The sequence below is a fragment of the Corynebacterium sp. KPL4072 genome, from assembly GCF_037908395.1.
GTDB lineage: Bacteria > Actinomycetota > Actinomycetes > Mycobacteriales > Mycobacteriaceae > Corynebacterium > Corynebacterium kefirresidentii.
This window is the reverse complement of sequence record NZ_JBBMGE010000004.1, coordinates 1-57,671: the sequence shown is the minus strand read 5'-3', so window position 1 is coordinate 57,671 and position 57,671 is coordinate 1. Positions and strand designations below refer to the sequence as shown.

The window sequence follows — 57,671 nt, the reverse complement described above, 5'->3', positions numbered from 1 at the left end:
CTTTTTCGCTGGCTGCTTCTTCGGCGGCTTCGGCGGCAGCAAGATCTACCTCGCCCGCATCTTCAAGGTCCGCCACCTTCTCGGACAAAGCGGAATGCTGGGCGCGGAGGTCGCCTAAATCATCCGGCCCCAGTTCCACGGCAAGAGCCCGGGTGGCGGCATCCAGAGTGTCGTTGAGCGCGCGGTGCTCCTCATGGGTCTTTTCGGCCGCTCCTACAGAATCCACGCCAAGGGTATCGAGCAGGTCCTGCAGCCGCGTGCGGGACTGTTCCACATCGCGCAGGGTGTCTTCGGCCGAATAGGACCCAGCGGAGAAGCGAGCGGTAATTTTTCCGATGGTGATAACTCGGGCGTCGACAAGCTCGATGGCGGTGTCCTCGCCTATCTCGACGTCCTCCCCATCAACACGGATCCTAGAACCATCCGGACCCGAAAAGTGCACCTTGGCGGCCGCAGCCTCGTGCAGGCGCGTGGCCACAGACAGCGCCGAGTCCGCCTTATGCAGGCTGCTGATATCGGCCGCGGTGATCTCGCGTCCGCGCTGGGCAATGGCCGCGCGGGCTTGGTCTACCTCGGCGGCGAGGGCGTCGAGTGATTCCAACCGGGCGCTTAACTGTTCAAATCTCTGCCTATCTTGCAGGCGGCGAGCCTGTTTGAGAGTGCTGCGGGCCGCGGCATAGTCCTCTTTTGCCTCCGTCAGCCGCTTGTCCAGTGACTCTTTTTCCGCAGCTTCTTCTTGAGCTTTTTCTTGCGCGCCGGTGAGCTTCTGCTCGGTGTCCTTGGCAGCCGTGGCAGATTCATCGGCTGCGGCGACGAGCCCGGCGCGCTCGGTAACCGCTGCCTGGGCGCGGGCAAGATCCTCGATGGCGCGCTCGAGCGTGGCTTTGTGGGAATCCAGCGTGGCCTGCGCGGTTGCGGCTTCCTCCGCCTGGGTCTGCTTTTCGCTGAGATCGGCCCGGGCGGCGGGAAGCTCGGCTTCGGCGGCGGATTGGTCGCGCTGGAGTTGCTCGTAGCGTTCAACCACGGAGTCCAGCTCCCGCAGTACGCGGGTGGCCTCGGCGTGTTCTTCCTCGGCCTGCGCGAGGGCTTCGGCGGATTCCTTGTACTCGCCGGCTGGGTTGCCCTTCGCGGCGGTGAAGTAGCGCTGGTATTCCTTGTCCACGCGGGCAAGGAGCGCGGAATCATCGCCGGAGACCTCTTCTTCGGCCAGGCCAGATTCGCGCTCCAAGGCGCGGGTGAGGCTAGGAATGCCGACGGCCGAGATGGCCTCGCCGGTGTCGTCTTGGCGCATAAAGAGGGCGTCGACAAGCGAGCGGTCCAAGTGTTCCGAGAGAATACGCTCCAACTCATCATCGGCCTGACTGCCGGTAAATTGCGCCGGCCGCGGGGAAGAAATGTGTAGCTCGCAGGATTTCTTGGAAAGCCAGCGCTTGGCAATACTAAAGCGGTAGTCGCCTACGCTAAGTTCAGCCGTGATTTCCGGCGCCACGTCCTTGCCCACCGGTTGCAGGGCGCGAATGCGTTTGGATCGGCCACTGTGCTTTTCGGTGAGCACCACGTCGAGCGCCTCCACGATGGTGGACTTGCCGGCCTCGTTTTCGCCGTGGATGACCACGACGCCGGTTTCTGGCAACTCATCCAGGACCAGGTGCTCAATGCCGCGGACGTTATTAAGTTCTAGGCGGTGGATGCGCATTAGGACTGTCCCTCCAGGCGGAATAGTAAGTTGGCAGCGTCGCGGGCGACGGGATCCTCGCGGTTATCCAGAAGCTCCTGCAGGGCCTCGGCCGCGTAGCCGGAAATATCGAGGCTAGCTAGTTCTTCCTCGCTGGGCTCGAGGTAGAGATCCATGGTGCGCTCTCGGGGGCGAAGGGAGGCAAATACGGCCTCGTACTCATCTAATCCGCGCTGCAGGCGGGCGTGGGCCTCGACGCCGAGCGTGCCGCGCAGGCTATATTTCACGGCCGTGCGCACCTTATCCGGGTACTCGTCCAAGCGTGCCAAGAACAGGTCCACGTCTTCGGCGGAATCCACGGCGGCATCGACTGCCTCAAAAGTCCAGCGTCCGATGCGGCGCTTCTCGACGTCCACCTCATCCCCCACGCGATCCCCCACATGCACCACCAGCGCATTGCCAGAATCTGACTCGCCGCCGCCGGTGCTCGTTTCCTTAAAATCCGTGGTTTCTGGACTGCCGGAGAACCACACTCGGCCGGTGGTGCCGAGGCTTTCGGTGGAGTGGGTATCGCCGAGCGCCAGGTAATCAATCACCCCGCGATCCAGGCAGTCTTCAACGAAGGCTAGATCGATGGTATCGGCGTCATCCTCGCCAGAGCGGGAATCCACCTGCCCGTGACCAACGGCGATGCGAATGCCCTCGGCCGGCTCCAGCGGCTCGAGAGCGTGGCGGACTAAGTCGTGGTTCGCGCGCTTGGACAGATAAGGCGCGCCAACCAGCTCCACACCGGGGGCCACCTCAATCGGCTGGGAGTCCGCAATAACGTGAACATTATCGGCGCTGGTCTTATAAAAGACCGAGTCCGCCACCAGCGGGTCATGATTGCCGGGCAGGACGTAGACCGGTACAGGTAGGCGCTTAAACATTTCCGTGGCGCGGGCGAGGATTTCGCGGGAGAGGGAATTGTGCTCAAAGACATCGCCGGCTACGACGATGAAATCCGCCCCGGTGTCCTCGGCCAGCTCGCCCAGCCGCATGATCGCGGCCTCGCGGTCATCATTAAATCGGCCCTGGGCCTCGCCCTTCAAGAACCAGCGGGTCATGCCCAGCTGAAAATCGGAGGTATGGATAAACGTGGTAGCAGTCATTAGTGCGTGAGGTGGTAGTAGAGGTCTTCAATATCGGATACCGCGCGCAGAAGATCCAGGTTGGTATGAGAAACCGAACGCATGGCCTTGCGCAAGAGGTCCGGATCGGAGTCATCGATGGCCGGGGCTACCTTGGGCTGCGGCAGCTTGGGCAGCTCACGGCCGTTCCAGAAGATGTCATTCTTTTCTTCCTCGGACAGCCCACTTGGGGTAAAGCTTTCGCGGCTGACTGTCTTAGCCTGTTCGAGGACCATGCGCTCCAGGCGGGCAAAGTCCAAGCCACGCATATTAAAAATGACAGCCGGGTCCGCATCCGCCCGGGTGGCGAGCTTATCGCCCACCGCCACGATGTGCTTGCACACGTACTCGCCGTCCGGGCAGTCACAGGTCAGGCGCAGGTCTTCGGCCTCGGGGGCGAAAAGGGTGTCTAGGGCGGCGTCGGCAAGCAGGCCTTTGCGTGCATTGGCAACGGAATTGGGGGTGCGGGCGAATTCGGTGGCCAGCTGGGCAATATCGTCATTATTGCGGTAGGGCAACTGGATGAGCACCGCGAAGGGCTCATTCTGGGAGCCGGCCACGCGGCCGTGGATGGCGCCGTTGCGCACCTCCAACCCCACGACGTGGCCGCCCTCGGCATACTGGCGGCCGCGGGTAATCCGGCCGCGATCCGCACCGTGGGAGGTAAAGGCCGCGATACGCGAGGCCGTCGTGGACAGGATGCGCCCGCTGCGGTCGACGTGATTGACCTCAGCCGGGGTGCTTACCCGCTTGCGGGTACCAAAATTGGCATAGATAACGTTGTCATCGCCTTTAACAGCCATGGATTACTCCCTCCCCCGGTAGCTCATGAGTGCGGCCAGCTGATCTGGGTCCAGCTCGGTGAGCCAACCCTCGCCCTCGCCCACGACGGCGCCGGCCAGCTGCGTCTTACCATCCAAAATGTCCTGGATAGATTCCTCCAGCGTACCCGCGGTGATCATCTTATATACCTGCACATTGCGGCGCTGGCCAATGCGGAAGGCGCGGTCCGTCGCCTGGTTTTCCACCGCCGGGTTCCACCAGCGGTCCATGTGGACGACGATGGAAGCAGCCGTCAGGTTCAGGCCGGTACCGCCGGCCTTGAGCGAAAGGATCATCGCCGGCGGACCATCCTCGGACTGAAAGTCTTCCACCATCTGGTCGCGCTTATTTTTGCTCACCCCGCCGTGGAGGAAGGGGATCTCCCGGCCGAGCTGATCGCTAAGGTATGGCTGCAGGATATCGCCAAAGGCCTTGTATTGGGTAAAGACCAAGAGGCGCTCGCCGGATTCAGTGGCCTCGTCCACGATGCGCATGAGTTCTTTAACCTTGCCGGAGCGATGCTTGCCCTTGAGCGTCACCGGCGAGCTATCGCCCAGGTAATGCGCGGGGTGATTACAAATCTGCTTGATACGGGTGAGCGAGGACAACACCAGCCCACGCTTATTCATTCCCGTAGCTTCCTGCAGGTCTTTTTTCACCTGGTTGACCAGTGCTTTATACAGGGCGGCCTGCTCGGTGGTCATGGACACGGTAAGGATTTGCTCGGACTTTTCAGGCAGATCGTCGATAATATTCGGATCCGTCTTCACACGGCGAAGGATAAACGGCGCGGTGAGCTGGCGCAGGCGTTCAGACATCTCTTCGTCATCATTGCGCTCGATGGCCTTAGCAAAGTGATTGCGGAAGAACGAGGCGGAGCCCAATACTCCGGGATTACAAAAGTCCAGGATGGAGCGCATCTCCGAGAGGCGATTTTCCACCGGGGTACCGGTCAGCGCCACGCGGTGCTCCGAGGGCAGCGAGCGCACGGCCTTGGATGAGCGCGTCGCGGAGTTCTTGATGGCCTGGGCCTCATCTAGAACAACGCGCTGCCAGCCTACCTCGCCCATGTCCTTAAAATCGCGGCCCACGGTGCCATATGTGGTGATAACCAGGTCGCACTCAGTAGCGGCTTGAGCGAAGTCTTCGCCCCGCGGGCGGCTTGGACCATGTTGCACCATAACCTTGAAATCTGGGACGAAGCGCTGCGCCTCGCGCGCCCAGTTTCCTACCACGGAGGTTGGCGCCACGACGAGCGTGGGGCCAGTCTGCTCACCGCGCTCCTTTTCCACCGCGAGAAGGGACAGTAGTTGGAGGGTTTTGCCGAGCCCCATGTCGTCGGCAAGCACGGCGCCTATGCCATTGCGAGACATCCAATACAGCCAGTCGACGCCGCGACGCTGGTACTCGCGCAGCTCCGCATGGACAGTTTTGGGAATGTCCACGCGCTCTGGGGCGACCTTGTCCACCCCGCCAAGCAGGGCCGTATGCCAGGTACTGCCAGTGAACTCGATGGGTTCTTGGGTCATGGACTCGAGCGCCAGCTCGCGCAGCTCAGCCACTGTAACCTGCTCGTGTTCTTCGCCACCCTCGTTGAACTCTTGGCGGCGCCGCTCCACGTCCGCCATTAAGGCTTCCCAACCGGGTTCGCCGAGCTGCTTGGCTATCTCCGCGGTAGCGGCCAGCTGCTCAAGTTCCTTCTTCTTGCGCGCCAGGGACTTCTCCCGCAGCGCATCCATGTATCCGGAGACCTGGGAGACAACCTGCTTATCGGCCATGACCCACTTGCCGCGTAACTGGATAAGTCCGGACTTGGAATTGACCAAGTCCTCCATTTCTTCCTCGGTCAACTCCACATCGCCCACGGACATGCGCCAGTTATAGTCCACCAGCTTATTCATGCCAATGTGCTTTTTAGTGGCGGCCTCGGCCGGATCGCGGGCCTCGTGGGTTTCCAGCTTGGCCTTCGTTTCCATCTGCGCCCAGGCCTTGGGCAGCATGACAGTCACGCCACTGGCCTTGAGCTTGTCCACCTCGTGCGTAACAAAATGGGTAAGTTGGTGGGTTTCTAGGTAGACATCCCAGTCGCCGTCGCCGGGCTGCGGCAGCTGTGCGGTCTCCCCCAGCGTGGGCGCGATGCGCACAGCCTTGCGGTGGGCTTCCCGCAGCTTTTCGACGCTCGCCCTATCCAGACTCTGCGCTGACACCGGCCGCGGAGCATCCGTGCCCGAGCGCACCCGCACGCGCACCGGCCACTTGGCCGCATCCGGGTCATCTTCTGCCGGTTCTTCCACGATGTAGACCAATTGGAGTTCCACCTCGTAGATGGAATTCTTCCACTCATTGAGCCCGCGCAAAAGCTGCGCGCGCCCACGCCGGATCGGCCGCGTATCGAGCAGGGCGCGGGCGAACTCGTGCCACGGCATCGGCCGCGGTGCTTCCGCCACGGGCCGCAGCTCTCGAAACGCGATCCAGTGCGTGAGCTCATCGGCCATGTCATCCGACAGTGCCCGATTATTAACATGCAAGATGCCGGGCGCGGCTGCCATCATCTCTGCAAGCCACCCGCGCTCCCCCAAGCCGGAGGCCAGCTGCCACATGGGGAACCACTCATTGGCCTGGTAGGCCAGCCGGAACGTCACGCGCCCGGCGCGCACGAATTTGCATAGGCCACTGTAGGCATGGAGCAGCCACTGGAGGTCAGGGGCGATGGTGGCAGGCGGCTTGTGATTCAGGTGTTCCATCTGAGTAAGCGCCGCGACGGCCTCTTCTGGGCCGAACATTGCCATCGGCACCATCAAGGACACGTCCTTGCCCTTGGGCGTGCGCAGCGAGACCCGCGCCCGGTTGCGGAAAGATTTCTTCCCCAGGATGGACTCTACCGCCGGCGGGAAGGTGCCTTCAGGAACGGCATTGGGCATGACAATCTTGTGCCCTTCTACCTGTTCAATCCACAGACCAAGCCCCGTAACGGGGAGCCACAGTCCATGCACGAGGTAAGAAGCCATAACCGCCAGCATAGCAGCCCTTCCAAGTTTGTTACACGCTCGTTATATTTCCCTCTTTCCCCAGTTGAACGATAGAAAATCCAAACGGAGACATGCGTCACACCTGTATTTTCGCTTGGGTTAACCTTGTGACCCCGTTAACGTGAATATGTCCTACATATCACTACAAGGAGTAAAACGTGCAAGATTCAACTTGGTACGTCATTGCGATGATCGTGTATCTCCTCGCAATGGCAGCCATTGGCTACTGGAGCTACAAACAAACCGACCAATATGGCGATTATGTTTTGGGCGGCCGTGGCCTGCACCCATTCGTAGCGGCTCTTTCCGCTGGCGCATCCGATATGTCCGGCTGGCTACTCATGGGCCTGCCCGGAGCTCTATTCCTTTCCGGCATGTCCGAGCTGTGGATGGCCATCGGCCTGCTCGTCGGCTGCTGGGCTAACTGGAAGTGGGTCGCACCGCGCCTGCGTTCTTACTCGGAAATCGCGGCCAACTCCATTACCGTGCCGTCCTTCTTTGAAAACCGCCTGCACGATAAGTCCCGCCTGCTGCGCATCATCTCCGCAGCCATCATTATTTTCTTCTTTACCTTCTACGTCTCCTCCGGCATGGTTTCCGGTGGCCGCTACTTCGAGTCCACCTTCGGTGGCGACTACCTCACCGGCATGCTCGTCATCGCTGCGGTGACCATCTTCTACACTTTCGTCGGCGGCTTTTTGGCGGTGTCTTACACGGACGTCGTCCAGGGCGTTCTTATGTTCGTCGCCCTGATGATCGTGCCGATCATGGCCATTGTCTCTCTCAGCGATCCATCCTCGATCTTCTCGTTTGCCGCCAATAATCCCTATGGCACCGATGGCGTAGTAGAAAATGACAGCTACTTCTCCATGTTCGCAGGCGTATCCGCCGGCGTTATCATCGGCAACCTGGCCTGGGGCTTGGGCTACTTTGGCCAGCCGCACATCGTTGTCCGTTTCATGGCGCTGCGTAAGCCTTCCGACGCCAGCCAAGGCCGCTTCTACGGCGTGACTTGGATGGGCCTGTCCGTCATCGGCGCAATCTTCGTCGCGCTCTCTGGCACCGTTTACTTCACCCAAACCGGCCACAGCATCACCGACCAGGACAATTTCGAAACCATCTTCCTGGACATGGCACAGGCCATGATGCACCCGTTGCCCGCAGGCTTCGTCCTGACCGCGGTTCTAGCCGCCATCATGTCCACCATGTCTTCCCAGATGCTCGTCGTCTCTACTTCCCTCATCGAGGACCTCTTCCTCATCTTTGCCAAGAAGAAGCCAGGCGAACAGGTCCTCATCAACCTCTCCCGCACCGCAATCGTTGCCATCGCGGTCATTGCCGCCCTCTTGGCGATCAACCCGTCTGACTCCATCCTTGGCCTTGTGGGCTTTGCGTGGGCAGGCTTCGGTTCCGCTTTCGGCCCAATCATCTTGCTGTCCCTGTACTGGAAGCGTTTCAACGCCACCGGCGCGATTGCCGGCATGCTCACCGGCGCCATCGTAGCCATCGGCTGGGGCATGTCTCCGCTTTCCGATACCCTCTACGAGATGGTTCCTGGCTTCTTCCTGGCCCTCATTGTGGCGGTCATCGTCACCAAGCTCACCAAGGAGCCAGCACCGGAAGTTGTTAGCGAGTTTGAAGAGGCCACCAAGCTGGCCAAGCTCGTGGAAAATGACTCCAGCCTCGACTTCGAGGAGGCCGCGGAAAAGGTCACCGATAAATAATCGGAACCATCACGGACTCCACGCAGTCCAATAGGACATGAAGTCCTATTATCTGGCCGCGCTATCATGCGTCACCGTCCTTATCGGCGCATGGTATGCGTGGCCTTTTCCACGTTTTGAGGTCGATACCGTAGCTGCACGCCCTAACGCCGCTGGTTACAATCGCGATGATTTCGGCATCTGGCAGCCCCACGGTGCTTGTAGCACCCGCGAGGCCATTCTGGAAAGCCAGGCCAGCGATCCCCTCCACGATTGCCATGCCCGCAGTGGGACCGTCTATGACCCTTATAGTGGCACCACCATTCCTGCCACTTCACCCATAGAGATCGACCACATCTTTCCGCTCTCCGCGGCCTATGACATGGGCGCTTCCGAGTGGGACCGCGAGACCAAAGTGCGCTTTGGCAACGATCCGCTCAATCTCGTAGCCACCAGCCGCAAGCTCAACCAAGAAAAGTCAGATGCTCTTCCTGCCGAATGGCTTCCGCCGACCAACCGCTGCGAATATTCTCGCCGCCTCGCAGACATCGCCCGCAAGTACTCGCTTCCGCTCCCTTCCGCGGACGTGCGCGCCATGCAAAGGCAATGTCGGATAGCCCTACTCACCGGAAATTGATTAGGGTAATTGTGGCAACTTTCCGCGATTGAAGGGTTCTTTCAATGACTACTTTCCTTGTATTCCTCCACGTGGCCGCAGCTATTCTCTTAATCGGTCCAGTCTGCGTATCTACCTCCAGCTTCCAGACGCAGATGGCAAAGGCAGCACAAGGTGAGCACGCAGCACTAGGCTCCGCCCGCGTTCTGCATAACATAACCAATACCTATGGCTACATTTCCGCTATTGTGCCTATCCTCGGGCTCGGCGTATTTCTCTCCGATATCAGCGCCTACAAGTCCGAGGTAAACTTCCACATCGCCATCTTGGTTGCCATCGTCGCGTGGTGCTTGCTCTTCTTCGTCATCATCCCTAAGCAGAAGAAGGCAATGGCCTCCCTCGAGTCAAACGAAACCTTTGACTACGCGGCGGCAAAGAAGCCACTGTCCGCGTTCGGTGGCGTATTTAACCTCCTATGGATCATCTGCCTAATCCTGATGTACGTCCACTTCTAATTGGTCTTCTAGAAGGCCATCTACTCTTCCGGGACAGTTTCTTTGCTGTCCCGTTTCTCGTTTTCCAGCTCTTCTTTCAATTTCTGTGCATCCTCGTGCGCATTGTGCCGACGCCGCTGTGTCGCCTGCGCCACCGTCTGCGCCCACCTCCGATTTTTCGCTGCGAGTGGCCCGCTAGCTTCGTCATAGACCCACGTGGAATCCTCAAAAAGCCAGACTATGTCCCCACTAATCGGATCCTTTATATAAAAGGCCCGCCCATCAGTCTTGATGTTGTGGTGATGTTGGCATAGGCACGCAAGATTGGCCGCCGCCGTAGGCCCTCCTTCGGCAAAGTCGTGTCGATGGTCCATCTGGGAAGCCATTGCTGGCCGCGTGCAGCCGGGCCATCGGCAGGTTCCGTCGAGTCCTTCCACAAAGGCACGGATATGGGGCGGAGTTACGTAGTTTCCACTTTCGTCCTGTGCTGCCTTTTCCATATCGCGGACGGTTGTCGCCCGCGTTTGCATGTCGTCGGCAACCTCTGGCGAGACCCAACCCAAACTTTGAACGAAGGCTGGCGCATCAGGAAGATCGCAGCGGTACATATTGAGCACCACCTTCGCCTTGGCTTCAGCCCTGCCGGTGAGCAGAGCAACTGCCGCTTGGGCCAAGGAAATGTCCTTCTCCGTAGCCACGCTGCGGATATTTCGGTCAATGATTTCGGCGGTTTCTAGGCCCACGTCGAGACAAACTGCAGCCCACTCCCCTCCCGTGGGCTCGAGGTTATAAGACTCCTTACGGCGTGGATCGCGTGCGGCGATAGTGGGATCGAGGCGGACAATAAGCTCCCGCAACTTACGCCGCAGGTTGCGATGGGAGGGCAATTTTTGGTTGGGGCGCTTGGGGGTGAGGTAGGTGGTTAATTCGGCGTCGATAAGCAGCCGTTTATCGGCGTCAATCTCCCCTAGCTTGGAAAGTGTCTGGTCGATAGTAATTAAGCGGTCTAAATCTAGGTGGTAGAGCTCTTCCTGCCGCGCTTGAAGGTGTGGTAGCTCCTTTAAGCGCTCAAAGGCGAAGATAATATTTCTAATTCGAGACTGCCGCGTACCAGTAAGGTCCGACAACGATTGGCTGATGATTTCGATATCCTCATCCGGATCTGGATGCAGGCGCCTCCATAACAAGTATTCGGCCTTGCGTATGGTTGTAGCTGCTCGTGAGGTTGAATTTTGTGAATTGGTATTGGCAAAGTAGGGCGCATTCATAGACTTCCCCCGCAGAAGTTTCCCTAGAACATGTTTGCGCTTTTAGTATATAAAATCGCTCCGACACGCTACCCCCGTTTATAGTAAAACTGCTGGTCACAGCGTATGAAAAAATGGGCCTCCGAAGAGGCCCATTGAGTCGAAAAATTTAGTCGCGCCAGCGTCCACCGCGCTTGCGTCCACCGCCGTGATCACGGCGTGGTGGTCGGCCGGTGTCCTTTTGAATATTGATGAGCTGGCCGGAAATGCGCGTATCTTTTAGGCGCTTGAGCACAGCTGGATCCAAATTCTTCGGCAGGTCCACCAAGGTGTGGCCTACCGCGATGGTGATGCGGCCAAAGTCCTTGGCGGACAAGCCACCCTCATTGGCGATGGCACCCACGATGGCTCCCGGGCGCACATTTTGCCGCTTGCCGACGTCCAATCGGTACGTCTCAAAGTCACCATCCGGCCGCTTTGGCCCACGGCCCTTGCCGCCACCCTTGAAGTCGCGGTCGCGCTTGCGATCGTCACGACGGTCGCGCTTTGGCTTCGGAAGCGGTTTGTCTTCCATCAGGAAGTTCTTTCCGCCTTGCAGCATAACGGCGAGGGCTGCAGCAATATCGTCCATGGCCGCGTTGTTCTCCTCGGAGTACTTGCGTACCAAAGAGCGGAAAAAGTCCGCCTGCTTATTGTCCATGGAGTTGGTAATGGACTGCGCGAACTTTTCCTTGCGCTTTTCATTGACCTCATCGACGGAAGGCAAATCCATTTCTTCCAAGCGGGCATTGGTTACGCGCTCAATGGAACGCAGCATGCGTCGCTCGCGCGGAGTGACGAACAGGATGGCTTCGCCAGAGCGCCCCGCGCGGCCGGTGCGGCCGATGCGGTGCACGTAGGACTCGGTGTCGTTAGGAATATCGAAGTTAACCACGTGGGTGATGCGGTCGACGTCGAGGCCACGAGCGGCAACATCGGTAGCCACGAGGATGTCCAGACGGCCATCCTTGAGCTGATCGACGGTACGCTCGCGCTGCGCCTGCGCAATATCACCGTTGATGGCTGCGGCGCTAAAACCGCGGTCCCGCAGGGTCTGGGCTACCTCTTCGGTCTCGTGCTTCGTGCGGCAAAAGACGATGATGGCATCATAATTAATGACCTCAAGGATGCGGGTGAAGGCATCCATCTTCGCGCGATGCGGGATAAGAAGGAAGCGCTGCGTGATGTTGTCATTGGTGCGGCGCTCGGACTTCACCGTGACCTCGGCAGGGTTGTCGAGGTAGCGCTTAGACAGGCGACGGATAGCGTTCGGCATGGTGGCCGAGAAAAGCGCCACCTGCTTGCGGTCCGGGGTATCCTCCAAGATGCGCTCAACGTCTTCCTGGAAGCCCATGTTCAGCATCTCATCGGCCTCATCAAGGACAAGGAACTGCAGCTGAGACAGGTCCAGCGAGCCCTTTTCCAAGTGGTCGATGACACGACCTGGAGTACCCACGATGACCTGCGCACCGCGACGCAGACCGGATAGCTGAATGCCGTAGGCCTGACCGCCGTAGATAGGCAGTACCTCGACGCCCTTGAGGGACTCGGCGAAGGACTGGAAGGAGTCTGCCACCTGCAGGGCCAGCTCGCGGGTGGGCGCGAGCACAAGTGCCTGCGGGTGACGGGCTTTAGCGTCAATTTGCGACAGAACTGGCAGCGCGAAGGCCGCAGTTTTGCCGGTACCGGTCTGAGCGAGGCCGACTACATCGCGGCCTTCCATCAAGATCGGGATGGTTTCTTCTTGAATGGGGGACGGCTTGGTAAAGCCTACTTTCGCAACGGCTTCCAGAATCTTCTCTGGCAGGCCAAGATGTGCGAACCCCTGGGAGTTGTCGTTGGCCGAGTCTTGAGACTCAGCGCCGGTGTCCTCAGAAGTATTCGCAGCCCTGGTGTCCTTGGTGACACCTTGCGAGTTGTCCTGAGATTCCGACTTTTTAAAATCTTCCGGCTCGTTGACGCCGCCGGTGGCGTTATCGGTAATGCTCATTGCTTCACCAACCCTACGCGATTGCAGCTATAAACTCCATTGCACAGCTCCTAGGCTTTCCCAGCCCAGATTTCCTGCACTGTTCGAAGCAGTTCGAAAACACCGAAGTGAAAACACCGAAGTATGGTGTCGGGGCGGTCTTCTACTGTGCAGCCCATGAGTCATCCACGCCCACGATTCCTTGACGACCAAGCACGTATCCGCGCCAAGCTAAGTTCTTACCCTGGGTTCAGCACGGAACTGGACCCGCCGGTAGACCTATATTTGTCCTCGCTGTCTACGGGCCTGATATATCCCACTAGACGCAGCCGTCGGCCACAGCAGGGCGAGTTTGTACACATTACAGACCGCCGCTTTCATCTAAACCCCGTCTTTCGCATAACCGGGGTGGAGGATAATTTTGAGTTTTATGTGGTGGAGCTAGAGCCAGTGCGCTTTCACTGCACGGAATACGCCGCACGCCCAAAGCTTCTTAGCCTCGGCAGCGTGGTGGACAACGAGAAAACAACCTACTTTCCGGTGGAGTTTGATTTCGCATCCCGGGGCAAGTTTGTGACCTTTAGTGCCGTCGATAAGCCGAAGATAGGCCACCTATACTCCTGCTTTACTTCACGGCCCCGGCACCCTTTATGCCTGCGCATAGAATCCACGGAGGACGACAATGGGCTGGTGCGTGCCCAGGTGAGCGAGGTCTATAGCGATTTTGAGCGCGGAGAAAGAAAAGGCCCGCGAAAGGACTATGGTCCCGACAACCTCCCCTACCGGCCACCGGCTTTCACCCGCAGGGACGTAGAGATAGAGCTAGGGCGCTTTCGTCGCCTCTACGACCCAGAGTCGTGGACTGTCCACGGTGCACAAGACGAAGAAACCCTCTTTATGGTAGAAGATCCGGATGGATCGCGCGCAGTCTTTATCGGCAAGAAGGATGCGTGGCTACATATGACAAAAGAAAAAGGCCGCCGGCTATATCAGATAGCGGCGACCTTTCTAGAAGAGCGCTAGGCTCCGGCGATAAAGGTGCGATAGCTCAGCGGCATGCCTGGGCGGTAGGCCAAATGCACGGCGCTGGGGGCGTCGAGCACGTGCAGGTCGGCGGCGGCACCTTCCACGATGGTGCCCTTAGCGGGTCGGCCCTGCGGGTCGAGACCATTGCCCACGTTGTGGCGACGCAGGGCGGTAGCCCCACCGGTGGTCGCCGCGTGGATGGCCTCATCAACGGACAGGTACTGCTGGAGGACCGCGGTGGTCACGCAGTAGTTCATCGAGGAGGTATAGGACGTGCCGGGGTTGAGGTTGGAGGCGATGGCGAGGGTTGCGCCGGCGTCGAGAAGCTTGCGGCCTGGGGCGAGCGGCTCGCGAGTCGAAAGATCGCAAGCCGGCAGCATGGTGGCCACTGTATCGGAATTAGCCAGCAGTTCTACGTCCTCGTCGCTCAAGTGATTGACGTGGTCTACCGAGGCCGCACCCAACTCCACGGCTAGGGCCACGCCTGGGCCTTCGCCCAGCTGGTTGCCATGCACGCGCAGGCCAAGGCCTAGCTTCTTACCGGCTTCCAGTACGCGCCGGGATTGTTCCTCGTTGAAGGCTCCGCGCTCGCAGAAGACGTCGATCCACTGCACATAGGGAGCTACTCCCTCAAGCATCGGGCCAACGACTTCGTCGAGGTAGTCTTCCGCGTCTGCCCCTGGCGGCACCAAGTGGGCGCCAAGGAACGTCACGTCATCTACGTGGCGGGACGCGACCTTAGCGGCCTCTACCTCGGACTCGGTGTTGAGGCCGTAGCCCGTCTTGGTCTCGAAGGTGGTGGTGCCGCCGCGACGACCAGCGGCCACGCGATCTGCCACCAGCTTGTCTAGGCGGTCGGTGCCGGCCTGGCGGGTGGCGTCCATGGTTACGGCGATGCCGCCAGCCTCATAGGAGCCGCCGGAGATGCGGGCCTCAAACTCAGCGGAGCGGTCACCGTCGAAGACCATGTGGGTGTGCGAATCGACCCATCCTGGCAGGACGGCGCGGCCACCCAGGTCCACCTTCTCATCGGCGGCCGGCGCTTCGGATGCCGGGCCAATCCAGGAGATGGTGCCGGATTCGGCTACCAGGGCGGCGTCGTTAAGCGTGCCGCGCTCGCTGACCGTACGGAGTTCTGAAATGCCGGTAAAAAGTGTGCTCATCTAGTCCCTTGCCTTGAATTCCATTGGAATGCGGACGCCGCGCTCATCGGCGACCTCCTTTGCGCGAGTGTAGCCGGAATCAACGTGGCGGATAACGCCCATGCCCGGGTCATTGGTCAGCACGGCGCGCAGCTTAGCCGCAGCAAGCTCGGTGCCGTCCGCAACGGTAACCTGGCCGGCGTGGATGGAACGGCCCATGCCTACGCCGCCGCCGTGGTGAAGGGAAACCCAGGTAGCACCGGAAGAAACTGCAGTCATGGCGTTGAGCAGAGGCCAGTCAGCTACAGCGTCGGTGCCATCGAGCATGGCTTCGGTCTCACGGTACGGGGAGGCCACGGAGCCGGAGTCTAGGTGGTCGCGGCCGATGACAATAGGAGCCTTGATCTTGCCCTCGCGCACGAGGTCATTGAAGAGCAGGCCAGCCTTGTGGCGCTCGTTATAGCCGAGCCAGCAAATGCGTGCCGGCAGGCCCTCGAATTCGACGTACTCCTCGGCGGCGTCGAGCCAGTTGTGCAGGTGCTCGTTATCCGGGAAGAGCTCCTTGAGCGCTTGGTCGGTGACCTTGATGTCATCTGGGTCACCGGACAGGGCGGCCCAGCGGAACGGGCCTAGGCCCTCGCAGAAGAGTGGGCGGATATAAGCCGGGACGAAGCCGGGGAATTCGAAAGCGCGCTGGTAGCCGGCCTTGCGAGCCTCATCGCGAATGGAGTTGCCATAGTCAAAGACCTCGGCACCCTCATCTTGGAATTCGACCATGGCCTGGACCTGGGCCGCCATGGACTCACGAGCCTTCTTGGTAAAGGTGGTCGGGTCTGCCTTGGCCTCGTTATGCCAGTCCTCCATGGTGATTTCAGAGGGCAGGTAAGACAATGGATCGTGGGCCGAGGTCTGGTCGGTGACGATGTCCACGGTAAATTCCCCGGCGCGCTGGCGGCGCAGGACCTCTGGGAATACCTCGGCGGCGTTGCCTACCAGGCCTACGGAGAGCGGCTTCTTGTTTTCCTTAGCGTCAAGAACCAGCTTGAGTGCTTCATCTAGGTCGGTGACAACCTCATCGAGGTAGCGCTTATGCTGGCGGCGCTTCAGGCGGGTTTCATCAACGTCGACGATGAGGCAGGCGCCACCGTTAAGGGTGACGGACAGCGGCTGTGCGCCGCCCATGCCGCCGCAGCCGCCGGTCAGGGTGAAGGTGCCGGCCAGGGTGCCGTTGAAGCGCTTCTTGGCCACGGCTGCGAAGGTCTCGAAGGTGCCCTGCAGGATGCCCTGGGTAGCGATGTAGATCCAGGAGCCGGCCGTCATCTGGCCGTACATCATCAGGCCTTCATCCTCGAGCTTGCGGAAGTGCTCCCAGTTAGCCCAGTCTCCCACCAGGTTGGAGTTAGCAATAAGCACGCGCGGTGCCCACTCATTGGTCTTCCAGATGCCCACCGGCTTGCCGGACTGCACCAGCAGGGTTTCATCGGATTCGAGGTCCTTGAGGGATTCTACGATGGCGTCAAAGGCTTCCCAGCTGCGCGCTGCACGACCGGTGCCGCCGTAGACCACGAGGTCCTCGGGGCGCTCGGCAACCTCGGGGTCGAGGTTATTCATGAGCATGCGCAAGGGCGCTTCGGTCTGCCAGGACTTGGCGGACAGTTCGGTTCCGCGCGGGGCGCGTACTTCGCGTGGTTGAGACATGGCTTCCTTTCTTCGTGCTTTTTCGACGCCCTCCCAAGTCCCCTAGGCCGGTGTCCCGGGGCTGTCCCCGAGGACTTGTTCAGCGTCACATGTCATAAAGTACTGTGACCCAGCTCTGTGTACCATGCCACATGCACCCCAACTGTCTCGTATATGAGACACCTGCGGGATGATCTACGATGGCCTGCATGCGCCGGTACATCCCCTTCCTTTCCGTGGCCCTCCTCGCCGCTTGTTCCACCCCCGCCGAGGAGCAGCAGCAGCCACCCCACTATGTCGCGCTGGGGGATTCCTATGCAGCCATGGGCTCAACCACGCTGCCGCTCGATCCGCCCAATACCTGCGTGCGCGCTCAGGATTCCTACCCCGAGCTTGCAGCCAAGGAAATGGACGCGGAGCTCACCAATGTAGCCTGCCAGGGCGCTAGCACCCTCGATGTGCTTTCCTCGGCCGGCGAACACCCCGCCCAGGTCGACGCCCTGCGGGAAGACACAGACCTAGTGAGCCTGTCCATCGGCGGCAATGACGCCAGCTTCGTACGCCTTACCCAATGCGCCACGGATGATATCTGTCAGGCGGAATCCGGCCCGCAGATAGACCTGGAAATCCGCGATCTGCCCCGCCGCCTAGACAAGGTCTACGAGGAGATCCACCGCCGCTCCCCCGCTGCGAAGGTCCTAGCCACCGGCTACCTGCCATTGATTAAGCGTGGCGAGACCTGCCCCTACATTGAAAAAATCCCGGCCAGTGACCGGGAATGGTTGGCACGCTCCATCGAGCGCATCAATCAGGCGGTGCGCGAGGCCGCCGAGCGCAATGGGGCTATATACGTGCTTGCCGACGCCGCCTTAGACCACACCGCCTGCTCCCCCTCACCGTGGGTGGATTTCACGGGCCAGGAGACTAATTCCTTTCCCATGCACCCCACCCACGCGGGTCAGCGGGCTATGGCCGATGCACTACGCGCTGCCCTCTAACCCGGCGCGCGCGGCGTCGTCGGAACCAGGCACGCGCATCTCGAACTTTTCTGTGACCACGGTGTAGTCAAAGTAGCCCATGCGTGCGATGGGCTTGATCTTGAGGATGTCGAGCTTGCCTTCCTCATCGATGACGGATTCATCGATATGGATGGTTTTCACGTCCGCCACCACGAGGTCGATGCTGCCCACCTTAGAATTGCCGGGCACGCGCAGCGTGGTCTTGTACTGGCACTCGAACTTCACCGGGGATTCTTTCACCATGGGAATGCGGTGATTGTCCGCATACTCCTTAGTAACGGAAAGGCGGTCCCACTCGCTGTCACCATAGTCAAGCACCTGGGCGGATTTATTGACTTCCTCGCGTAGATCATAGGTGGCCATATTCCACACGAACCAGCCGGTTTCCTCCGCGTTAAGCACCGTGTCCTTGCGGCGACCATCCGGGTATTGGTTGGCCGAAAACATCACCATGGGTGGATCGAAAGTGAGGTTTTGCCACTGGCTATAGGGCGCGATGTTTTCGCGGCCCTCACCATCCACGCTGGAAAGCCAGCCAATGGGGCGCGGCACTGTGCTCGCTTTAAAAGGGGAAAACGGCAAGGGGTTGGGCTCAGATTGTGGGTGCCAAGAAATGGTCGCCATATTAATCACGCAGCTTTCCAGTAGCGTTCTCGACGGCTTCAACAAGCGCGCCCTCCTTAACCAGGCGCACGGTCTCCTCGATTTCCGGCGATAGGTAGCGGTCCACACCTGGACCCTTGACGGTCTCGCGCAGCTTGGCGATGACCGCGCCGGTTCCCTTGGCTGGGGTACCCTCGCGCATGTCGATAGCGCGGGCGGCGGTGAGGATTTCTACGGCAAGCACGCGCTGCAGGCCATCGACGGCCTTGCGTAGCTTGCGGGCGGCGGACCAGCCCATGGATACATGGTCTTCCTGCATGGCCGAAGAAGGAATGGAATCGGCCGAAGAGGGGTTGGCTAGGCGCTTCATTTCGCTCACGATGCCGGCTTGGGCGTACTGGGCGATCATGTGGCCGGAGTCAACACCGGGGTCGTCGGCAAGAAAGGCGTTCAGCCCCCGGTTGCGCGCCGGGTCCAGGAAGCGGTCGGTGCGACGCTCAGAAATGGAGGCCAAGTCCGCGGTGACAATTGCCAGGAAGTCAAGCGCATAGGCCACCGGCGCGCCGTGGAAGTTGCCGTTAGAGACCACGCGGCCATCCTTGGCCACCACCGGGTTGTCCACCGCGGCAGCCAGCTCGCGCTCGGCCACCTGGGCGGTGTGGGTCAACGTATCGCGGAATCCGCCAGCTACCTGAGGGGCGCAGCGCACGGAGTAGGCATCCTGCACTTGGTTCTTCTTAAACTCCTCCAGCGCGGCCTCCAAGATCTCAGAGCCTTCGGCCACCTGAAGGATATTAGCCGCAGCATCGGCCTGGCCCGGATGCGGCCGCAGCTGCTGCAGGTCATCCGCGAAGACCACGAGGGTACCCAGCAGGCCTTCCACGGTCATGGCGGTGGCAATATCGGCGGTCTTTGCGGCCGCGCGCAGGTCAGTGATGGCCAAGCAGAGCTGTCCCAGCATGCCATCGGTGCCGTTGATAAGCGCTAGGCCTTCCTTCTCGCGCAGCTGCAGCGGCTCGATGCCAGCTGCGGCCAAGGCTTCGCCCGCATCCTGCAGCTCGCCGTTCACGCGCACCTCGCCCTCTCCCAACAAGGCCAGCGCACAGTGAGCAAGCGGCGCCAAATCGCCGGAACAGCCCAGCGAGCCATACTCGCGCACCACCGGCACAATGCCGGCGTTAAGGGCCTTGGCATACGTTTCCACCACTACGGGGCGCACGCCGGTGCGGCCAGTGCACAAGGTGGACAGGCGCAGCAGCATCAGTGCGCGGATGACTTCTTCTTCCACTTCCGGGCCGGTACCCGCAGCGTGCGAACGCACCAGGGAAAGCTGCAGCTGGGCGCGCATCTCCTCTGGGATATGGCGGCGAGCGAGCGCGCCAAAGCCGGTGGAAATGCCATAGACCGGGGTGGGATCTTGTGCTAGTTCTTCCACGCGCTCGCGGGTAGCAGCCACCTCTTCTAGGGCTGCAGGCGCAATCTCCACCTGCGCGCCATAGCGGGCAACGGCAACAACATCCTCGATGCTCAGCGCGCCGACGTTTACGGTCACGGTGGTTGGGTAGGCGTTAGGCATGGCAAATACTCCTCTAAATAAGGGATCAACAATTGTGATGTGTCGCGCGACAGCCTAACGCGATGAATGTATGCTACCTCACTTTTTGCGATTGCGGTACATTTTAGCCGCGACCTTGTCCGATACCTCTAGCAAGGCCCGAATGGCGGCGTCCACCTTCACATCCGGCGTCCCAACCGGATACGTCACCGCCACCGCCGCTGCAGGACGGTCCAAGTGATCCAGGATGGGCGCCGCTACAGAGGCCTGACCGCGAGTAATCTCTTCGATCTCTTGATCCCACCCGCGTGCAGCCACCAAACTCAAGCGCTTTTTCAATGCAGCAAAGCCGCTACCTCCTGCGGTATCAAAGGCGGCGCGCACCTCCGCATCAGGCAAATGCGCCAGCATCACGCGCCCAGACGCCGTCCTATGTGCCTGCAGGCGCACACCCACCTCAGTGACCAAGGAGGTAGCACCCGCCGCACGCACCTCTTGCAAATACAAGATTTCCGAGCCGGCCATACGCGACAGGTGCCCCGATCCACCCACCAGCGCCGCACACTGTTCCAAGTCCCGAGTGGCCATGCGCACCAAGGGCTGCTGCGTTACATAGGCCGAAGCCATGGAATACGCCGCCAGGCCCAGTCCATACGTCTTGTGCTCCGGCAAATGGGCTACAAAACCAGCATCAACCATCTCCGCCAGCAGGTGGTATGTAGACGAGCGTGGCAGGTTGAGCTCACCTTGGATGCGGGCGGCGGATATAGGGACGTCGATGGTGGACAAAAGCCTGAGGATCTCCATCGCATGACGCGCCGCTGGGACTCTGTTGGTGCTCACGGAGGGCAATTTTAAGCACCACTGTGGCGCTTATCAGTGCAGCACACGGCACCAAGTCTGAAATTCCAGAGAAATAAATATGTTCCACGACACACCTTGAACAAATAGAGACTTAGACTACATGAAACTTTTCATACGCTAGGAGATGCCATGTCCCAACACGGCCTTAAACACAGGCACCTGCACTTCATCGCCCTCGGATCCGCGATCGGCACCGGACTGTTTTATGGTTCAGCCGGTGCCATCCAAGCCGCTGGCCCCTCTGTCCTCGTCGTCTATCTCCTCGCCGGCGCGGTGGTGTATTTCATGCTCCGCGCCCTAGGTGAAATGGCCGTGCGCCACCCCATCACCGGCTCCTTCGCCGGCTACGCCCGCATGTTCATGGGCGGATGGGCCGGATACATCACCGGCTGGATGTTCGCCTTTGAGATGGTGATCGTAGCGCTGGCGGACCTCACCGCCATCGGCGTGTATATGCGCTTTTGGTTCCCAGACGTCTCGCAGTGGGTTTGGGTAGCGGCCACTTTGCTCATCGTGGGCGGCGCAAACCTCGCCACCGTCAAGGCCTTCGGTGAACTGGAATTTGCCTTTACCATCATCAAGGTCGGCGCCGTACTCGCCATGATTGCCGGGGGCCTTGCAGTATTGGCCTTTGGGCTTTCTGATGCCCACACCACCGGCCCCGTCAACCTTGTCAACGACGGCGGCTTCTTCCCCAACGGACCCACGGGCATGATCGCTTCTTTCATCCTCGTTCTCTTTGCCTTTGGCGGCACCGAAATCATCGGTGTTGCCGGCAGCGCCGCCCAGCACCCAGAAAAATCCGTACCCAAAGCAATCAATACGGTGCCCATGCGCATCCTGCTTTTCTATGTCCTTGCCATCGCCGTCATTCTCATGATCACGCCATGGCGCGAGATTACCGGCGAGCAGTCCCCCTTCGTCCAAATCTTTAATACCCTTGGCGTTTCCTGGGCCGCAGGTTTGCTCAACTTCGTGGTCATTACCGCAGCTTTATCGGCCATCAACGCCGACCTCTTCGGTGCAGGACGCGTCATCACTGGCCTTGCCCACCAAAAGCACGCCCCTAAGTTCATGTCCAAGGTAGTGCGTGGCGTACCCGTAATGACCACCATCATCCTCATCGCCACCATGATCATTGGCACCATACTCAATGCCCTCCTGCCGGAAAATATCTTCGAGGTCATCGCCTCGCTAGCTACCTTCGCCACCGTGTTTGTATGGCTCATGATTCTGCTGGCTCACCTGTACTCCCGGCGCGGAATGAGCACACAAGACGTCGCGAACCTCAAATACAAAGTTCCCTTCTGGCCCTATGGGCAGTACCTGTCCATCGCATTTATCCTCATGACCTTCGGCATCATGGTCTGGCAAGAGGAATACCGCATTTCCCTCGTTGTGGGTGTGGCCTTCATCGCCATTATGACGGCGGTTTATTTCCTCACCAACCGGCACGAGGTAACACATGAGGATGAACCCACCGAAGAGCCAGAAGAACTCGTCGTTTCCGCCTAACATCGAAACCATGAACACTGAAAAAGCTGAACTTTTCACCCCCGCCCCAGAATGGTCCGGCCGCTCCGATGGCCCGGGACCAGAGCACGCGCGCTGGCATAGCGTTATCAATCAATCCACCGACTCCCCCGCCCCAGTAACCCTCCTGGGGTTTGCCTCCGATGAGGGCGTGCTGCGCAACGGCGGCCGCCAGGGTGCAGCCGCAGGCCCAGCCGCGCTGCGTTCCGCGCTTGGCTCCTTGGCGGTGCACCATGAGCATGCGCTTGCCGACGCCGGCACGATCACCACCCAGGCCGACGACCTCGACGGCTCCCACGACGCGCTCTCCGATAAAGTGCAGGAACTCGTCGAAGCCGGCACCCTCCCCATCATTTTGGGCGGCGGTCACGAGACCGCCTTCGGCTCGCACCGCGGCCTCTACCGCGCGGTAGGCGCCACCAAGATCATCAACCTGGATGCTCACTTCGATCTGCGCCGCGCGAACCAAGCCACCTCCGGCACCCCGTTCAAGCAGATTTCGGAGCTTTCCGACGACTTCGACTACACCGTGTTGGGAATCTCCCGCCCCAACAACACCGCTGTGCTTTTCGACGAGGCAGAGAGCCTGAACGTCGCCATCACCCTGGACGAGGAACTAGTCAATCTCACCCCAGCCGAGTGCGCTGAGCTAGCCGCCAAGGCTACCGAGGGCAAGGACAAGGTCCACTTGTCCATCGACCTCGATGTCCTACCGGCTTCTACCGCGCCGGGCGTATCCGCCCCAGCCTCCCTCGGCGTTTCCTATGAACGCATCCGCGCCATGGCCGTAGCTATTGCACGAACGGGCAAGCTGGCCCTGGTGGACGTCGTCGAGCTCAATCCCACCTTTGACATAGATAACCGCACCGCCAAAGCGGCGGCGCGGCTTATCGATGACATCGTCACGGCCCACATCGAGGCCTAGCTCTTAAATCAAAACAGCAGGTGAGCAATCGGCGTGGCGATAAGAATGGTCAGCGCCACGCGCTCAAACCAAATGATGACCAGGTGGCTCAGCTTCACCGGAATCTTGGTAGCCAGGATGCAGGGCACCAGCGCGGAGAAGAAAATAATGGCAGAAACTGCCACCACGCCGATGACGAACTTGAGCACCATGCTGTCGCTGCCTGCCACTGCGGTGGCGGGCAGGAACATCTCCGCAATTCCCATGGCCGCACCTTTGCCGGCTTGTACCGGCTCCGGCAGCTGCACTACCCACGCGAATGGGTAGAACAGGTAACCAATCCACTCAAAGATGGGTGTAAAGCGCGCCAGCAACAGGCCAATGAGACCCACCGACATAATGGAAGGCACAATGGCCGCCGCCATGCGGACGCCATCGCGCAAGTTCTCCCAGATGGACTCCCACAACGATGGTGCGCGTTGTAGCGCCAGCATCGCCTCGCGCCACGCGTTTTTGATGCGCGAGCCTTCTACCGGCTTTTCCGGATCTGGGTGCGCATCCGCAAAATACTCGTCCGGAATGGTGCGCAGCGGCGGAATGCGCACGGTAATGGCGGTAACCACAAAGGTCACGATGAGCGTGACAATGAAGTAGGTGCCCCAGACCTTCATCAGGTCAAGCTGCTTGGCCACGATGACCATGAAGGCCGCAGAGACCGTCGAAAAGCCTGTGGCAATAATCGCTGCCTCGCGCCCGGTATAGCCGCCCTTTTGATAGACGCGGTCTGTGACCAAGATTCCCAGTGAATACGAGCCTACAAACGAGGCCACCGCGTCAATTGCTGAGCGCCCCGGAGTCTTCCACAGTGGCCGCATGATGGGCTGCATGAGCACGCCGACAAATTCCAGCAAACCAAAGCCAATGAGAAACGCGAGGAACGCACCGCCAATCGGCACGATGAGGCCTACTGGAGTGGCAATGGAGTTCCACAAAAATGGCACCAGGTCCTCGTCACCGAGCACCCACGGCAGCGCGTCGATGACCATCAGGAACGAAACCACCGCGCCCACAATATTGAGCACCGCGAAGACTGCCTGAAGCGCGCTCTCTTTAAAGGCGCCGGTAGTAAAACTGCGCACCGTTCCATAGACGGCTAGAGCAAAGATAATCCACGGCACTGCCGCCGGAATCCCCTCACGCACTATCGTGACCATGTGGTCCAAAGGAATGGAGCGCTTATCCTGATACGTCACCGGCAGGAAGAATACGAACGCGCCAATCGCGCTATATAAAAAGAGTTTCCACCGTCCCCCAGGCTGCGGGATTTCCCCGTCATGGCTCTGGATGGAGGAGTAAACCGATTCGGTAGAAGTCACAGTAAAACCGTCTCCTCAAGCTTGCCTACAAAATCAAGCCCGCGTGACAGCCTTACGCGAACATTGGGGACATGTTATCTAAGTAACAGCTCACTGTCTAGACGTTTTCAAGATCCAAGGCACAATAGAGTCATGTCTAAACCCATTCGCGTCGTCGGCGCCGTTTTCCATGACGGCCAGCGCTTCCTCGCCTGCCGAAAGAAACCGGGCAAGCCATTAGAAGGCCACTGGGAATTTCCAGGTGGAAAGATTGAGCCTGGTGAAACGCCTCAGCAAGCTCTAGCTCGGGAGATACACGAAGAGCTTAACCTCAAAGCCGAGGTGGGAGCGAAGCTCGCGACAACAACTTACGAGTACGAATTCGCGACCATTGAGCTAACGACTTTCTATTGCACGCTTGTCGACGGCGACCTCCGCCTGACCGACCACGACGAAACGAAGTGGGTTACCCCCGCAGAGGCCGCCAGTTTGAACTGGGCTCCCGCTGATATTCCAGCGGTAGAAGCATTAGCTTCTAATCACATCTAAGGAACGAAAGTTCCTTTCTTTCATAGTGTCCTTTCGCCAGCATTCGGCGGATATCCTCCGCTAAACGCAACACCAGCGGGAGAACATTTAGTCACTAATGCTCTCTTATGCCAATTTAGGATGCCCAGCCTTTAGAATTTGGTCATTATGAGCATCAGTCCCGACTCTTCCCTACCTTTCGGTGTATACGAAACCCCCATTACGACCCGTATTCGCGAACGAATGGAGGAAACGTTAAACCAACATCCTGCTGCAGGATTCGGTATCGGGCGAAGCTCCGATCAGGAAGCTCAGGGCCGCTATACTTCGGCGGTTTCTCAACACATCGGCTCACTCTTAGAACACCGTCTCCGTAGTTTGAAGTCGCCCGAGGACCGCGTTGCCCTCATCAACACCATTGCGCTTCTGCTGGGCGATGATGAAGGAATCGATTCCGAGGAGCTCCTCTATGCTGTGTACAACTCCGGATTAGCGGATCCTCCCCTCCTTCCTGACGTTTCACTCACCAAGAGCGCACTATTTACCAATGCCCGGGGAGAATCTAGTTTAACCAGCGAGATCGAAAGAGAAATTAAAACGGCCGATTCGGTAGACCTGCTGTGCGCTTTCATCAAGAATTCCGGCATTAGCGTCCTCGATAGACAGCTGGAGTATCTTCGCGATAACAAAATCCCATTCCGTCTTCTTACTTCTACGTACTGCGGTGCGTCTGACGCAGCCGCGCTCAAGCGATTGGTCGAGAAGTATCAGGCAGACGTGAAAATTTGCTATGAACACAAATCCACTCGCCTTCATGCCAAAGCTTGGCTGTTCCGACGAAAATCCGGTTTCGACACTGCATTTATTGGTAGTTCTAACCTGTCAAGGTCCGCTCTTGTCGATGGTTGGGAATGGAATGTCCGCGGCTCTAACACCGCAACACCGGAAGTGATTGATAAGTTCATCAAGACTTTCGATAGTTACTGGCACGACAGCCACTTTAAAACCTTCGTCCCAAATAGTGACATGGAGCGTCTCGAGCGGTCTCTACGCATAGCCAAAGGCGGTGAATCGTCCGGAGCACTTCGCCAATTGGAGCTTTCTGGCCTAGAGGTAACGCCTTACCCATACCAAGAAGAGATGCTCGAGGCTTTGCGGTCAGAGCGGGAGATAAAGGATCGACATCGAAACCTTCTGGTAGCTGCAACAGGAACTGGAAAGACCGTAGTTGCTGCACTAGATTATCGAAATCTTTGCGAACAATGGAAGCGACGTCCCCGATTGCTCTTCGTGGCTCACCGGAAGGAAATTCTTCACCAAGCCCGACGGACATTCCGAGAAGTTCTCAAAGACGCAGACTTTGGCGAGCTGCTTGTCGACGGCGCCGAGCCGCACCGTTGGGATTTTGTCTTTGCCAGCGTGCAATCCCTACGTGCTTCCCGTCTAGAACAGCTAGATCCCAAACGCTTTGATGTCGTAATAATCGACGAGTTTCATCACGCACAAGCTCCCACCTATAACGCGCTTTTAGGCCACTTCCAACCACGAGAGCTCTTAGGCTTAACAGCTACGCCGGAACGTGGTGATGGCGAAAACGTTCAGAAGTACTTTGACTATCGCGTTGCCCATGAACTGCGATTGTGGGATGCTTTGCGTTTGCAGCTGTTAGTTCCCATGCATTACTACGGGATCGCTGATGGGACGGACCTTTCTTCGTTGACCTGGATCCGAGGCAAGAAAGACTATAACTCCAGAGAGCTCTCCGAGTTCTACATCAAAGCAGGAGAAAAGCGCACCCGCTTCATTATTAACGAGCTGAACCGGCGCATTTTCGATCTCTCAGAGATGAAAGCCATCGGTTTTTGCGTCACTATCGCTCACGCAAAATATATGGCAACGCAATTCCAACAATTTGGAATCCCAGCGCGCGCTGTAACGAACGAACTCTCCGCCGCCGAGCGGGCCCAGGCCATTAGAGATCTGGAGACGGGTGAGGTCAAAGTTCTGTTTTCTGTAGATATATTTAACGAGGGCGTAGACATTCCTGCTGTTAACACCCTACTTTTGCTCCGCCCGACGCAAAGCCCCGTGGTCTTTTTGCAACAACTGGGTCGCGGTCTCCGTCTATCTCCAGGTAAAGACTCCTGTGTCATTTTCGATTTCATTGGCCAACAGCATGCGGATTTTGATTTCGAGCGCAAGTTCCATGCCCTAACTCGGAAACGGGGCAAGCGCTTGACCGAAGAAATTGAACAGGGATTTCCCACAACTCCGCCGGGGTCACATATTCAGCTAGACCAAACGACAACCGAGCAGGTTCTTCGCAATGTCAAGAAGATCTCACGAAATTCACTACGCAAAGTACGTGCATTACTTTCTGAAATTGGAACTACAGATCTTAAAGAGTTCCTTGAGGAATCAAATCTCCAGCTAGAAGATATCTACCGCCCCTCAAAATATTCGTGGACGCGGCTTCTTCGTGAAGAAGGCCTTATTCAGCAGAACGCCAATGAGACTGAAACATTTCTGCTCAATCGGATTCGGGTTTTCCTGCACGTCAACGATCCGCACCGAGTCGACGCCTATCTGCGCATCCTTTCCACCCCAGATCTCCGCTACGCTGACATGGCTCAATCCGATCAAGCCTTCACCCGAATGCTCGTCCTCGGGTTCTGGGCGAACTCAAATTCTCCGCATCCCGGTTCCTATGACAAGGCTCTGTCAATTTTGCGCCAGCACCCGCAGGTCGCTTGGGAATTGCAACAGGTTATGCAACTGTGCAGTGACTCTTCTCGAATCATTCCGCAGCATAGCGAGACTTCTGTGTTGGAAACGCACGCGGATTATTCATTGGCCGAACTAATTGGTGCTTTGGAGACTGGGAGCCTTGAACAACTTGTAAACCTTCCCCGCGAGGGCGTGAAACACTTCCCGGATATCAATACGGACCTGTTCTTGGTGACGTTTCAAAAAGATGAACAGGTAAGTGCCTCTACGAATTACCGAGACTATCCAATTTCACCCGATCTATTGCACTGGGAATCTCAATCAACAACGACGCTGAAGTCGAAAGCGGCTAAACGCTACATCGGCCATCAGAATCGTGATGGCAAGATTCTCATAGCCTCGCGCTTTAATAAGAAGAACGAAGTCGGTACAGCGAGCGCTTATACCTATTTAGGCGCTGTGGATTATGTGTCACACCATGGGGAAAAGCCGATCCAATTCGAATGGAAGCTCCAGCGAGCAATGCCCAAGGCACTCTACGCTGCGGGAAGAACGGTGGCATAGACGGCCGATCGAAAATTGAAATCTGCGTTTTCCTGATAGAAAAGCACCACCCTCCCTATAGTGATTAGCAACACAACTAATTGAGAGGGCGCCATGAGTCATACCCACGAATCAAATTCTGCCCGTCCTGCAGGCAGCAGGCACGACGCCGCAACGACAGACCAAGCCAGAGTGAAATGGACTTTAGTCGGTCCAGGATTAGTGGCTGCAGCGACAGGCGTCGGTGCGGCCGACCTAGTGGCCACCATGATCGCCGGTCAGCGCTATGGCTACGCGCTCCTTTGGGCGGTCATCATCGGTACGATTATGAAGATTGTATTGGTCGAAGGTGTCGGACGGTATAGCCTTGCCACCGGAAACACGATGTTCCATGGTTGGCGTGAGCTAGGGCGTTGGACTGCTTGGTACTTTGCCCCTTATATCGTTATCTGGGGACTCGTATACGGCGCCGCCGCGATGTCCGGCACTGGACTGGCCCTCAGCGCTCTTTTCCCGAACACCAGTCTCGAAATGTGGGCAATTATCACCGGCATTTCCTGTTTTGTCCTGACTTGGCTTGGCCAATATCAGCTTTTTGAAAAACTTTCAGCCATCTTGGTCGGGATTATGTTTGTCACTGTAGTCGGCATCGCCGCCATTACTGCCCCTAACCTTCCCGAAATCATCGGTGGCTTAGTGCCACAAATTCCGGATGGATCCTTTGTCTATGTACTATCCATCGCTGGCGGAGTGGGCGGGACTATTACTCTAGCTGCCTACGGCTACTGGCTGCGGGAAAAGGAATGGTACACGCCGAAATGGATGAAGGTTATGCGTATGGACAATGCGGTAGCTTACGCAGTCACCGGAATCTTCGTTCTGGCTACACTCGTGCTGGGCGCCGAGCTTCTTTACAGCGCCAACGTCGCCGTATCCGATAACGATCAGGGCCTCGTTGATATGGCGGATGTACTTGAGGACCGCTACGGAACCTTCATCTCCAAAATGTTCATCATCGGATTTTTCTCTGCCGCATTCTCCTCTTGCCTTGGTGTTTGGAACGGCGTGTCCCTCATGTTCGCCGACTATATTGGCCACCTCAAAAAGATTCCGCAAGGCGATCCGAGGACAAGTACCGGTGGAAAGTATTACCGCGCTTATCTCATCTGGCTAACCTTTCCACCAATGTTGTTGCTTCTCCTTGGAAAGCCAACTGGGCTCATCATCGCTTATGGAGTCCTCGGCTCACTTTTCATGCCCTTTTTAGGCCTGACCCTCCTGGTATTGCTGAATACCAGACACACGCCAAAGAAATGGAGAAATGGTTGGTTCGTCAACACCTTGATGGCGATTATCTCCGTCGCCTTCGTTTATCTATGCGTCTCCCAATTGGCTGAACTTTTCTAGCCCAACTCCAAATGCTTAGTTCTCCTGCGGCACCCGCTTCGGCTTATTCCCTACCTCAGCGTGCGGATCGCGGCCGAATGCCCAGGCAATGATGCCAATGAAGGCGATAGCGCCGCAAACGGTGAAGGCGAGGGGGAATCCGGAGGCGTCGGCAAGCAGGCCAATGAGCATGGGGCCTAAGATTTGGCCGAAGTCTCCGGCCATCTGGAAGGTGGATAGCACTTTACCGCCGGAGCGCTCATTGCCCACGATGTCTCCCACCGCGGCCTGCTGGGAGGGGTTAATGAGCCCGGACGATGCACCGGCGAAGGCGGACACGAGCAGGAGGAACCACACGCTGGTAGCCATGCCCATGAGCACCATGAAAATGGCGGAGCCGACTAGGCCGATAAGGATAAGTGGCTTGCGGCCGTGGATATCGGACCACCTGCCCGAAAATTGCAAGACGATGGCGTTCCCAGCAGCGAAGACTGCTAGCGCAAGGCCGGATGCCGCGGCGCCATTGTGGAAGATAGAGGCGGCAAAAAGAGGCAGCACGGAAACTCGCACGCCCATATTGATCCAGCTATGGGCAAAGTTGGAGGTCAGCACCGCGCGGTAGGCGGTATCGCCCCAGGCTTCCTGCAGGCGCATGGGCGGCAATTTATCCTTATTGGCCTGTTTGTGGTTGACGCGGGGCATTTGCCACCAGACAACGAATGCGGCGAGCGCGACGCCCACGCCGTAGATGAAAAATGGCCAACGAAAGCCCAGGAAGGACAGGCTGGCGCCAAGAACCGGGCCAGCAACATTACCTAGCAGGAAGGCTGTGGCATAGGTGGCAGAACACTTGCCGCGAATCGACGGCGGAGACATGCGCACAATTAGCCCCATGGCCGAGACCGTGAACATGGTTGAACCAATGCCGGCAAGCGCACGCAGGGCCACGATATGCCAGTAGCTTTGGGCAATGGAAACGAGTCCTGTGGTTACCGCGACTGTCATGAGCCCGATGAGGTAAACACGGCGTGAGCCGACGCGATCCACCAAGGAGCCAGACATCGGCGCGAAAAGGAGGCGGGAGGCGGCGAAGATGGAGACCACCAGGCCCGCGGCGGCCATGGAGACATCGAAGCTCACCACAAACTGCGGCAAGAGCGGAGCGATGAGACCATATCCCAACGCGATGATGAATGCGGCGGTGACCATAACCCAGATCTCGCGTGGAATGTGCGGTTTTTGTTCTGGGTTTATTTCCCCACTCTGCGTATTCATCATATCGGCTGCAACTCTAATCCTTCAGTTACGGGAAAGCCATTTTCGATCGCCCGTCGCACGTGCGTTCTAATAATGCAGGCTTGTGTCCGCACGGGACCCTAAGGTGATGGCCATGTACAAAGCACAAAAGAACCTTCCCCAGTCCACCCCGATGTTCCTGCCACGTTCCGCCAGCGAGATTGCCGCAGACTTGCTCTACCACGAATACGACACCATCGAGTCCATTACCGCTATCCTGCACCACCCACGTTCCCTGGCCCGCCCTACTCCCACCTGGCGCCCACCACTCAAGCAGCTGCCGACGGCCGCGGGTGGACCGGGCGGAGACTACTGCATGAGCATTACCCGCCACCGCGTGGGTTCACGCGTAAAGGCCCGAGTGCGCGGCTTTGGGCAAGACCGCATTCCCGCATACCTCATCACCATCCGCATAACCGAGAACTTTGGCCAAACGGTGGAACCTGCCGTGGCCGAAGGCTGGGTACGCACGCTTGTGCCGGCGGAGATGGTTGATGCTGTCCACGAGGTCTCTCGCGGCCCCAATGCCACCTATGTATGGCTCGTGGATAGCTCTTTTCAACCCGTCCGCTCCCCCGAGTCGCTATTCGTCGGCTTGACCCAAGCCGCCTAAGCGGTCGCGGGCTGTTTTGTCTGCTGCCCCGGCACATCCGGTGCTGCATGCGGGTCAGGCGCGTGCAGGATCTTTTTCAATACTTCGCGGTTAAAGGTCACCGTGTAGTGTCGAGCGATTGCCTTGGGCATAAAACGCAAAACCAAGCAGGCGATGAGAACGGTAAAGACCTTGTCCAAGATGTCAGAGGTAAGGCCTTGCAGGATGATGGCCAGGCGCTCATCTTGAAAGATCAGCTCATAGAACTTGGTAAGGTTTTGCGGTTCCTGGCGTGGACGCCCGCTGAACGAAAAGATCAGGACATATACGCTCATCACGCCGGAGCCGATGCCCATACCGAGGCCGGAAAAAATGATCGACGAGAGCCTATTAAATACCCCGCGGCGGGCCATCAAACCCACGGCGGCGCCGATAAAGATGCCCACAGGAGCAAAGGCGAGATCATAGGCAAAGTACACTCCTCCCAACACCGTGGTGGTCAAGCCCGTGGCCATGCCCAGCACAGGACCGGCGATGATTGCCACGATGGAGTTACCCACGGCATCGAAGAACAATGGGACCAGCGAGCGCACCGTCAACGAGCCCAACAGCAAATTTACCGAGGCACCGAAGATGGGATACAAGAGGATGCAATTGGGTACCAACCCGTACTGCGAGGTGTACAACAGCACCGCGGCCAGCAAGAGGAGCACCCAGACGCTGGCGGTCAGATAAGATTCAAAAGTCACGGTCACCGTGGAGTACACACCAAGGACGGTGCAAAACCACGCGGCGAGCGAGAGTGCTACGGCGACAACGACAAGGACGTATCGCCACGTAGTATCGCGGTTCAATGCCATGGTTTTCCACTCCTCACAAGGCTTGGCCTGGGGCGAAACTCCCACCACAGGCCGGGAACCTTCTAAAGCCTAGTTGGCGGCGCGCGAAAGTAGCAAGACAATAAGGAATATATAATCTATAGCCCTACCTGCAATGATGCTTTGAAAATGAGAAAGGCCCAGCCCCACCGCAAGAAGGCGGTGAGCTGGGCTATGGGAGTTAGGGTTTACTTATCTTCAGCTGCTTCGGCCTCGGATTCATCGTCCACGTCGGCATCATCGGTGTCGAAGTAGTCCTCCTCTTCGTCCCCGTCATCCTCACCGAAGATGTCGTAGACGTCCGGTTCTTCATAGTCTTCATCATCGAAGGATACGAGCTGCGCTTCCCAGTCCAAAGCTTGCTCAGAGACAAGACCTAGGACGTCGAAGAGGCGATCGAAATCGGTATAGGTACCAAGCTCGAGGGCCTCGGCAGGAACCTCCACGATGGGGACATCATCAAAGTCGGCGTTATCAAAGAGGGCGAGGCGGTCGGCCTCATCGAGATCCTCATCCTCTTCATCAACTTCCCAGGCGAGGGTGACGGCCTCATCTTCCATGTCATCTAGATCGTCTTCGTCGAAGTCGAAAGCGAGGAAGCGGACGATGGCAGAAGGGACACCGTCAATGGTTTCCACAAGCACACGCAGCTCCGAGTCATTGGCCACTTCAGCCACGACAAGGTGCGGGTTGAGCTCATCTTGGGAAAATTCTAATTCCGCAATGCGTTCATCGGTGCCCTCCAGCAGGTCGCGCAGGACGGTGACCACTTGGTCGGTAGCGATGTGGCGAGAAACCGCCTCCACAGCGTCATCTACCGAGAAGGCGACGGAGACCAAGACTGCCTCAAATTCCTCATCGTCTTCATCAACGTCTGCCGCAGCGATATAGACATTTGCCGCGGGGAGGAGCGGATCGATTTCAATAAATTGGATTTCCAGATCAGAGGTGATTGGAACGAACATGACGTCATCATTGACGCGGGACTCGATGCCCTCGGCATCCAATGCAGAAGCAATATCTTCGAAAAAGCTCATGGTGGTTTAAAATCCATCCTTCGGAAGCAGAGGTCCCCACGGTAGGCAAGCCGCCGCCCGCGGTCACTGTGGAGTCTACCGCTATTCCCACCCGTATGGTTGGAAGCCCAAAGATTTCACCAGCTCTGGGCGCCCACTTCCCCACTCCAACATGTGGTATCCCTCCCACGCTTGCCGCTTGAGCTCGTGCGGGGCGTTTTCAATATAGGCTTCGGCATCAAAGATCATGGTGGCCCGCTGCTTGAGCCCGTAGCGCGGCCAGCTCATCTTCGGACGGCCACCGTGGATAAAGGCGGACCAATGCTGCTGCATGGTGGCGGTAAGTTCTTCCATCTCCGCGCGCGAGCCCCAATTAGTAAGGAAGGACGCGCGCGAAGAATGTGGGTCACCAAAGACGTTGCCCAGCTCCATCGAGTGCATGGCGCCTAGGCCCAGCCACTTAAGTACGGCAGAGGCGAAGTCAAAGCGGTACATCCACGTCGGTGCCACCTGCGCGTGGGCGGCGGCGATGCGGGTGGAGGGTGCCCAAAAGAGGGCGTCGGCAAGCAGGTGCGCAAAGTCCTCGCGGGCCACTGCGCCGTCATAAGCGGCAACCACCTCAGGGGCATGCTGGGGATCGAAGGAGGCCAATAGGCGCAGGGCGGCGCGCTCACGGGAGCTTTGGCGCTGGAAGAGGAATTTGCCAAAGCTAGCCTCATCCGAGTTCGTACCGATGAGCAGCGGAACTTGATGCTGGTGGCCGTTTTCAAAGGCGGCAATGGGGTGTTCTGGAATAAGCTCCTCATCCACCGTGGGCGCATAGCAAGAATTAAGGTGAATGAGCTCGCCAGCCCGCCACATCATGGACTGGCCGGAGCGCACCAAATCAGCAAAATTTTCCTGCCGCAAATCCTCTACCGAGGTGCGGCGCGGCAAGGCCAACCGGTGAACCAGCTCGCGCGCCCACAAGGTGGATTGAGCCCGGGAGTGAATCATGGCGATCGGCGGGGACTGGGCGATGGCGCGATGGAATAGGCCTTCCGCTGGCGGGCTCGTCATCAAGGTCAATACGGCCGCACCGCCGGCAGACTCGCCCATGAGGGTGACAGAGTCAGGGTCACCGCCAAAGGCAGCGATATTTTCGCGCACCCACTGCAATGCCAAGATCTGGTCAGCCACCGCCGGGTTGGCACTGCAGTCGCCGCCTAGGCTGCGCAGGTCCAAATAACCCAAAGAGTTAAGGCGGAAATTGATGGATACGTAGACCACGTCCATGCGGGTGGCTAGCTCGAAACCACGAAGCATGAGCATATGAGACGAACCCATAATGAAGCTGCCGCCGTGTAAATAGACCACCACAGGAAGCTTCTTTTCGGTGCGTGGGCGCACAATATCTAGGTGCAGGCAATCCTCAGATCCAATAATGCGGTCGGTCCAGGAATACGTGGGCTGCGGGGCCGGCGGGCCGAACTGACTGCAATCGCGGACGCCCTCCCACGCCGGCGCGGGCTGCGGGGCGCGGAAGCGGTTGTCCCCAGCGGTGGTATCTCCAAACGGGATACCGCGCCACGTCAACACCGGCCCGGCGCTAATGGGGCGATCGGGGCGCAGATCCTCTTCAATAACACCGCGCACCCAACCAGAGGTGGTGCGCACCGTAAGCTCATCTGCCAGGGCGTTTTGAGCTTCCTCGTAGGCGCGGCGGGCACGTTCGTGCGCCTGCTCCGCCTTCAGTCGCGCCGCCGCGGAGGACTCCTCCGGGAAGACATCCCCGGAATCGCGGTAATTCTCGTGCGGCCTAACCATGTCCACTAGCTTAGGTGGCCTGCACGCCCAGGGCGATCTGATTGCGGCGCGGCGGCACATTAATACAGCCTTTACTATGCTGGGCACGGATAAGTTTTAGCGAAAGAGAAGGACACATGGGTTTATTCACTAAAGATAAAAAGGACAACTCCACCGAGGTGGATACCGTCGATACCTATGACATCGATCCGGAGGACAGCAACCGCTTTACCTCTGCCCTGCTCAACTCTTTGGACCGCGCGGTATCGATACAATCTGGCGTCATCATCAAGTATGTCGAGAGCCTGAAAAAGCGCAATAAGGGCGCAAGCCCACAGAAGTTGCAGGAGCTCATTGACAAGCACTTCCTTAATATCACCTCCGGTACCGGTGCGGCCGCAGGTGCGTCCGCCGCCATCCCGGGTGTTGGTTTGGTGACCGGCGCTGCCACCATCGCTGGCGAGTCCGTGGTTTTCTTAGAGGCCGCGGCTTGGTACATCTTGGCTTCTGCCTACCTGCGTGGCGATGACATCAAGTCCCCCGAGCGCCGCCGCGCCCTTGTACTCGTCGTGCTCACCGGCTCGAAGGGGTCCGCTTTGGTCGATACGTTTGTCGGGGACCTCAATAGCGTTGCCGGTATGCGCTCGGCCGCTAGCCTGTCCCGATTCTCCGGCCCCACTCTATCTGGCATCAACGGCCGCCTGACCAAGCTTTTTACCAAGCAAGTCACCAAACGCCTCAAATGGGCCTGGGTAAGCAAGCTGATGCCCATGGGCATTGGCGCGGTATTAGGCACCACCGCCAATCGCAAGCTGGCCAAGCAGGTCATCGAGCACGCCGGCGAGCAGCTTTCCCCCCTTACCTAAGGCTAGGGGTAGCTAGAAACCGGAAAGTGGGGCTATTGATACCCCTAACATAGTGAGTTTAGGGGTATGCCCCGTATCATGTAGGCAGACTCTTTGGCGGGTGACGTATGCGCTCGTACAAAGGCCGCACTAAAGTCGAATAAACGACCATTTTAAAGCAGAGAAATGAGGCGAATACCTGCCGTGAGCACATCGAATATCTTCGGCCCCAATGCGTGGCTGATAGACGAGCAGTTCCAGCAGTACTCCAAGGACCCGAGCTCCGTAGATAAGGAGTGGCGCGACTACTTCGAGGCAAACGGCGCGCCTAAGTCTAAGGCCCCAGCCAAGGAGGCCGCGAAGCCGTCTAAGCCAGCCGCGAAGAAGACTGAGGGTACTACTACCGCCCGCAAGCAGGAGGTCCGCGAAACCAACGTGGATAAGTCCGTGTCCAAGGCACAGGAGAAGTCCGCTAAGGCACAGCAGTCCGTGAAGAAGTCTGAATCCCCGCTGGACCATATTGCGGACTACAAGGGCGGCGAAGAGCGCCAGCTCAAGGGAATGTTCAAGGCAATTGCTAAGAACATGGAAGAATCCCTGGAAATTCCTACCGCTACCACCGTGCGCGATATGCCGGTCAAGCTCATGTGGGAAAACCGTTCCATGATCAATGACCACCTCAAGCGCACCCGCGGTGGCAAGATCTCCTTTACCCACATCATCGGCTACGCCATGGTCAAGGCCGTGCAGCTGCACCCAGATATGAACGTGCGCTACGAGCTCAAGGATGGCAAGCCTTATGTCATCCAGCCCGAGCACATCAACCTGGGCCTAGCCATTGACCTCCCGCAGAAGGATGGCTCCCGCGCGCTGGTCGTTGCCGCCATCAAGGAGTGCGAGACCAAGTCCTTCTCCGAGTTTGTTGCGGCATATGAGGACATTGTTACCCGTTCCCGTAAGAACAAGCTCACCATGGATGACTTCTCTGGTGTGACCATTAACCTCACCAACCCAGGCGGCATCGGCACCCGCCACTCCATCGCCCGCCTGACTAAGGGCGCAGGCTCCATCATCGGCGTGGGCTCTATGGATTACCCGGCCGAGTTCGCCGGTGCTTCCGCAGATCGCTTGGCTGACCTAGGCGTAGGCCGCCTGGTTACCTTGACCTCCACCTATGACCACCGCGTTATCCAGGGTGCAGAGTCCGGCGAATTCTTGCGCACCATTGGCCAGCTGCTTGTCGACGGCGCGTTCTGGGATGACCTCTTCTCCTCCATGGGCGTGCCTTATGAGCCATTCCGTTGGGCACAGGACGTGCCGAACTCCGGCGTGGACAAGAACACCCGCGTCATGCAGCTCATCGAGTCCTACCGCTCCCGCGGCCACCTGCTGGCCGATACCAATCCGCTGGGTTGGGTACAGCCCGGCCTGCCTAACCCGGATCACCGCGACCTAGACATCGCGACCCACGGCCTGACCATTTGGGATCTGGACCGCACCTTCAACGTCGGTGGCTTTGGTGGCAAGGAACAGATGACTCTGCGCGAGGTGCTGTCTCGCCTGCGCTCCGCCTATACCTTGAAGGTCGGCTCCGAGTACACCCACATCCTGGACCGCGATGAGCGCGGCTGGTTGCAGGACCGCCTCGAGGCGGGAATGCCGAAGCCCACCAATGCGGAGCAAAAGTACATCCTGCAGAAGGTCAATGCCGCCGAGGCATTCGAGAACTTCCTGCAGACCAAGTATGTGGGCCAGAAGCGCTTCTCCCTCGAGGGCGCTGAGACCCTCATTCCGCTGCTGGATTCCATCATTGATACCGCCGCCGGCCAGGATCTGGACGAGGTAGTCATCGGTATGCCGCACCGCGGCCGCCTGAACGTTCTCTTCAATATCGTGGGTAAGCCGCTGGCCGATATCTTCGACGAGTTCGACGGCAACTACAAGGGCGGCCAGCTCGGCGGCTCCGGTGACGTTAAGTACCACTTGGGTTCTGAGGGCCACCACCTCCAGATGTTCGGCGATGGCGAAATCAAGGTCACCCTTGCTGCCAACCCGTCCCACCTCGAGGCCGTGGACCCGGTCATGGAAGGCATCGCGCGCGCTAAGCAGGACATTTTGGACAAGGGCCCAGAGGGCCACACCGTTGTTCCGGTCATGCTCCACGGCGATGCATCCTTCACCGGCCTGGGCATTGTCCAGGAGACCATCAACCTGTCTCAGCTGCGCGGATACACCAACGGCGGCACCGTCCACATCGTGGTTAATAACCAGGTGGGCTTCACCACTACCCCGGATTCCGGCCGTTCCACCCACTACGCCACCGATTTGGCCAAGGGCTTCGACTGCCCGGTCTTCCACGTCAACGGCGACGACCCAGAGGCAGTTGTCTGGGTGGGCCAGATGGCTGCCGAGTACCGCCGCCAGTTTGGCAAGGATGTCTTCATCGACCTCATGGTCTACCGCCTGCGCGGTCACAATGAGGCCGATGACCCATCCATGACCCAGCCAGAGCTTTACTCTGTCATCGACGAGCACAAGGCAGTGCGCGAGCACTACACTAACGACCTCATCGGCCGTGGTGACCTCTCCGCCGAAGACGCCGAAGCAGCCGCACGCGACTTCCATGACCAGATGGAGTCCGTCTTTGCCGAGCACAAGGAAGCTGGCAAGGCTCGCCCGAAGGAGCAGACTGGCATCACCTCCTCCCAGGAGCTCACCCGCGGCCTGGATACCTCCATCACCGCCGAGGAACTCGCCGAGCTGGGTGCCGCCTATGGCAACCCACCAGAGGATTTCGAGTACCACAAGCGCGTGGGCAAGGTAGCCAAGGATCGCGAGAAGTCCTCTCGTGAGGGCGGCATCGACTGGGGCTGGGGCGAACTCATCGCCTTCGGTTCCCTGGCCGGCGAGGGCAAGGTCGTCCGCCTGGCTGGTGAAGATTCCCGCCGCGGTACCTTCACCCAGCGCCACGCCGTTACATTCGACCCACGCAACGGCAATGAGTACAACCCGATGAACTCCGTCGCCGCTTCTAAGGGCAACGGTGGCAAGTTCATGGTCTACAACTCCGCGCTGACCGAGTACGCTGGCATGGGCTTCGAATACGGCTACACCGTGGGCAACCCAGACGCCTTGGTGGCGTGGGAGGCGCAGTTCGGTGACTTCGCCAACGGTGCCCAGACCATTATCGATGAGTACATCTCCTCCGGTGAGGCCAAGTGGGGCCAGCTGTCCAGCCTGGTACTCCTGCTGCCGCACGGCTACGAGGGCCAGGGTCCGGACCACTCCTCCGCCCGCATTGAGCGCTACCTCCAGCTGTGCGCTGAGGGCTCGATGACCGTGGCTCAGCCTTCCACCCCGGCTAACCACTTCCACCTGCTGCGCCGCCAGGCACTCGGTGAAATGAAGCGTCCATTGGTCGTCTTCACCCCGAAGTCCATGCTGCGCAACAAGGCGGCCACCTCCGCCGTGGAGGACTTCACCGAGGTCAAGCGCTTCCAGTCCGTTATCAATGATCCGAACTACGTTGACGTTGACGGCAAGAAGGTCGGCGATACCGATAAGGTCAAGACCATCATGCTGGTCTCCGGCAAGCTGTACTGGGATCTGGAGAAGAAGCACGAGGCCGACGGCCGCGATGACATCGCCATCGTCCGCGTGGAGATGCTCCACCCGATTCCGTTCAACCGCCTGCGCGAGGCATTTGAGGCTTACCCGAATGCCACCCAGATTCGCTTCGTACAGGACGAGCCGGCCAACCAGGGTCCATGGCCGTTCTACAATGAGCACCTGCGCACCCTGATCCCAGATATGCCTGAGATGGTTCGCGTTTCCCGCCGTGCCCAGTCCTCGACTGCTACCGGCAATGCCAAGGTGCACCAGATTGAGCAGAAGAACCTGCTGGAAGAGGCTTTTGACATCTAGAGCCCTTCGAAATGTTTAAACCCCAGTGAGGACTCCTCACTGGGGTTTACTCATGCGGGCCAACGTTCCTCAGGAACTACGGACTCGGCTCGCTTCTCAACTAGAACTTTCTTCTGACTCGACTCTCCTTGCCTCTCACGTTCTTAGCGCACACTTCACTCCTTTCGCGCTCACGGGGAGTGACCGCTGCGAGAAAGGTGCGTTACCGGTGAGCGCGAAGGGAGGGAGTGAGGGTATTGCTGTGCTATGGCCGACCGCGTTCGCAACAGCCCCGGTGATCGGACCTGCTGAATTGCTCGGGAATTGGCATCCACGTCAAGCTAAAAGGCTTTGGGCGCCGTTCAGATAACCACGAGCTGTCGGGCCCGTTGGTTTTACTTGACTTGGTGGTTTCCGAGTTGTCGACGCCTGGAAACTTTCGCCTACCCGCCAAAGAAAAACTATTTGGAGCCTCCGGTGAGATCAGACCCACCGGAAGAATCTGAGTCGCCTTCCTCATCGAGCATTTTCGTGCCGGAGCCGTGCAGCCACGTGCGAACCACTTTTGCCACGTCGCCTTTTTGCTCTGCCTCTTGCGCCAATTCAGAGATGTCTTTTCGCGTGATGAACTTCGTCAATGAAGCTATAGATTGACGTTCCTCGCGGTCCAAGAGATCATCCTGGTAGAGCGCCACAAAATTCTCGGGGAGCTTTGGCTCCGCGTCCTCACAGCCAGTGGCGCTGGATGGTTCCACTGCGGCTAGGTCGCCTGGAAGTGCAGACATTAAAGCGATGTGAGTACGCGCCAGGTAGTCCTCGCCGCCTGGTTGGGAGGATTGCTGAGCTTTTCTATAGTCCTTGGATACTTCCCGCGCCTCACCGGGATTGAGAACGCTGAGAAAAGCCCCCGTGCAGCCGACATAAAAATTACCATTGGGGTTCAAATAGCGACCGGACTTAGACTCTTGGAAAATATCCTCCCTAACAAGGGAGGCCTCACGCCCCTGTCTGATCAGCTCTTGGCGAAAGATCTCCGCCAGCACTACTTGGTCGGTCTCACCAGCATCTACCATGATGCCAACGGGGGCATGCTTAACATTATCCGCATAAGGATCTCCATCAAACTGGGAGGAGCAGCCGGTAAGCAGCATGGCAGAGAGCACCACGCCAGCAATGGCGTGGGCAGGGCGGGCACAGCTGCGCATGGCGATACTATTCTCCTTCAGATTGGCGGCGCTCGAGCGTCTAGATGATTCTACACCGAGGGCGTGTTTACCTCCTGTTGCGGCCCGACTAAGATGGCAAGGGTTATGTCTAGCGCTATTACTGAATCCGCCGTACGCGAGGCACTTTCCCGCGTTGAAGATCCCGAAATCGGGCGCCCCATCACCGAGCTCAACATGGTGAAATCAGTTTCTGTCACCGGAAACGATGTAGCCGTAGAAATTTACCTCACCATCGCCGGCTGCCCCATGAAATCCACCATCGAGTCCAATACTCGCGCAGCAGTAGAGGATATTGAGGGCGTAGGAAACGTCACCGTGACGATGGAAGCCATGAGTGATGAGCAGCGCCGAGAGCTGAAAAAGAAACTCCGTGGCGGCCAAGCTGAGCCGGAAATCCCGTTTGCCAAGCCAGAATCCACCACGCGAGTCTTTGCGGTGGCTTCTGGCAAGGGCGGCGTCGGCAAGTCCTCGATGACGGTAAATCTCGCCGCAGCGCTGGTGCACAAGGGGCTTAAAGTCGGCATCGTCGATGCCGATATTTACGGCCACTCTGTTCCTAATCTGCTGGGCTGCACCGATGGCCCGACCGTTCTCGATGATGAGATGCTTTTGCCCCCGATTTCCCATGGCATTAAGCACATCTCCATCGGGCAATTCGTCGAAGGCAACGCCCCTGTGGTCTGGCGCGGACCTATGCTCCACCGTGCATTGCAGCAGTTCTTGGCCGACGTTTTCTGGGGTGACCTAGACGTTCTCCTGCTGGATCTGCCTCCAGGCACTGGCGATATCGCCCTATCCGTGGCCCAGCTCATTCCTAATGCGGAGTTGCTCATCGTTACCACCCCGCAAGCCGCAGCTGCCGAGGTGGCAGAGCGTGCCGGGTCCATCTCCCAGCAGACGCGCCAGCGCGTGGCCGGTGTGATTGAGAATATGGGCGCTATGGTCATGCCGGATGGTTCCACCATGGATGTCTTTGGTACCGGCGGCGGACAGATTGTGGCCGATCGCCTCGGCGTCATTCTTGGCCATGAGGTTCCACTGCTGGCTTCGGTGCCTCTGGATCCCACCCTACGCAGCGGTGGCGATGCCGGCACGCCGATCGTTATAGACGCCCCCGAGTCCCCCGCCGCCCAACAGATCCAGGCGGTGGCCGATAAACTGGCCATCCGCTCCGATTCCCTAGTGGGCAAAAACCTGAACTTGGGCGTGAACTAGCCCCTAGGTTACATCTTCCCACATGCCGCCGCCGGTGGATTCTTCCCCACCGCGCGGCGGTTTCTTTTCGGTCGCGGGCTGCTCCGTCGATTGCGGTTGCGAAGCTGCGGCGCGCTGCTGCGGCTGTGGCTGCTGCGGCTGCTCTGCATAAACCTGGGAATAGTCGAAGCTTGGGCGCTGTTGCGGTTTCTGCTGTTCCGGCTCCTTGGGAGCGGTATTGCTCTTAATATCTTCTGCCATCTTCTGGGGATTGAAGTCATCCCAGGCGGATTCGTCGCCGTCAAAAAGCGCCTTGGTGATTGCGCCCTTCGGCCCCAGACGCGTCCACTGCGCGGCTTGGGTAAGCGGGCCACGGATATCATCAAATTCCGAGGTAATAGAGCCCATCTCCCCATTGAGCTCCGCCTTGGCATTATTGATGGCCTTCCGCGCCGCATAGATGGCTGCGCGCACGTCCTTAATCACCTCAGGCATGCGTTCTGGGCCGATGACTATGATACCCAAGAGCACAATGACGAAAATCTCGGGCCAACCAATGGAAGAAAACACGCTTAAATACTAGTCCCTCGCTCTTAGCCGCGCTGATTGTGCTTGATTGCGCGAACCACCATCTCCACCTTGTCCAAGAAGTCCTGCTGGGGCCGGTGCGCTGGCGTTGCTGCATCGGGCCCCGGGGTTACCTCCTCCGAGGCAATGCCTGCGAGCTTCGCGAGCAAGGACTGCGGCGCCTTGACCGTTGCGGACTCCGCACAGTGGCGCACCCATTCCGAGGCACGACGCTGCTGATGCACATCCGCGCGGCATTCAGCGCAGTGCACCAGGTGAATGCGCACACGGTGCATAAATTTTGGCTCCATCTCACCGTCCACAAAGGCAACAACCGCCTCTGGGCCCAAATGCCCGATGGTATCGCTACGCCGCGCCTTGGCCTTCGCCCTATCGCGAGCCTTGGCTTGGGCGGCATCAAATCCGCCGTGCACGCTCAGCGTGGACAAGGTTCGGCGTCCCCGCAGCGAGTCCATCGATCCCTCCTCCACTAGTTGCTCGGCCTTCATTGACGCGGAAAGTCCCCGCCGGCAGCGGGGACTATGCAGTTTCTCTAAAGTTTAGCGCGTACGCAGCAGCATGCGCGTTTCCGCATTGGTTTGCGCCTCTTTTTCTAGCGCCGCGCGTAACTGGGAACGGCCGCGGTGGATGCGCGAGCGCACCGTACCCATCTTGACACCAAGGGTCTCTGCAATCTCGTCATAGCTCATCCCAACGACATCGCACAGGACCACGGCCACGCGGAAATCGGGAGCCAGCCCGTCGAGCGCGGACTGCAAAGCTGGATCCAGGTTAGCCACGGAATAAGCCTGCTCCGGGGTCATATCCGTACCAGGAACGCGTTCATAATCCTCTGGCAGGGCCTCCATGCGGATCTTGGAACGGTGACGCACCATATCCAAAAAGAGGTTAGTGGTAATACGGTGCAACCAGCCTTCAAACGTTCCGGCTTGATACTTGTCCAAGGAGCGAAAGACGCGCATGAAGGTTTCCTGGGTGAGGTCCTCGGCGTCATGCTGATTGCCAGACAGGCGATAAGCCAAGCGGTAGACCCCATCGGCGTGCTCGGCCACGAGGTCACCCCAAGCGGGCATGTCACCCGTGCCAGCATCGAATGCTGCGGTACCGGTCAACTCTGCCTCAGAGGTTGCAGGTTGAAGGGATTCGGCATCGCGCTTCATCTTTGTCATGCATGTCATCTTTCTACACTCAGCACAGAAACTCCAGCCATAGTGCTGATAATATCCTGTGAACCCGTCACATTATCCCCACCGACCACAACCTTGCTGGCTAAGCGCGTTTTTGCCACATTGGCGGACACTTTTCCCTATGGTTTATTACGTGACTAATACCGCATACGAAGCACTGCGTTCTTATATCGAGACCACCAGCGAAGCATCCCCGGCCCTAAGTGGCGCACGCGACCACGCCGCAGAGTACGGCTTGCCAGTCCCGGATGAATCCACCGGCCAGCTGCTCACCACCCTGACGGCCGCCTCCACTGGTTCCACCGAGCGTCCCCAAGCTGTGGCCATTACCCCGGCCGCCAATGTAGCGGGCCTCTATGTGCTCGCCGGCATGCCCGATAACGGCATTTTGACCTGCATCGACCCCGAGGCGGAGCACCAGCGCAGCGCCAAGACCGCATTCCGCGAGGCCGGCTATGCGCCATCCCGCGGCCGTTTTTTGCCATCGCGCCCGCTCGAGGTCATGGGTCGCCTCGCCAACGATGCTTATCAGGTCATCTACGCCGACGTCGCCGCGCTCGAGTTACCTGCCATCATCAAGGCCGCGTGGCCACTGCTGCACCAGCGCGGCACCCTAGTCTTGGCTAATTCTTTGCTCGATGGCACGCTTGCCGACGCCTCCCGGACCGACCGCGACACCGCCGCCGCCCGCGAAGCAGACGAGTACCTGCGCGAGCTCGAGGGGGCAAGCGTAACCCGCTTGCCGCTGGGTTCTGGGCTCACCCTCGTGACGAAGCTCTAGACCTTCTGGTTTTTGCCGACGACGACCACGCCGCCGTCAGAAACCTTAAAGCGCTCCTCATCACGCTCGCGGTCCACTCCGATAATCGCGCCATCGCTAACAACGACGTTCTTATCTAGGATCGCGCGGCGCACCACTGCACCGCGCCCGATACGCACGCCAGGCAGGATCACTGATCCCTCAACCGTAGCTCCGTCGGCCACATGGACATCGGACGCCAGCACTGAATTGCGCACAGTGCCGCCAGAGACGATGCAGCCTGGGGCCACCATCGACGACTGCGCGATGCCGTTTTGCACGAACTTGGCCGGTGGAAAATTGGAATCATCCGTGGAGTGGATCGGCCAATTCTGGTTATAAAGGTTGAAAATCGGGTGCACCGAAATCATGTCCATGTGCGCCTCGTAGAAGGAATCGATGGTGCCGACATCGCGCCAGTAGCCGTGGTCACGCTCAGTAGAACCGGGTACCTCATTGGCCATGAAATCGTACACATGCGCCTGTCCCCGCTCCACAAAGTACGGGATAATATCGCCGCCCATATCGTGAGCGGAGTCCTCGTTCTTTTCGTCCTCCAAAAGGGCGTCGATAAGCGCCTGCGCTGTAAAGACATAATTACCCATCGAGGCATAGCTCATATTCGGATCATCCGGAGTAGCCGGCGGGTCCGCGGGCTTTTCCACGAATTGCGTGATCGTGCCCATGCCATCGGCTTGGATGCAGCCAAAGGCCGTCGCTTCCGAGCGCGGTACGCGAATACCCGCCACCGAACAATCCAATCCGGTGGCGATATGCTCTTCTACCATCTGTGCCGGATCCATGCGGTATACGTGGTCTGCGCCAAAGACGATGACATAATCCGGATTCTCGTCATAAATGAGGTTCAGCGACTGCACAATTGCATCTGCCGAGCCGTTGTACCAGCGCTTGCCGCGGCGCTGTTGGGCGGGCACCGAGGCAATATACTGCGGAGTCGGACCCGCCAAGTTCCACGCCTGGGAAATGTGGCGGTCCAGAGAATGGGACTTGTACTGGGTCAGCACCGCAATCTTGAGATAACCGGCATTGACCAGATTGGACAAAACGAAATCAACGAGGCGGTAGGAACCACCGAAGGGCACGGCGGGCTTTGCGCGGTCTTCGGTCAGGGGGAAAAGGCGCTTTCCCTCACCGCCGGCGAGGACAATGGCTAGGACATTCGGCAGGCTTCTCACGTTTTCAAACCTATCCGCAAATCCCACATTCCGCAGCAGAACTTTGCACATTTTTACCCCCATATCGGAATTCTGCACATGACAGCAGAGATACGTATTCTGGGTGGGCATGAGAGCCGGAATCTTTTCCAAAGAATACCCGCCGGAAATATACGGCGGAGCCGGAGTTCACGTAGCTGAACTCACCCGTTTCATGCGCGATATCATCGATGTCTCCGTGCACTGCATGGGCTCCCCGCGCGAAGAAAAAGACGTCTTTGTCCACGGCGTAGACCCCGCACTCGAGGGTGCCAACGGTGCGCTGCAGACCTTGTCCACTGGGCTGCGCATGGCCGATGCCGCCTCCGATATCAACATCGCCCACTCCCACACGTGGTATACGGGCCTTGCTGGCCACCTCTCCGCCCAGCTTTATGATATTCCGCATGTGGTCACCGCCCACTCTCTCGAGCCGCACCGCCCTTGGAAGCGCGAGCAGCTTGGCGGCGGCTATGACATCTCCTCATGGTCCGAGAAGAACGCCATGGAATATGCCGATGCCGTAATCGCCGTCTCCGCCGGTATGAAGGACTCCATCCTCGATGCCTATCCGCGCATCGATGCCTCCAAGGTCCACGTCGTCCTCAACGGCATCGATACCGAGCTATGGCAGCCGCGAGAGGGCGATGTTTTGGACAAGCTGGGCGTCGATAAGCAGCGCCCCATCGCTGCCTTCGTCGGACGCATCACCCGGCAAAAGGGCGTAAAGCACCTGCTGCAGGCGGCACAGAAATTCGATCCAGACATCCAGCTGGTCTTGTGTGCCGGCGCCCCTGATACGCCCGAAATCGCGGCCGAGACCGAGGCACTGGTCGATGAGTTGCGCGCCCAGCGCGATGGCATTTTCTGGGTCAAGGATATGCTCCCGCGCAACGAGGTCCAGCAGATTTACACCGGTGCCGATGTTTTTGTCTGCCCATCCATCTACGAACCGCTGGGCATCGTGAACTTGGAAGCAATGGCCTGTGGCACGGCCGTTGTTGCCTCCAACGTGGGCGGCATTCCCGAGGTAGTAGTCGATGGTGAGACCGGCGTGCTAGTGCATTACGACGCCACCGATACCGCAGCCTTCGAGGCCGATCTCGCCGCTGCAGTCAATGACGTCGCCGCCGATAAAAAGCGCGCTGCCGAATTTGGGCGCGCCGGCCGCGAGCGTGCCATTCGTGATTTTTCTTGGGCTACGATTGCCGCCCAGACCGTCGATATTTACCGCAGTCTGATTTAAGGAAGGATAGCCGTGACAACCCACCGCCCCGAACTGCATTTTGTCCCTGAAGACGGCGTCCTCGACGCCCCCGCCGGTATCCTGCGCGATGGCGATACTTGGCATCTGTTCTACCAGTACCGCCCCACCGCGGACTCCCCGGCGCGCTGGGGACACACCTACTCCGAAGAGTCTCCCTTTGACTGGTTGGACTGTGACGATGTCCTCGCCCCCGTCGGCGGCGAGCTCTCCCTGCGCGCAGGTTCCGTAGCCCAAGGCCCAGACGATATCCATCTCTACTTCACCTCCGTGACCGCCGCCGGAATCGCCGTTCACCTCGCCCGCTACGCTGACGTGGACGAGATCTGCGAGGTCTCCGATGACCCTCAGGCGCTCGACCCCAATGTCGTTCGTTTTGGCGAAGTCGTGGGCAATACCCGCAACTTCGATCATTTCCGCTCCCCCTCCGTGGTGCCCGACTGGGCCTCAGAGGACCGCGATGACGGCCACGACGGTTGGCTCATGTTGGCTCTCACCGGCCACTCCGACGCCCCGGTTCCCGTTATCCTCGAATCCGCCGACGGCGTGTCTTGGCGCCTGCGCGGCAGCCTCAAGTTCGACGGCGACCCTGGCTTCCTAGAGGGCGAGGTCCCCGCTACCTCGCCCATTCCGCCGGTCGTCTCCCCGCGCCTAGTCCGACTGCGCGATGAGGTTGACGGCAATGTCTACGACGTCCTCTTTGTCACCTTGGAGCGTGGCGGCCGCGACGTCTCCGGCTACCTCGTCGGCCGGCTGGAGGGCACAACCTTTACCGTGGTCTCCGGCTTCCGCCGCGTAGACTTCGGCCACGATTTCTCCCGCCCACGCAGTACCAACACCACCACCGGCACGCTCACCCCCGAGCAGCGCTATGAGCGCGCCGTTATCGTTGGCCTCCTCAACGGCAACGGCCGCGGCGATGACGCCACCAAGCACGCCTCGTGGGAAGCCGAAGGCTGGGCCAATGCCCTTTCCTTACCCCGCCGAGTCACCCTCGAGGGCGGCGTCCTCTACCAAGCCCCCGCCCGGGGCTTGCCCGATGCCGTCAAGCTTTCCGATTACGCCCGCTCGTGGACCGGCGTCATGGAGGTGCCTTCCGGTTCCTGCGTCACCGTCACGCTTCTCGACGGCGCCGGTGACCCCGCCGCCACCATCCGCCACTCCGGCGATGACATCAGCCTCGATCGCTCAATGAACAAGGCTTTCAATCATTGCTTTGCCGATTCTGAGCCCGCCACCGCCACGCTTGCCGAGGGTGACTCCGACACCCTCACCATTATCCAAGACGGTTCCACCGTCGAGGTATTCGTCGATGGTGGCCTCATCGCCATGGCCTCCCGCGTCTACTTCGAGGGCGGTTGCTCTGGGCTGCGCGTCGAAACCTCCGGCGATGCCGTCATCGAGCAGGACTGGCAGCGCTCCGGCTCCAAGCTCTAAACATCACCCGACGCCCCGCTCGGTTCTCCACCCCGCCCTTCGCGCTCACGGGGAGACGCTGGGGCGTCGGAAAGCGTGTGCTGGTGAGCGGCAAGGGCGAGGAACCACCCCTCGCACTCACCGGAACAACGAAAAGAACCGCCCCACGCGCTGCTGGTGAGCGCGAAGGGCGGGGATGAGGCAGAAGGGCCGGGGCTAAACTGCACGGAGGCGGTCCAGTCGAGCGCGGGCGGTAACCGTAAGTGTCGGAGGAAGAGCGGCCATGCGCTCGGCGAGTTCTCCGGCGCTAATGTGACGCGCGGACGGGCTCATCCCAACCTGCGCGGCAACGGAGGCCTTATCGAGCTCAATGGGGAACGAAATATCAACCGGGTCGGCCGCCTGCTCGAGGAAGCCCTCGGCCTGCTCGTACATGCGCTCCACCTTGCCGTCTTCCACGCCGAGGATGCCCAAAGGCTCCCGCAGCTCGTCCAAGTGGCCGGCATCAGGGGTCAAGACGATGACCTGGCCGCCTGGGGCGAGCACGCGTTGGAATTCGGCCGGATTGCGTGGGGCGAAGACGACGGAAATAGCGTCGACGGACTCATCACGAATGGGCAGGCGCTCCCATACATCGGCCACGACGGCACCGACGCGCGGGTGGCACTTAGCCAAGTGCTTCGCAGCGTGCGGAGAAATATCGAGCCCGACGCCGCGGGCCTCAGCGATGGAGTCGAGGGTGTGGGCCAAGTAGTAGCCCGTACCAGCGCCCACCTCAAGCAGAGAGGCGGGCGTAGATTCGGCCAACGATGCGGAATCCAGCGCACCTTGGACTGCCCCAGTCACGGCCTCCACGAAGGGCGCGAAGTGCCCCATGGCCAAATAGGTCTCGCGGGCGTTGACCATGTCCATGTCATCGCCCTTGTGCTTGAGTCCGGCGCCGGCCGCGAGGGTGACGTAGCCCTGCTTGGCCACATCAAAAGAGTGGCCGGATTCCGAGACGAGGCGAGAGAAATCATCGGCACCAGAAAGCGCGGTGCCATCATTGGGATCAGCCAGAATGTCGACGATATGAGAAAGCATGTATCTAGACTAGCTAGAAACCTCGGTCAACAGAGAACCAAGCTCGGCGGCCTCGTCCTTGCTCAGCTCGATGACGATGCGCCCGCCGCCATCGGAGGGGATGCGCATGACAATTTTGCGGGACTCCTCTACTGCTTCCATTTCTCCGCCCGTGGTGCGCGGCTTCATTGCTGCCATAGTGAGTCTCCTTTAGTTAACTTCTTTTCCTTCCAGCTTAGACCTTTTCGGCGTGGAAGATAGTTGTTCTTCTAGTTGTGCGAGGAGATCATCTACTTGGTCCTGGCGGTACCCGCGGGGCACAACCTCGAATTTCACCTGGTCAAGGCGCCCTTCGCGGGCAGCGGCGCGGTTATTTTCGCGCACCTTCTCCGGCTCATCGAGCGAGTGCATAACCTCGCCGCGGCCAAAAATCGAACCCCATACCCAGGTCCCGATGACGGTCAGGGAGAAAAGGACGAGGAGGAGCATAATCCAAGACAGCATGGCTTAAACCTTACCTTTTAGCGGCGGGCGTTGAGCAACGGGCGCAGTAACCCCGGCGCGGGAGAGCAGTGTGCGCGCGACTACCTCGGCCATCGGCGCGAGTTCATGCAGCGGCCGGTTACGGTGCACCCGCGTTCCCAAGTCCACCTGCGCTATTGTGCCCCGCTTGCCGACGTCCACCAATAGCCCTGCTTCCACCCCGTAGCCTTCTACAAAGGGCAGCTCGACGGCGGTGGCGCGGCGCAGAGAGTATTCGCCTCCGAGCGGCTGGTCGATATGAGCGAGCTCTGGGAAAAATTGCTTAATGAGCGGTTTGGCTGTCAGCTCGGTGACGCGGCCGCCGCCGGTGGGCTGGCCGTTGAGGCTGCGGCGGTAGCGGGCCTTGACCATTTCTACCGCGGGGTCGGCAAAGGGATCGGCCAGCGCGGTGACCATGCCGGGCGCGGCGGATTCAAGATCCGCATCGACGAAGACGACTATGTCTCCCTTCGCTGCGGCGACCCCACGCCAGAGGGATTCTCCTTTCCCGGGACGCGGTTCTTCTGGCAGGATATCGCGCCAATTGCGTACCTCGGCCCCGGCTGCGGCAGCACGAGAGGCGGTGGCGTCTGAGGAGTCGGCGTCGATTACCAGCACCTCAAGCGGATTATCGGCAAGGCAGGCGCGCACGACGTCTGCGACGGTGCCCTCCTCGTTGAGCGCTGGAATGATAACGGAGACGCTCATGCAAGGCCTCGCGTGGTTGCTAGCGGGGCGACCTCGCCTTGGATGGCGGCAGTCATACGGATGACATCAGCGGTTTCTGCCACCTCGTGGACGCGGAAGGCGGCCACGCCCCGGGCGGCGGACCACGCGGTGGCGGCTAGGGTACCCGCGACGCGCTCTCCTACCCCGCGGTCTAGCGTCTCGCCCACAAAATCTTTGTTTGATAGCGCCATAAGCACCGGCCAGCCGGTGGCCACAACCTCGTCTATCCGCCGCAAAAGCTCCAGCCCGTGAAAGGTGTTCTTGCCAAAGTCATGCGTTGGATCGATGAAGGTCAGTTCCTCCGGGCAGCCGAGGGAGGCGGCACGTTCGGCGAGCTGGGTAGTTTCCGCGATGACATCGGCCACCACGTCATCAAAATGGACGCGATGCGGCCGGGTGCGCGGGGTGATCCCACCGGTGTGCGAGCACACGTAGCCTACGCGGTGGTGGCCGGCGACCTCGATGAGCTCGGGATCCCAACCGGCCCACGTGTCATTGACTAGGCCGGCACCGGCGGCGATGGCGGCCTCTGCTACCTCGCTGCGCCAGGTATCGACGGAGATGAGCACATCCGGGTGGCGCTCATGCACCTTCTCAATGGTCGGCACCACGCGGTCGATTTCCTCCGCCGCGTCCACAGCTTTGCCGGGGCCAGCCTTCACGCCACCAATATCGACGATCGAAGCACCGGCTGCGATCACCTCATCGCAGCGGCGCAGCGCCGGGTCGAGGTCAAAGGTTGCCCCCTTGTCATAGAAGGAATCCGGGGTGCGATTGACAATCGCCATCACACGCGCGAGGCTCAACGCGGCTCCCTGATGCGCTTATCGCTCATGACTTGGTGGCGCTGGATGATGTGGGAGAGGGCCTCATCGGGGTCGTCGGTAAGCAGGAAAAGCTCCCGGTCGCCCTCGTTGATATACCCGCTGGCCGCGAGCGTGTTGTCCATCCACTCCAGCAGGCCGGACCAATACTCGGTGCCCATGAGCACGATGGGGTAATTGGTCACCTTGCCGGTCTGCACCATGCACATGACTTCGAAGAACTCATCCATCGTGCCCATGCCGCCAGGTAGGCAAATGAAGGCCTGCGAGTACTTCAAGAACATGGTCTTGCGGGCGAAGAAGTAGCGGAAATTCAGGCCCAGGTCGACGTACTCGTTGAGGCCCTGCTCATGGGGAAGCTCGATACCCAAGCCCACGGACAGCCCGCCGGCTTCGTGGGCGCCACGGTTGGCTGCCTCCATGATGCCGGGGCCGCCACCGGTGATGACGGCATAGGAGTGCTCGGCCAGCTTGCGGCCGACCTCGACGCCCAGCTGGTAGCTCGCGTCCTCGGGCGTGGTGCGTGCGGAGCCGAAGACAGTGACGGCCTTCGGCAACTTGGATAACGCATCGAAGCCGGCGACGAATTCGCCTTGGATGCGCAGCACACGCCACGGATCGGCATGCTGCCACTCATGGTCCGCGCCGGACTCCAAGAGCCGCTGGTCAAAGGTGGAGGCCTGTTCGCCTTCGGTGCGCAGCAGCATCGGGCCGCGCAGAGTGCGCATCTGCTCAGGAGTCATGGTCTATCCCTTCAGGTATTTCAGGAGGGCGGTGGATACTTCACTAATCTGCGCGGTGGGGACCTGCTCGTCCTTTTTATGCGCAAACCCTGGGTCACCGGCGCCGAAGTTCACGGCCGGGGTGCCCATTTCGGAGAAGCGGGCGACGTCGGTCCAGCCAAACTTGGCGCGGACGTTGCCCCCGACGGCGTCGATAAGAGCTTTGGCTGCAGGCTGGCCCAACCCAGGCTGGGCGGCCGGGGCAATGTCGTCGATGTCGATGGTGACATCTTCTTCCTCGCCGATGATGGATTTCATGTACTCCAGCGCCTCCTCGCTCGTGCGGTCCGGGGCGAAGCGGAAGTTCACAAACATCCACGCCTCATCCGGCAGCGTATTTGTGGCCACGCCGGACTCGAGGTGAACGATATTGAGGCCCTCGCGGTAAGTGCAGCCATCGATGGTGATGTCGCGGGACTCATAGGCGGCGATACGGGTCATGATGGGCGCGAGCTTATGCGCGGCATTGGAGCCGAGCCAGGCGCGGGCCGAGTGCGCGCGGGTGCCGTGTGCGGTCACGCGCAGGCGGATGGAGCCCTGGCAACCGGCCTCCACCATGGCGCCGGAGGGCTCGCCCAGAAGCGCGAAGTCCCCCTCGAGCCACTCCGGGTGGTCCTTTTGCAGATGGCCCAAGCCATTAAATTCAGTGGCTACTTCTTCACCCTCATAGGCAATGACGGTGAGATCGTGCTTCAGCTCCTCCGACTCGTGCAGCTGGGCAAAGGCATTAAGGTAGATGGCCATGCCTGACTTCATGTCCACGGTGCCACAGCCCCACATAATCTCCACCCCGTCTTTAGTGGTTTCCATGTGATGCGGTACATTTTCTGCCAACGGAACGGTATCAATGTGTCCGGCGAGCACCACGCGGGAATCTAGCCCACGGTTCGTGCGGGCGCACACGGTATTGCCGTAGCGGGCAACCTCGACGTCCAAACCGCGCAGCGCTTCTTCGACGGCGTCTGCGATGGCCTCCTCATGGTGGGAGGGGCTCGGAATATCCACGAGCGCCTTGGTTAGTTCGATGGGGTCTGCATATAGATCTAAAGTCACAAAGCGCCATGCTAGCGCCCCGCGTAGCTCCCCGCATTGTGTAAAGTTCACTTCACTGTAAATATTTCGTCCTCCCTAAGGTGATAACAATGGCCGAAACCGCTCAATTGAAATCCCGTCATCTCACGATGATGGGCCTTGGCTCTGCCGTGGGCGCCGGCCTCTTCCTCGGAGTAGGCCTCGGCATCCAGATTTCCGGCACCTCCGTGCTCATTTCCTATGCCGTGGCCGGCGCGCTCATTGCGCTAGTGATGTGGATGCTCGGTGAGATGGCCGCCGCCCGCCCCTCTTTGGGGTCATTTTCCACCTACGCCGGTCAGGCCTTCGGACACTGGGCACGCTTTACCATGGGATGGATTTATTGGTTCATGCTAATCATGGTCATGGGCGCCGAAATCACCGGCGCGGCCGCCATCATCTCCAGCTGGTTCGGTATTGACCCGTGGATTCCGGCACTTATCGCCGTGGCATTCTTCGCAGTGGTCAATTTCGCGGCCGTGGGCGGATTTGGCGAGTTTGAGTTCTGGTTCGCCATCATCAAGGTCGGCGTCATTGTCGCCTTCCTTGCCATAGGCGTGCTCATGGCGCTGGGCATCCTGCCCGGCATGGATCTCTCCTTGGCCGGGACCAATTTCACCGCTAATTTCCTGCCCAATGGCATGCCCGGCTTCGCCGCCGGATTGCTCGCCGTGGCCTTTGCCTTCGGCGGTATCGAATTGGTTACTATCGCGGCGGCCGAATCCGAGGACCCAGCACATAACGTGGCCACCGCGGTCCGCGCCATTATCGTGCGCATCATGATCTTCTACATCGGCTCCATCGTGGTTATCACCATGGCTCTGCCTTTTAGTTCCATCCAGGATGCCGACGTAGCCGCCGATTCCCCCTTCACCCTCGTGCTTGCGGCCGCCAAGATTCCCTTCGCGTCCGGTTTCATGGAAGCGATTATCGCCTTGGCGCTGCTCTCCGCCTTCAACGCGCAGATCTACGCCACTTCCCGCTTGGTCTTTGACATGGCTAAGGATCACTGCGCCCCGGGATTCTTCCTCAAGCAAAATCGCGCTGGCTCCCCCATCAACGCGGTCATTTTGTCCATGGTCTTCGCCTTCGCTTCGGTAGGCCTGCAATTTTGGAACCCTCCGGGGCTCCTAGCATTTCTCTTCAATGCAGTGGGCGGGTGCCTGCTGGTCATCTGGTTTTTCATCGTGGCTTCCTTTATCAAGCTGCATCCCCAAATGCGCGAAAATGGCGAGTTGACCGAACTGCGCGTGCCTGGCTTCCCGTGGCTGCCGTGGGTCACGGCCGCGGCGCTGGGCGGGCTCACCCTGCTCATGCTCTTTGACCCAGATGCACGCAACCAGGTCATCTCGGTACTCATCCTCGCTGCGATACTCGTCGTCTTGTCCTTCGTACTACCCACCGGCCAGCGCGCAGAGGCGCGGAGGTAGTTGCTAAGCTAGCGGGCATGACTTCTGCATCCGCACGTGGCCTGGCAACCATTACCCATGACGGCACCGTCTTGGACGTCTGGTTCCCAGCCGTTTATACCGATAAGACCGTAGAGACCACCGAGACCAAGCGCTTGGAGGAGGTCCCTCAGCAGTTCTCCGCGCTGGCAGGCCCGGACGAGGAGCGCGGCGTGGCCCGCGTTGCCGTCGAGACCTCCATCAAAGATCTGGATGACGCCCCCGTCGATACCTACGATGCTTACCTGCGCCTGCACCTCCTTTCTCACCGCGCGGTCAAGCCGCACGGCCTGAATATGGATGGCATCTTCGGCCACCTCAATAACGTGGTCTGGACTAACTACGGCCCCTGCGCCGTCTCCGATTTCCAGATGGTGCGCGGCCGCCTTGCCTCCCGCGGCCCGGTCGTTGTCTACTCCGTTGACAAATTCCCCCGCATGGTGGACTACGTTGTACCGTCCGGCGTTCGCATTGGCGACGCGGACCGCGTGCGCTTGGGCGCCCACCTTGCTGAGGGAACCACCGTCATGCATGAGGGCTTTGTGAACTTCAACGCCGGCACCTTGGGCGCCTCCATGGTGGAGGGCCGCATCTCCGCGGGCGTCGTCGTGGGCGATGGCTCCGATATCGGCGGCGGCGCGTCCATCATGGGCACCTTGTCCGGCGGCGGCAAGGAGGTCATCTCCATCGGCGAGCGCTGCCTGCTCGGCGCCAATTCCGGCATCGGCATTTCGCTTGGCGACGACGCCGTAGTCGAAGCCGGCCTCTACGTCACCGCCGGCACCAAGGTGACCGTCTTTGGCAAGGTCGCGGAAGCACTGGGCGTTGATAATGGCGAGAACGTCAAGGGCTCCCAGCTCTCCGGTGCCTCCGGTATGCTGCTGCGCCGCAACTCCGTCTCCGGTGCGGTTGAGGCTGTGGAATGGAAATCCGAGGCCGTCGCGTTGAACGACGAGCTGCACAAGAATTAATACCCCCGATTCCTATAGCCTTATCGGGCAAAATAAGATGGAGGGGTGACTGATAACTCCTCCACCCTCGGTTCTGGCCTGAAGGTCCGCCACCTAACCATGATGGGGCTTGGCTCCACCATCGGTGCCGGGCTATTCCTCGGCACCGGCGTCGGTATCTCCGCCGCTGGGCCCGCCGTGCTCCTCGCCTATATCATCGCCGGCTTCCTGGCCATTTTGGTGATGCAGATGCTGGGCGAGATGGGCACTGTTATCCCCGCCTCCGGCTCTTTTTCCGAATATGCCGAACATGGCATCGGCCGCTGGGCGGGCTTTACCCAGGGCTGGATTTATTGGCTAGCCACCGTCGCCGTACTCGGCGCCGAAATCACCGGCGCGGCCGGATTCATTGGCTCCTGGTTCGACGTCTCGCCGTGGATCCCCGCAGCTATCTGCGTGGTCCTCTTCGGCGTCATCAACCTGCTGCGCGTGCGTAGTTTCGGCGAATTCGAGTATTGGTTCGCGCTTATCAAGGTCGTCGTCATCGTGGCCTTCCTCATCATCGGCGTGCTGCTCATCCTGGGCCTCCTGCCTGGCCATTCTTTCATCGGCACCTCCGTCTTCCTCGAGGACGGCTTCATGCCCAATGGCCTCGGCGGCGTCGCGGCCGGCCTTTTGGCCGTAGCCTTCGCCTTCGGCGGCATCGAAGTCGTCGCCATCGCCTCTGCCGAATCCGAGGACCCCGAAAAATCCCTGGTCAACGCCGTGCGCTCCACCATCTTGCGCATCTCCGTGTTCTACTTGGGCTCCGTTCTCGTCATCACGTTCCTTCTGCCTTATTCCATCTTGGGAGGTGCCTCCACGGCCGCAGAATCGCCCTTCACCATGGTCCTCGAGCGCGCCGGCATCCCGGGTGCGGCCGGCATCATGGAGGTTGTCATCGTCCTTGCGTTGCTTTCCGCTTTCAATTCGCAGATCTACGCCTCCTCTCGCATGATGCACTCGCTGGCCTCCCGTGGCGAGGCTCCACGCATCTTCACCACCACCAATAAAGACGGCGTACCCACCACCGCTATTGCCCTGTCCGTCCTACTCTCGGCCGTCATGGTGGTGCTCAACTACGCCGATACGGGTTGGCTTCTTACCTTCATGCTCAATGCCGCCGGCGCCTCCCTGCTCATCGTGTGGGTATTCATCGCCGTCAGCCAGCTGCGCCTGCGCCGTCAGCTCGAAGCACTCCATCCCCTTCCCATCCGCATGTGGGCCTTCCCCTACCTGACTTGGTTCGCCCTCGCGCTCTTTGCGGCCATCGCGGTGCTCATGCTTACCGACGCCACCGCCCGCACCCAACTCCTCTCCGCCGCCGCTATGTTCGCGGTGCTCGCCGTCGCCGGTGTCATCAACTCCAAGGTTCGCGGCATTGACCCCACCTCCACCCTGCCGCTGACTTAGCCC

General features: G+C 59.4%; 48 protein-coding genes (1 of these 48 running past the window's edge). 20 read left to right on the top strand and 28 right to left on the bottom strand.

The genetic code is table 11. From position 1 onward, the window contains the following. The 4 genes in view from WMP97_RS05245 to WMP97_RS05230 are tightly spaced (at most 3 nt apart) and all read right to left on the bottom strand, a layout consistent with a single transcriptional unit that may run on beyond the window. On the bottom strand, positions 1-1,696 hold the 5' portion of the coding sequence (locus tag WMP97_RS05245; RefSeq protein ID WP_340439965.1) for an AAA family ATPase. The gene continues 890 nt to the left of window position 1, outside the view; 1,696 of the gene's 2,586 nt are visible here — the first part of the coding sequence; its start codon is at positions 1,694-1,696; the stop codon falls past the left edge of the window. Next, positions 1,696-2,826 carry a metallophosphoesterase family protein gene (locus WMP97_RS05240; protein ID WP_340439964.1) on the bottom strand — a complete coding sequence of 377 codons (1,131 nt, stop codon included), beginning with the start codon at positions 2,824-2,826 and terminating at the stop codon, positions 1,696-1,698. Before WMP97_RS05240 ends, WMP97_RS05245 begins: the two co-directional genes overlap by 1 nt. Further along, positions 2,826-3,647 (bottom strand): SWIM zinc finger family protein, encoded by an 822-nt coding sequence (locus WMP97_RS05235; protein ID WP_086588051.1) that lies wholly within the window; start codon positions 3,645-3,647, stop codon positions 2,826-2,828. The genes WMP97_RS05240 and WMP97_RS05235 overlap by 1 nt, the downstream gene beginning before the upstream one ends. A 3-nt stretch (positions 3,648-3,650) precedes the next feature. Further along, positions 3,651-6,686: a DEAD/DEAH box helicase gene (locus WMP97_RS05230; RefSeq protein ID WP_239208279.1), complete on the bottom strand. Its 3,036-nt coding sequence runs from the start codon at positions 6,684-6,686 to the stop codon at positions 3,651-3,653. Positions 6,687-6,853: 167 nt separating this feature from the next. On the opposite strand from WMP97_RS05230, the gene putP reads away from it, so the two are divergent. From putP to WMP97_RS05215, 3 genes are read left to right on the top strand one after another with little or no spacing between them, the layout of a single operon-like run. Continuing rightward, positions 6,854-8,419: a sodium/proline symporter PutP gene (gene putP, locus WMP97_RS05225; protein WP_340439963.1), complete on the top strand. Its 1,566-nt coding sequence runs from the start codon at positions 6,854-6,856 to the stop codon at positions 8,417-8,419. 37 nt (positions 8,420-8,456) lie between these two features. Then, positions 8,457-9,035, top strand: coding sequence for an HNH endonuclease family protein (locus WMP97_RS05220; RefSeq protein WP_023021795.1), 579 nt, complete (start codon positions 8,457-8,459; stop codon positions 9,033-9,035). 44 nt (positions 9,036-9,079) lie between these two features. After that, complete coding sequence (locus tag WMP97_RS05215) at positions 9,080-9,529, top strand: hypothetical protein (RefSeq protein ID WP_023021796.1); 450 nt, start codon at positions 9,080-9,082, stop codon at positions 9,527-9,529. 20 nt (positions 9,530-9,549) lie between these two features. On the opposite strand, the gene WMP97_RS05210 is transcribed toward WMP97_RS05215, so the two are convergent. After that, positions 9,550-10,776 (bottom strand): HNH endonuclease signature motif containing protein, encoded by a 1,227-nt coding sequence (locus WMP97_RS05210; RefSeq protein ID WP_340439962.1) that lies wholly within the window; start codon positions 10,774-10,776, stop codon positions 9,550-9,552. Between the two features lie 148 nt (positions 10,777-10,924). After that, positions 10,925-12,784 (bottom strand): DEAD/DEAH box helicase, encoded by a 1,860-nt coding sequence (locus tag WMP97_RS05205; protein WP_239208277.1) that lies wholly within the window; start codon positions 12,782-12,784, stop codon positions 10,925-10,927. A 156-nt stretch (positions 12,785-12,940) separates the two neighbouring features. On the opposite strand from WMP97_RS05205, the gene WMP97_RS05200 reads away from it, so the two are divergent. Beyond that, positions 12,941-13,786, top strand: a complete 846-nt coding sequence (locus tag WMP97_RS05200) for a hypothetical protein (protein ID WP_340439961.1) — start codon at positions 12,941-12,943, stop codon at positions 13,784-13,786. Here the strand turns inward: WMP97_RS05200 and hutI are convergent. Both hutI and WMP97_RS05190 read right to left on the bottom strand, forming a co-directional pair. After that, positions 13,783-14,952 (bottom strand): imidazolonepropionase, encoded by a 1,170-nt coding sequence (gene hutI / locus WMP97_RS05195; RefSeq protein ID WP_023021800.1) that lies wholly within the window; start codon positions 14,950-14,952, stop codon positions 13,783-13,785. The genes WMP97_RS05200 and hutI overlap by 4 nt on opposite strands. Continuing rightward, on the bottom strand, positions 14,953-16,629 hold the full coding sequence (locus WMP97_RS05190) for a urocanate hydratase (RefSeq protein WP_239206546.1): 1,677 nt from the start codon (positions 16,627-16,629) through the stop codon (positions 14,953-14,955). A 188-nt stretch (positions 16,630-16,817) separates the two neighbouring features. On the opposite strand from WMP97_RS05190, the gene WMP97_RS05185 reads away from it, so the two are divergent. Next, a complete protein-coding gene (locus WMP97_RS05185; RefSeq protein ID WP_340439960.1) occupies positions 16,818-17,606 on the top strand; it encodes an SGNH/GDSL hydrolase family protein in 789 nt (262 codons plus the stop codon). Here WMP97_RS05185 and WMP97_RS05180 read toward each other — a convergent pair. From WMP97_RS05180 to WMP97_RS05170, 3 genes are all read right to left on the bottom strand, one after another. Continuing rightward, positions 17,589-18,179, bottom strand: coding sequence for a flavin reductase family protein (locus WMP97_RS05180; RefSeq protein WP_259824381.1), 591 nt, complete (start codon positions 18,177-18,179; stop codon positions 17,589-17,591). The genes WMP97_RS05185 and WMP97_RS05180 overlap by 18 nt on opposite strands. Before the next feature lie 73 nt (positions 18,180-18,252). Beyond that, positions 18,253-19,806, bottom strand: a complete 1,554-nt coding sequence (gene hutH / locus WMP97_RS05175) for a histidine ammonia-lyase (RefSeq protein WP_340439959.1) — start codon at positions 19,804-19,806, stop codon at positions 18,253-18,255. 78 nt (positions 19,807-19,884) lie between these two features. After that, positions 19,885-20,592, bottom strand: a complete 708-nt coding sequence (locus WMP97_RS05170; protein ID WP_340440043.1) for an IclR family transcriptional regulator — start codon at positions 20,590-20,592, stop codon at positions 19,885-19,887. 186 nt (positions 20,593-20,778) lie between these two features. On the opposite strand from WMP97_RS05170, the gene WMP97_RS05165 reads away from it, so the two are divergent. Together WMP97_RS05165 and hutG are read left to right on the top strand one after the other, a co-directional pair. Further along, positions 20,779-22,164, top strand: coding sequence for an amino acid permease (locus tag WMP97_RS05165; protein ID WP_340439958.1), 1,386 nt, complete (start codon positions 20,779-20,781; stop codon positions 22,162-22,164). Positions 22,165-22,174: 10 nt separating this feature from the next. After that, positions 22,175-23,107 carry a formimidoylglutamase gene (hutG, locus tag WMP97_RS05160; protein WP_340439957.1) on the top strand — a complete coding sequence of 311 codons (933 nt, stop codon included), beginning with the start codon at positions 22,175-22,177 and terminating at the stop codon, positions 23,105-23,107. A gap of 8 nt (positions 23,108-23,115) precedes the next feature. On the opposite strand, the gene WMP97_RS05155 is transcribed toward hutG, so the two are convergent. Next, complete coding sequence (locus WMP97_RS05155; protein ID WP_340439956.1) at positions 23,116-24,462, bottom strand: YjiH family protein; 1,347 nt, start codon at positions 24,460-24,462, stop codon at positions 23,116-23,118. A gap of 132 nt (positions 24,463-24,594) precedes the next feature. Here WMP97_RS05155 and WMP97_RS05150 point away from each other — a divergent pair, with 132 nt between their 5' ends. From WMP97_RS05150 to WMP97_RS05140, 3 genes are all read left to right on the top strand, one after another. Further along, positions 24,595-24,990 (top strand): (deoxy)nucleoside triphosphate pyrophosphohydrolase, encoded by a 396-nt coding sequence (locus WMP97_RS05150; protein WP_248098971.1) that lies wholly within the window; start codon positions 24,595-24,597, stop codon positions 24,988-24,990. A gap of 147 nt (positions 24,991-25,137) precedes the next feature. Continuing rightward, on the top strand, positions 25,138-28,260 hold the full coding sequence (locus tag WMP97_RS05145) for a DUF3427 domain-containing protein (RefSeq protein WP_340439955.1): 3,123 nt from the start codon (positions 25,138-25,140) through the stop codon (positions 28,258-28,260). A 201-nt stretch (positions 28,261-28,461) separates the two neighbouring features. Continuing rightward, a complete protein-coding gene (locus WMP97_RS05140) occupies positions 28,462-29,646 on the top strand; it encodes an Nramp family divalent metal transporter (RefSeq protein WP_340439954.1) in 1,185 nt (394 codons plus the stop codon). 15 nt (positions 29,647-29,661) lie between these two features. Here WMP97_RS05140 and WMP97_RS05135 read toward each other — a convergent pair whose 3' ends face one another. After that, the gene (locus tag WMP97_RS05135) at positions 29,662-30,903 is read right to left on the bottom strand and encodes an MFS transporter (RefSeq protein WP_340439953.1); all 1,242 of its coding nucleotides are present in this window, start codon (positions 30,901-30,903) and stop codon (positions 29,662-29,664) included. Positions 30,904-31,015: 112 nt separating this feature from the next. On the opposite strand from WMP97_RS05135, the gene WMP97_RS05130 reads away from it, so the two are divergent. Beyond that, on the top strand, positions 31,016-31,534 hold the full coding sequence (locus WMP97_RS05130) for a hypothetical protein (RefSeq protein WP_340439952.1): 519 nt from the start codon (positions 31,016-31,018) through the stop codon (positions 31,532-31,534). Here WMP97_RS05130 and WMP97_RS05125 read toward each other — a convergent pair. The 3 genes from WMP97_RS05125 to WMP97_RS05115 all read right to left on the bottom strand — a co-directional run bounded on the left by WMP97_RS05125 (position 31,531) and on the right by WMP97_RS05115 (position 35,213). Further along, positions 31,531-32,373: a hypothetical protein gene (locus WMP97_RS05125; RefSeq protein ID WP_340439951.1), complete on the bottom strand. Its 843-nt coding sequence runs from the start codon at positions 32,371-32,373 to the stop codon at positions 31,531-31,533. The genes WMP97_RS05130 and WMP97_RS05125 overlap by 4 nt on opposite strands. 206 nt (positions 32,374-32,579) lie before the next feature. Continuing rightward, positions 32,580-33,428 (bottom strand): hypothetical protein, encoded by an 849-nt coding sequence (locus WMP97_RS05120; RefSeq protein ID WP_023021822.1) that lies wholly within the window; start codon positions 33,426-33,428, stop codon positions 32,580-32,582. A gap of 81 nt (positions 33,429-33,509) precedes the next feature. Beyond that, positions 33,510-35,213, bottom strand: coding sequence for a carboxylesterase/lipase family protein (locus WMP97_RS05115; protein WP_340439950.1), 1,704 nt, complete (start codon positions 35,211-35,213; stop codon positions 33,510-33,512). Between the two features lie 116 nt (positions 35,214-35,329). Between WMP97_RS05115 and WMP97_RS05110 the strand changes: the two genes are divergently transcribed. Beyond that, a complete protein-coding gene (locus WMP97_RS05110) occupies positions 35,330-36,058 on the top strand; it encodes a hypothetical protein (RefSeq protein ID WP_023021824.1) in 729 nt (242 codons plus the stop codon). A gap of 183 nt (positions 36,059-36,241) precedes the next feature. Then, positions 36,242-39,961, top strand: a complete 3,720-nt coding sequence (locus tag WMP97_RS05105; protein ID WP_436406962.1) for a multifunctional oxoglutarate decarboxylase/oxoglutarate dehydrogenase thiamine pyrophosphate-binding subunit/dihydrolipoyllysine-residue succinyltransferase subunit — start codon at positions 36,242-36,244, stop codon at positions 39,959-39,961. Positions 39,962-40,401: 440 nt separating this feature from the next. Here the strand turns inward: WMP97_RS05105 and WMP97_RS05100 are convergent, their stop codons facing one another. Then, positions 40,402-41,145 carry a hypothetical protein gene (locus WMP97_RS05100; protein WP_340439949.1) on the bottom strand — a complete coding sequence of 248 codons (744 nt, stop codon included), beginning with the start codon at positions 41,143-41,145 and terminating at the stop codon, positions 40,402-40,404. A 105-nt stretch (positions 41,146-41,250) separates the two neighbouring features. Here WMP97_RS05100 and WMP97_RS05095 point away from each other — a divergent pair, with 105 nt between their 5' ends. After that, positions 41,251-42,381 carry an Mrp/NBP35 family ATP-binding protein gene (locus WMP97_RS05095; RefSeq protein ID WP_340439948.1) on the top strand — a complete coding sequence of 377 codons (1,131 nt, stop codon included), beginning with the start codon at positions 41,251-41,253 and terminating at the stop codon, positions 42,379-42,381. A gap of 3 nt (positions 42,382-42,384) precedes the next feature. On the opposite strand, the gene WMP97_RS05090 is transcribed toward WMP97_RS05095, so the two are convergent. The 3 genes from WMP97_RS05090 to sigE all read right to left on the bottom strand — a co-directional run bounded on the left by WMP97_RS05090 (position 42,385) and on the right by sigE (position 44,117). Next, entirely contained in the window at positions 42,385-42,930 is a 546-nt protein-coding gene (locus WMP97_RS05090; RefSeq protein ID WP_340439947.1) for a twin-arginine translocase TatA/TatE family subunit, read from the bottom strand. A gap of 23 nt (positions 42,931-42,953) precedes the next feature. Continuing rightward, complete coding sequence (locus WMP97_RS05085; RefSeq protein ID WP_239206839.1) at positions 42,954-43,403, bottom strand: anti-sigma factor family protein; 450 nt, start codon at positions 43,401-43,403, stop codon at positions 42,954-42,956. Between the two features lie 84 nt (positions 43,404-43,487). Then, a complete protein-coding gene (gene sigE, locus WMP97_RS05080; protein ID WP_034656442.1) occupies positions 43,488-44,117 on the bottom strand; it encodes an RNA polymerase sigma factor SigE in 630 nt (209 codons plus the stop codon). A gap of 151 nt (positions 44,118-44,268) precedes the next feature. Between sigE and WMP97_RS05075 the strand changes: the two genes are divergently transcribed. Next, positions 44,269-44,916 (top strand): O-methyltransferase, encoded by a 648-nt coding sequence (locus WMP97_RS05075; protein WP_239206838.1) that lies wholly within the window; start codon positions 44,269-44,271, stop codon positions 44,914-44,916. Here WMP97_RS05075 and glgC read toward each other — a convergent pair. Then, complete coding sequence (gene glgC, locus WMP97_RS05070; protein WP_034659827.1) at positions 44,913-46,130, bottom strand: glucose-1-phosphate adenylyltransferase; 1,218 nt, start codon at positions 46,128-46,130, stop codon at positions 44,913-44,915. The genes WMP97_RS05075 and glgC overlap by 4 nt on opposite strands. Positions 46,131-46,239: 109 nt before the next feature. Between glgC and glgA the strand changes: the two genes are divergently transcribed. Beyond that, on the top strand, positions 46,240-47,394 hold the full coding sequence (gene glgA / locus WMP97_RS05065) for a glycogen synthase (protein ID WP_239206837.1): 1,155 nt from the start codon (positions 46,240-46,242) through the stop codon (positions 47,392-47,394). Between the two features lie 12 nt (positions 47,395-47,406). Next, a complete protein-coding gene (locus WMP97_RS05060; protein ID WP_023021834.1) occupies positions 47,407-48,849 on the top strand; it encodes a GH32 C-terminal domain-containing protein in 1,443 nt (480 codons plus the stop codon). A 195-nt stretch (positions 48,850-49,044) separates the two neighbouring features. Here WMP97_RS05060 and WMP97_RS05055 read toward each other — a convergent pair whose 3' ends face one another. Genes WMP97_RS05055 through dapE form a run of 7 tightly spaced genes read right to left on the bottom strand, consistent with a single transcriptional unit; the run spans position 49,045 to position 53,800 of the window. Then, positions 49,045-49,911, bottom strand: coding sequence for a methyltransferase domain-containing protein (locus tag WMP97_RS05055; protein ID WP_239206835.1), 867 nt, complete (start codon positions 49,909-49,911; stop codon positions 49,045-49,047). Between the two features lie 9 nt (positions 49,912-49,920). Then, positions 49,921-50,088, bottom strand: coding sequence for a DUF3117 domain-containing protein (locus WMP97_RS05050; RefSeq protein WP_005323535.1), 168 nt, complete (start codon positions 50,086-50,088; stop codon positions 49,921-49,923). A 12-nt stretch (positions 50,089-50,100) separates the two neighbouring features. Further along, positions 50,101-50,394, bottom strand: coding sequence for a DivIVA domain-containing protein (locus WMP97_RS05045; protein ID WP_340439946.1), 294 nt, complete (start codon positions 50,392-50,394; stop codon positions 50,101-50,103). A 3-nt stretch (positions 50,395-50,397) separates the two neighbouring features. Beyond that, entirely contained in the window at positions 50,398-51,120 is a 723-nt protein-coding gene (locus WMP97_RS05040) for a glucosyl-3-phosphoglycerate synthase (protein ID WP_340439945.1), read from the bottom strand. After that, positions 51,117-51,929, bottom strand: a complete 813-nt coding sequence (folP, locus tag WMP97_RS05035; RefSeq protein WP_284766387.1) for a dihydropteroate synthase — start codon at positions 51,927-51,929, stop codon at positions 51,117-51,119. The genes WMP97_RS05040 and folP overlap by 4 nt, the downstream gene beginning before the upstream one ends. Positions 51,930-51,943: 14 nt before the next feature. Next, positions 51,944-52,708: an LOG family protein gene (locus tag WMP97_RS05030; RefSeq protein ID WP_198492838.1), complete on the bottom strand. Its 765-nt coding sequence runs from the start codon at positions 52,706-52,708 to the stop codon at positions 51,944-51,946. Positions 52,709-52,711: 3 nt separating this feature from the next. Continuing rightward, a complete protein-coding gene (dapE, locus tag WMP97_RS05025; protein WP_301732696.1) occupies positions 52,712-53,800 on the bottom strand; it encodes a succinyl-diaminopimelate desuccinylase in 1,089 nt (362 codons plus the stop codon). Positions 53,801-53,889: 89 nt separating this feature from the next. On the opposite strand from dapE, the gene WMP97_RS05020 reads away from it, so the two are divergent. The 3 genes from WMP97_RS05020 to WMP97_RS05010 all read left to right on the top strand — a co-directional run bounded on the left by WMP97_RS05020 (position 53,890) and on the right by WMP97_RS05010 (position 57,668). Continuing rightward, a complete protein-coding gene (locus tag WMP97_RS05020) occupies positions 53,890-55,248 on the top strand; it encodes an amino acid permease (protein ID WP_301732697.1) in 1,359 nt (452 codons plus the stop codon). A gap of 17 nt (positions 55,249-55,265) precedes the next feature. Then, entirely contained in the window at positions 55,266-56,237 is a 972-nt protein-coding gene (dapD, locus tag WMP97_RS05015) for a 2,3,4,5-tetrahydropyridine-2,6-dicarboxylate N-succinyltransferase (protein WP_023021842.1), read from the top strand. 99 nt (positions 56,238-56,336) lie between these two features. Next, positions 56,337-57,668: an amino acid permease gene (locus WMP97_RS05010; RefSeq protein ID WP_234288193.1), complete on the top strand. Its 1,332-nt coding sequence runs from the start codon at positions 56,337-56,339 to the stop codon at positions 57,666-57,668. The last annotated feature ends 3 nt before the right edge of the window (positions 57,669-57,671 follow it).

Bases quoted from the DNA above. Each gene is read 5' to 3' on its own strand.
- WMP97_RS05240 (WP_340439964.1), bottom strand. From the start codon at position 2,826: ATGACTGCTACCACGTTTATCCATACCTCCGATTTTCAGCTGGGCATG.
- WMP97_RS05235 (WP_086588051.1), bottom strand. From the start codon at position 3,647: ATGGCTGTTAAAGGCGATGACAACGTTATCTATGCCAATTTTGGTACC.
- WMP97_RS05230 (WP_239208279.1), bottom strand. From the start codon at position 6,686: ATGCTGGCGGTTATGGCTTCTTACCTCGTGCATGGACTGTGGCTCCCC.
- WMP97_RS05220 (WP_023021795.1), top strand. From the start codon at position 8,457: ATGAAGTCCTATTATCTGGCCGCGCTATCATGCGTCACCGTCCTTATC.
- WMP97_RS05215 (WP_023021796.1), top strand. From the start codon at position 9,080: ATGACTACTTTCCTTGTATTCCTCCACGTGGCCGCAGCTATTCTCTTA.
- WMP97_RS05210 (WP_340439962.1), bottom strand. From the start codon at position 10,776: ATGAATGCGCCCTACTTTGCCAATACCAATTCACAAAATTCAACCTCA.
- WMP97_RS05205 (WP_239208277.1), bottom strand. From the start codon at position 12,784: ATGAGCATTACCGATAACGCCACCGGCGGCGTCAACGAGCCGGAAGAT.
- WMP97_RS05200 (WP_340439961.1), top strand. From the start codon at position 12,941: ATGAGTCATCCACGCCCACGATTCCTTGACGACCAAGCACGTATCCGC.
- hutI (WP_023021800.1), bottom strand. From the start codon at position 14,952: ATGAGCACACTTTTTACCGGCATTTCAGAACTCCGTACGGTCAGCGAG.
- WMP97_RS05190 (WP_239206546.1), bottom strand. From the start codon at position 16,629: ATGTCTCAACCACGCGAAGTACGCGCCCCGCGCGGAACCGAACTGTCC.
- WMP97_RS05185 (WP_340439960.1), top strand. From the start codon at position 16,818: ATGCGCCGGTACATCCCCTTCCTTTCCGTGGCCCTCCTCGCCGCTTGT.
- hutH (WP_340439959.1), bottom strand. From the start codon at position 19,806: ATGCCTAACGCCTACCCAACCACCGTGACCGTAAACGTCGGCGCGCTG.
- WMP97_RS05170 (WP_340440043.1), bottom strand. From the start codon at position 20,592: ATGGAGATCCTCAGGCTTTTGTCCACCATCGACGTCCCTATATCCGCC.
- WMP97_RS05165 (WP_340439958.1), top strand. From the start codon at position 20,779: ATGTCCCAACACGGCCTTAAACACAGGCACCTGCACTTCATCGCCCTC.
- hutG (WP_340439957.1), top strand. From the start codon at position 22,175: ATGAACACTGAAAAAGCTGAACTTTTCACCCCCGCCCCAGAATGGTCC.
- WMP97_RS05150 (WP_248098971.1), top strand. From the start codon at position 24,595: ATGTCTAAACCCATTCGCGTCGTCGGCGCCGTTTTCCATGACGGCCAG.
- WMP97_RS05145 (WP_340439955.1), top strand. From the start codon at position 25,138: ATGAGCATCAGTCCCGACTCTTCCCTACCTTTCGGTGTATACGAAACC.
- WMP97_RS05135 (WP_340439953.1), bottom strand. From the start codon at position 30,903: ATGATGAATACGCAGAGTGGGGAAATAAACCCAGAACAAAAACCGCAC.
- WMP97_RS05130 (WP_340439952.1), top strand. From the start codon at position 31,016: ATGTACAAAGCACAAAAGAACCTTCCCCAGTCCACCCCGATGTTCCTG.
- WMP97_RS05125 (WP_340439951.1), bottom strand. From the start codon at position 32,373: ATGGCATTGAACCGCGATACTACGTGGCGATACGTCCTTGTCGTTGTC.
- WMP97_RS05120 (WP_023021822.1), bottom strand. From the start codon at position 33,428: ATGAGCTTTTTCGAAGATATTGCTTCTGCATTGGATGCCGAGGGCATC.
- WMP97_RS05115 (WP_340439950.1), bottom strand. From the start codon at position 35,213: ATGGTTAGGCCGCACGAGAATTACCGCGATTCCGGGGATGTCTTCCCG.
- WMP97_RS05110 (WP_023021824.1), top strand. From the start codon at position 35,330: ATGGGTTTATTCACTAAAGATAAAAAGGACAACTCCACCGAGGTGGAT.
- WMP97_RS05100 (WP_340439949.1), bottom strand. From the start codon at position 41,145: ATGCGCAGCTGTGCCCGCCCTGCCCACGCCATTGCTGGCGTGGTGCTC.
- WMP97_RS05095 (WP_340439948.1), top strand. From the start codon at position 41,251: ATGTCTAGCGCTATTACTGAATCCGCCGTACGCGAGGCACTTTCCCGC.
- WMP97_RS05085 (WP_239206839.1), bottom strand. From the start codon at position 43,403: ATGGACTCGCTGCGGGGACGCCGAACCTTGTCCACGCTGAGCGTGCAC.
- sigE (WP_034656442.1), bottom strand. From the start codon at position 44,117: ATGACAAAGATGAAGCGCGATGCCGAATCCCTTCAACCTGCAACCTCT.
- glgA (WP_239206837.1), top strand. From the start codon at position 46,240: ATGAGAGCCGGAATCTTTTCCAAAGAATACCCGCCGGAAATATACGGC.
- WMP97_RS05055 (WP_239206835.1), bottom strand. From the start codon at position 49,911: ATGCTTTCTCATATCGTCGACATTCTGGCTGATCCCAATGATGGCACC.
- WMP97_RS05050 (WP_005323535.1), bottom strand. From the start codon at position 50,088: ATGGCAGCAATGAAGCCGCGCACCACGGGCGGAGAAATGGAAGCAGTA.
- WMP97_RS05045 (WP_340439946.1), bottom strand. From the start codon at position 50,394: ATGCTGTCTTGGATTATGCTCCTCCTCGTCCTTTTCTCCCTGACCGTC.
- WMP97_RS05040 (WP_340439945.1), bottom strand. From the start codon at position 51,120: ATGAGCGTCTCCGTTATCATTCCAGCGCTCAACGAGGAGGGCACCGTC.
- folP (WP_284766387.1), bottom strand. From the start codon at position 51,929: ATGGCGATTGTCAATCGCACCCCGGATTCCTTCTATGACAAGGGGGCA.
- WMP97_RS05030 (WP_198492838.1), bottom strand. From the start codon at position 52,708: ATGACTCCTGAGCAGATGCGCACTCTGCGCGGCCCGATGCTGCTGCGC.
- WMP97_RS05020 (WP_301732697.1), top strand. From the start codon at position 53,890: ATGGCCGAAACCGCTCAATTGAAATCCCGTCATCTCACGATGATGGGC.
- dapD (WP_023021842.1), top strand. From the start codon at position 55,266: ATGACTTCTGCATCCGCACGTGGCCTGGCAACCATTACCCATGACGGC.
- WMP97_RS05010 (WP_234288193.1), top strand. From the start codon at position 56,337: ATGATGGGGCTTGGCTCCACCATCGGTGCCGGGCTATTCCTCGGCACC.